We start from the raw sequence: 56,293 nt of genomic DNA on the forward strand, positions 1-56,293 counted from the left end.
CACCTTGGGTTTCGCGGGCTTGGGCGTGGGCCTCGGGGCCGGTGTGGGCTTCGCGACGGTGATCCGTACGACCGCGGTTCCGACGAGAGGCGTCGCTTCGTCCACCGTGACGCGGTAGGCGAATTCGTCCTCGCCCCCGTACCCGTCGGAGGAGGTGTAGACGATGGTCTCCCCGTCGACCCGGGCGGTGCCGTGCTGCGGCTGAGTGTCGACGGTGAGGGTGAACTCCCCTGTCGTCCAAGCCGTTTCGAGGGCTTCTGGGGTGCCGTTGGTGAGCGTGACGGAGTCGTTCGCGAGCACATCGACCACGAGTTCCTTCCCCGCGTCCGCGTCCGTGGCGTGAGGGGAACGGTCGATCATGTGGAGGAAATATGTCCTGCCGGGCGGTTTCGATGGCCACCCTCACTCCGGACGGCCTCGCGATCCCGAGGTCCCGCCCGCGCGCCCGCTCAGTTCTTCGTCGGCGCGCTCCGTGCAGCCCCTTCGGCAGAGCACTCCGGTCCCGCGGCGAGATACGCCCAAGGGCGTTGCCGTCCGCCGGTCACGGCGGCGATTCCGGTCTCGTCGTAGCGGGAAGTCGCAAGGGACCAGGCCAGATTGCCGGTCATCAGATGGCCCATGCCCTCCACGTAGTGGTCGATGTGGCCGCGCACCTCCGGCAGTACGCCCCGTTCGCTCAGCGTCTTGGGAAGGTCCAGGGCGAGCCGTGCGAAGCGGGCCGTCCGCGCGTTGGCGAGGGCGGCGATGCACTCGACGGACTGCGCCAGGGTGCAGCCCTTCTGCTCGCGCAGGACGACGACGCTGTTGTTCACGTCCCCGGCCGCCAGTTCCTTGACGAGCGAGACGATGTCGTTGACGAAGATCACCACATCGCCGGTGATCTCGCGCATCTCCCGCAGCGGAAAGGAGCCGTGCAGCTCGTCCGGAAGGAAGTAGCCACCGCACCGCTCGGTGAAATCGAGACAGGGCTGTACGCCTATGGAGTCCCGCCGGACCTCGAGGAACTGCTCCAGAGTGGGCAGGCGGTCCGCGTTCCGGTTGTGCGCCTCCCCCTGATAGGCAGCCATGTAGGCGCGCCAGTGGGTGCGGAACCGATTCTGCCAGCCGTACGGTGTGCCGGCCGTGGCCCGGCGCCAGATGTCCCGGAACGCCCGGACGAGTGGCGTGCCGGGCGCTCCCAGCGGGCCGGACGCACCGGACGGCCGGGATGTGCCGCTCGCCGCCATGGTCCGTCCGAGGGTGTCCACCAGGCGCTCGATCGCCTCGGGCCGCAGCCCCAGCCCGCCGTCGAACTGGTCGTCGAAGATGAAGAACCAGGCGTTGAAGTCCGCAGCGAGTTCGAGGTCGTTGCCGGTGGCGTCCGGGTAGAAGTACGCCATCAACCGCTCGAGCCGCAGCGTGTCGTACTCCGCCGTCGCGGCTTCCTCCGTCAGCAGACCCGTCTCCTGCAGCCACTGGAGGGTGTGCCGTCGTGCGCGCTCCGCATGCGGGCTGAACCGGGCGGGGAACGGAATCCTGATGGCGGCCGTTCGCCGGGTAGGGTCCGCGGTCACCTGGTAGTGGCCGGAAGCCATCGCGTTCGCCATACGCACCCCCTGGGTGTCACGGCACGTCCCATCGGCTCGGCGGTCAACGCCTGGCGCGTTTTCGCGCCCTACGAGGCTAGGTGCGGCGCCACCTGAACGGCCGTGATCGACGGGTGTGATGGGGTGTGCAACCGGCGTACGCGACGGCGTGCGCGCCCCCACATGAGGCGCTTGGGGAACGTGGGGAGAGAGGGGACCCGCCGCAGGGGCGCCGGGACCACCGGAATCCGCCCTTCTCGGCCGGCAGAACCTCCGTGAGGGGCTACGGAGCGGCTCCGCGGGCGTAGGCTTCCCGTGTACTCGGGGACGACACACGGTCGAAGGAACTGATGTGGCCTACACGGGAGACCGGCAGGGGCGAACACGCCGACTACTGCTGGAGCGGGATACTGAACTCGCCGCAGTGGACGCCCTGTTGACTGAACTGAGGGCCTCGCCCACCGGCCCGGTCGCACCCGGAACGGGCGGCTTACTGGCCTTCGCCGGGCCGGCCGGACTCGGCAAGACCACCCTTCTGACCGAGGTGCGCAGGAGGGCCGTGGCCCGGGGCTGCACGGTGCTCTTCGCCCGCGGAGGAGAGCACGAACAGGGCGTGGCGTTCCATGTCGTACGCCAGCTCGTCCAGCCCGTGCTCGCGACAGGGACCGAGAAGGAACATCGCAGGATACTGGGCAGTTGGTACGACATCGTCGCCCCCGCGGTGGGCCTGGTGGCGGGGAACAGCAACGGCTCACCCGATCCGCAGGGCGTGCGGGACGGCCTGGACTGGATCGCCACCCGCTTCGCCGTGCAGCATGCGCCGCTGGTGGTCGTGCTGGACGACGCCCACTGGGCCGACGCCGAGTCGCTGGCCTGGCTCACCGGCTTCGCGCCGCGCGTCAGCGAGCTGCCGATGCTGCTCGTCGTGGCGTACCGCTCCGACGAACTCCCCGCCGACGCGGCGGCGTTCGCCAAGCTTGCCGAACGCGACGGGTCGCACCCCTTCGCCCTCGTACCGTTCACACCCGGCGCGGTCAGCCGCATCGTCCGGGACACCCTCGGCGAAGAGGCCGACGAGGGCTTCTGCCGCGAGACGTGGGCGGTCACCGGCGGGAACCCGTTCGAGACCGTCGAACTCGCCGCCAAGGTCGCCGACCGCGGACTCAAACCGCAGGTCGTCCATGTTCCCGAACTGCGGGAGCTCGCATCGGCGGTGAAGGGCAGCGGGCTCGTCGACCGGCTGGAGCGGCTCGGCACCTCCGCCGTCCGGTTCGCCTGGAGCGCCGCCGTGCTGGGCGGCGAGGCGTCCCGGAGCCTGGCCGCGAGCGTCGGCGGGCTCGGCGAGGCCGAATCCGCCGACGCCGTCGCCCGGCTGCGCGAAGCCCGTATCCTCGCCGCCCCGGCTCCCGACGCTCCCGACGCCGACCGGCTGGAGTTCTTCCACCCGCTGGTCGCCACCGCCGTCTACCGGGCGATTCCCTCGGCGTTCCGTGTCGCCATGCACGGCCAGGCCGCCGCGGTCGTCTCGGGCGCCGGTCTGGGCGCCGCCACCGCTGCCCGGCACCTGCTGGAGGTCCACCCCGAGAGCGACCCCTGGGCCGTGCGGCAGCTGCGCGAAGCCGCCCGCGAGTACCTCAGGGCGGGCGCTCCCGAGGCGGCGCGGCGCTGTCTCGCCCGGGCACTGCGCGAGCCGCCCGCCCTGGACGAGCGGGCCGACGTGCTCTTCGAACTCGGCTGCTCCGCCCTGCTGACCGAACCGGCGACCACGGTCAACCATCTGCGGGCCGCCCTGGACGAGCCTGTGCTCGACCCGGCCCTGCGCGAGGCGATCGTCTACCGGCTGGCGCAGGCCCTCGGCCACTCGGACCGGATGGCCGAGGCCGCCGAGACGGTCGCCGTTGCGGCCCGCGGAGCCACCGACGCCAGGACCCGGCTGCGCATGCAGGCGGAGCAGTTCATGTGGAACGCCTTCCGCGCCGACGAACAGGACTCGCCGGCCCGCTCCCGCAGGCTGGCCCGGCTCGCCCACCATCTCTCCGGCCGGGGCCTCGCGGAGCGGTACATCCTGGGGCTGCGTGCCTGGGACGCCATGGTGCGCGGCGAGCCCGCGGCCACGGCGCTCCACTACGCGGAGGAAGCGCTCGGCGACGGCCTCAAGTGGACCGACGACCAGTGGGGTTTCGAGGTCCCGGTCCTGGTCGCGCTCACCTTCATGTACTGCGACCAGCCCGGGCGGGCGGAGGAGCTCTTCAACAAGGGCATCGCGGAATGTGAGAAGAAGGGCTGGCGCGGCGCCCATCTGTCCTTCGGCTTCACCCTTCTCGGCTACATCCGCTACCGCCGCGGGCGCCTCGACGAGGCCGAGACCCTGGTCCGCGGCGGACTGCGGATCGCCGACCGGGTCGGGCACCAGGTGCCCGCGCAGTACTTCGCCATCGGCATCCTCATCGAGATCCTGCTCGCCCGCGGCCGCACCCAGGACGCCCACGAGCTCGCCACCCGGTACAGCTACGGCGATGTCGTGCCCAGCGCCGTGGTGTACCCGGACTCCCAGACCGTCCACAGCGAGCTGCTGCTGGCCCTCGGCATGCGCCGGGAGGCCGAACAGCAGCTCGCCCGGGTCGGACTGCGGCTCGAACCGCGCGGGATACGCAACCCCGCCTGGTGCCCCTGGCAGCTCCACCTGGCCCAGGCGGTGGACGACCCGGAACGGGCCCTCGAGTTCGCCACCGAAGGCCTTGGCAGAGCCCGCCGGTTCGGTACCCCGTCCGCCATCGGGCAGGCCTTGCGCGCCATGGCCTCGGTGGTCCAGGGGGCTCAGCGGGTCACCCTGCTGGCCGAGGCCGTCGAGCACCTCGAGCGCTCCCCTTCCGGCTACGACCTGGCGTGTGCGCTGGTGGACCACGGCGTCGCACTGCGCCGCGCCGGTCTGCCGCAGGAGGCCGCAGAGCGGCTCCACCGTGGTCTGGAAGGCGCCGTGCAGTGCGGGGCCGACGCACTCGCGACGCGGGCCCGCGAGGAACTGGACGCGGCCGGCCTGTGGCCGCTCCAGCTGCGCACCGCGGCAACGGAGTCCCTCACCGCCCAGGAACGGACGGTGGCGGAGTGGGCTGCGCGCGGCTGGTCGACGACCCGCATCGCGGAAGAACTGGGCGCCCAGGCCCCGGTGGTGACGCGCCTGCTGTCGGACGTGTACCGCAAGGTCGGCTCGGACCAGGCGGGACTGCCGGGGTTGATCGGGAGGCAGGCGGGGGAGCGGCCGACGCCGGGTGACTGAACGGCGGTGGCGTGGCATCCGACAGGTGTGGCGTTGGTCCGTCGGCGTCGGCTCAGTAGCCGATGGTGAAGCGGCGCTGGACGAAGCGGGGCAGTTCCGCCTCTTCGACGAGTGCGACGGCCGCGTCCGCCACGGAGATGCGGCTGCGCCCGTCTGCGTCGAGAACCGGCTGATCGCCGCCGGTCCGGAACCGAGCGGTGCGGGCGGAGCTGCTGTCGACGGTCTCTCCTCGCACCAGGAGCGTGGAGGCGCGGAGTCCGTTCGGCATTGGCCCAGCGGCCCGCAGGGGCGCTGAGGTGCGCAACCTCCGGGACCTATCGGCGGCGCGAGTAGCAGGTGAGATGCCGCCAGTTGTCGGGACGTGCCCCCGACGCAGAGAACTGGGGGATGCGTTCGGCATGCCCCTTGATCGGCTTGCCGCACACGACGCAGAAACGGATGCCGCTCTCCGTCGTCATTACTTCGTCCCCTTGCTGTGGCGCGTGCAGGCGCGGGGAAACCACCGAGTGACCCCGTCGGCGACGCCAAGCCTCCGGGGTCCGAGGTCGATCGCGGTGTGCGGAGTCAGGACGATGCCGCACCACACGCAGTCCATGCCGCGCTGTTGCCGCTGCGACAGCGTGCCGATCGGCGGCAGCAGTCTGCCTCGAGTGATCATCTGGATGCCCTCCGCTGGGAGCAGCCTGCGACGCGAGCGCAGGCGGACGGCTACGGCTGCCGATGAGCATGGGGACGTGATGCGTGCGCACTCCAGCAGCGCGCATCGAAGTGCGCACAGTCTTTCGAGGACAAAGCTGGCTGACGAGCGGCCTTGGTTCCGAGTCGCTCCGGAAAAATACTGATGCACATCAGCGCACAGCACCGCCGGCGAGCCCGTGATCCGCATCCCCGCCTGGCTCTCCTTGAAGTGAGCTTCATACGGCATCAGTTGGGCGACTTGGACGCGATGACCGCACTACTCGACTGGTGATGCACAAGCACACGGCTTGACACTGATGACGATTCCGGAGGGCAGCTCTGTTCACGATTCCGTGAACGATCTGCGTGCCGCGGCAGGCTGCCCCCGAATCGGTCTCACGGGTGAGCGCCGATTACCGGTGAAGCCCCGGCCTTCGGCAGGATGGGCGCCATGACCGAAATCCGCACCCCCCGCCTCATCCTGCGTCGCTGGCACGACGACGACCTCGCGCCTATGGCGGAGATCAACGAGGACCCGCAGGTCATGCAGTGGATCGACGACGGCTCGGTGCGCGACCTGGACCAGACCACGGAGGACATCGAGCGGTGGGAGGAGGACTGGGACGAGGAGGGCTTCGGCCTCTTCGCGGTCGAGCTGCTGGCCTCGGGCGAACTGGCCGGCTTCACGGGTCTGTCCGTACCCGAGTTCCTGCCGGAGGTGCTGCCCGCCGTGGCGATCAGCTGGCGGTTCGGCTCACAGTTCTGGGGCCAGGGATACGCGTCCGAAGCCGCCCACGCCACACTGGAGTTCGCGCTCCAGGACCGCGGTCTCGACCGCGTCATCAGCATCATCCGCGTGGGTGACGACGCCTCCGAGAACGTCATCCGCAAGCTCGGCATGGAGCTGGAGCGCGAGACGGAACACCCGGAGTACGGCTATCCGGTGCACGTTCACAGCATCGATCTCACCGAGTTCCAGGCGTGAACCGTCCGAGGCGACGGTTCAATACGCGACAGCCGACTGCTGTCCACACATCCTCGACCGCCGTTGACCGCCACACTGCGGGGAGCCAGTCCGGCGAGCATGGTGTCGCGGTCGCGGCCCATGCCTGCGGCGAGGGTGTGGACGCTCAGCTGACCGGCTGCAGTCTCCGTCGCCACGGGTGTTCCGGGGCGGTTGTGTTGAGGGCACCCAGCAGCCATTCGCGTTGGGCCGTGTCCAGCAGTGGGAAGACGGCGTCGAAATCCACCTCGTCCTTGTCCCGGGTCTGCTTCGCCTTGTAGAACAGCTGGACTTCAGGCGCGAGGTACGGCACGCCTTGGGCAGTAACGCGGCCGAGACGGGTGAGGGGCAGCCGGACACGTGGGTCACGCCTGGACACCCAGTCCTCTCCGTCGGCTTCCTCCAGCATGAGCTGTACCGACCAGTGCGCTCCGGGCGTTCGGCGACACCAGATGTCGTGGAGGGGTTCTTGGAGTACCTCCCCAGTGATCCACGCTCTGAGCTGCCCCGCGCCTGGCGGATCAGCAACCTGGAGGTCCCAGCCGGTCAAGCGTTCCCGAGCGCGCAACTGATCTTGTCGCAGTACGAGGATGTCAAGGTCCCCATGAGGCCGAAGCTCGCGCCCGACGGCGAGCTCAATGGCGTAGCCACCCGCGATCCACCACGGAAAGTCGGCACTCTGGAGGAGTTCGGCCCTCTCGTCGGGCAGAGCCGGACGCCAGTCACCGAGGTTCTTTCCAGTCACAAGGCCATCGTGTCAGCGCCGGTGGCCATCGGGGCCGACACTTGCCCTGGGCATTGGGTCCGTAGACGATCTCCCCTGAAGTAGTCGGGCCGTCCGTAGCCTCATTGAGTCCCTGGGTGTGAAAGCAATGCAGGAACAGGCGGGGTGCCGCCAGTTGTCGGGACGGGCGCCAGACGCGGAGAACTGGGGGAGGCACTCGGCCTGCCCGTCGATCAGCTCGTCGCACACGACGCAGAAACGGATGCCGCCCTCGTTCGTCATGACCCGGCCCCCGATCTGTGGCGCGTGCAGGCGCGCGGGAACCACTGGGTCACCCTGTCGGCAATGCGGAGCCTCCGCGGTCCGAGGTCGATCGCATTGCGCGGAGTCAGGACGATGCCGCACCACACGCAGTCCATGCCGCGCTGCTGCCGCTGAGACAGCTCACCGATCGGCGGCAGCTGTCTGTCTCGAGTGGTCATCTGCGTGCCCCTCCACATGACGTGGCCTGCGACGCGAGCACAGGCGGACGGCTACGGCTGCCGCTGAACCTAATGACGTGATGCGCGCGCACTCCAGTCATGTGCAGCAATGTGCGCACGGTCATGCAGAGAGCGAAGCTGGCTGGTTTGTCGCCTTGACCGTGCAGCGGTGCTGAAAGAGATTGATGCACATCAGCGCACGCTGGAAGGGAGAACAGTCATGGCCTTACAGTTCATCGGCATCGACCCCGACACAGGGCAGAGTGGTTCACCGACAGCTTGGGTCGACCTGGAGAACGCCGACATCGTGCTCCAGAGCTACACCGCTGACGAAGCCACGCGGGCCCAGTGCGTGGAGAACACCGCACCGGGGCACGCCAAGGGGATCCCGACCCACGAGACCGTGATCCGCGTCCCCGTCCGCCTGGTGCCCATGCTGAGGGAGGCCTGCGATGCCGCAGAACGAGCTGCGCTTTAACGACCTGCTGGAAGCTGCGCAGCACTCCGCCGTGCATCTGGAAATGCGGGACGCGTACGGAGTCGGCGATGAAGCAGAGGACTTCACGCAGTGGTTGGAGACAAGCCGACGGGACTCCGACCCCGGCTCCGCCTACTGGGCGCCCTGGGTCGACCTGATCTCTCGGGCCAAGAGCCGCGGTGTTGTCGTGCGCCGCGCCCGCATCATCTCCGAACCGGTCACCGACTACATCCGCTACGAGCACGCCGGCACGAGCGTCAACGTCCACGCCGGCGAAGAGGTGCGGTGGCTGCCCCGGCGCCAGGCCGTCGACTTGCTGCTGCCCGGCTGCGACCTGTGGATCTTCGATGGCGCACAGGTACTGTTCAACCACTTCACCGGCGACGGGGGCTGGGCATCGCCGCCGCTTGAACTACGCACCGAACCCAGCCTCGTCAAGCAGTGCGCGGACGCCTTCGAAGCGGTATGGGACCGTGCCACCCCGCACGGTCAGTACGAGATCCGCTGACAGGAAGTACCGAACAGGCCGGCCCATGCCCATCTCCCCGTCGTCCTCCGCCCAAGCCGCCCGCGAGAACGTGGCGCGGCAGCTGCGCGACCTCCGAAGGGATGCCGGCCTCACGGTCGTCGAGCTGGCCACCCGGTGCGGCTGGCACCACGCCAAGACGTCCCGCATCGAGAACGCCAAGACACCGCCTTCACCGACGGACATCCGCCTGTGGTGCCGAACCTGCGATGCCGTCGACCAGGCACCCGACCTGATTGCGTCATCGCGGGACGCTGAGTCCCTGTACACGGAGTGGCGGCGCCGGGTCCGCACAGGGCTGCGGCAACTGCAGGAGAGCTACGTTCACCTCTACCGGTCCACGGCCCTGTTCCGCGTGTACTCCCCGACCCTGGTACCCGGACTTCTGCAGACCGAAGGCTACGCGCGTGCCCTGCTGAGCACGAACGCCCGCCTCCTGGACATCCCCGACGACGCGGAGCAGGCCGCGACCGCGCGAACGGACCGGTCCCGGATCATTCACGAGGCCGGGCACCGATTCGTCCTGCTCATCGAAGAGGGTGTGCTGCGCTACCAGTTGGGTGACGCGGACGCGATGGCCGCACAACTCGGTTACCTGCTCACCGTCGGGGCCCTCCCGGCGGTGTCGCTCGGAATCATCCCTATGGCGACCCGGGAGCGGGCTCTGTGGCCGCAGGAGGTCTTCCACGTGTACGACGACACGCTCGTGTCGGTGGAGCTGCTGTCGGCGCAGGTGAACATTACGCAGCCGTCGGAGATTGCCCTGTATCTCGAGGCGTTCGAAGAGCTCAGGAGCATGGCGGTCTACGGGCAGGCTGCGCGCGCCCTGATCGTCAGGGCGATCGACGCGCTCAACTGACCGCGCGGGGCTCAGCCCGTCAGGGAAGCCGAGGGCGCTGAACGGTCGAGTACGCCCCGGCATCGAACGGAAGGATCTGCACCGAGACGGCTATCGCCCCGTCCGCTTCGAGGCGGGTGGAGCAGTCGACTTCACAGACGTCCGGGCGCTGGCTCGATCAGGTGCGCAGGTAGGAGTGGATCGCCGAGGCAATGGCAGTGCCGAGTGGGATGGGTACCGCATTGCCGATCTGAGTCGCGATGTCCGTCTTCGAACCGCACCAGCGAAATCCGGATGGAAAACCCTGGATCCGTGCGGCCTCGTAATGGGTGATCGGGCGCGCCTCTGTCGGGTGGAGGTAGCGACCCTTCTCGGGCTTGAAGAACTCGGTTCGAATGGTGACAGACGGCTCGCCCAGTCGCAGCCGTCCCATCACGTCGCCGGTACCGGTGTTGTGGTTGTCCCAGCTGTCGGTCGACAAGTAGTCGACGGACGTCCGAACGTCCGGGGGGTTCGGGTTGTCGAAGATGTGGATCTCGCCACACTCGTCCACCGTGAACCACTTGCCGCGTAGGTCCTTGCGATTTCCCCCCGGGGGGATGGCGCTGTAGCGCGCCATGGACAGCGGCCTCGGATTACGGCCGAAGTGGAGATCGGAAGTCGTGAAAGCACCAGGGATCATCGCGTCGATCTCAGCGATGTACTCCTTGACGTCCGGCAGTTCTGTGCCTTGGAGCGCGAGCCGTTTGGATTCGTCGAAAACGCTGTCCACGGCTTCCCAGTACGAGGGCGGGGCGGCGTCGAAGACGTCGAGCGGCTGGGGGGAGATGCCCGTGCTGTGCTTCGGGCGCCGGACATGGGTCGGGGCGGGGTACGCCAACGTGCGGCCGTCAACTATGTCGCGGCGCACACCGATGACGATGGCTCGCCGCCGTGCTTGGGCTGCACCGTAGTCGGCGGAGTTGAGGAGATAGCGCTTGATCTTCTGCTCGTCCGTCTCGCTCGGCTGGTGGCCGGGAGGATCGACGAGCTGGTACTCGGCCAGCAGGCCGCCTTCTTCCACCTGAGCCAACAGATTACGAAATTCGTCCGACTTGAGAAAACGGTCGACGTTTTCGATGACGAAGACCTTTGGGCGAATTTCTGCAACGATGCGGACGTATTCCTCCCAGAGGCGATTTCGCTCGCTGCCCTTCTTTGCACGGTTCAAGGCTGAAAACCCCTGGCAGGGGGGTCCTCCGACCACCACGTCCGCGTGGAGGGCCTCCGGTGTTGGTTCCCACTCCTCGATTTCCCCGAAGTGGATACGGGTGGGCGGGAGCTTCCTGTCCAGCCGGCCACTTCCGAAGTTTGCGGCGTAAGTGGCGGCTGCCGCAGCGTTGTGCTCGACGGCCGCGATGCTGTGGAAGGCCGGTTGGCCGACCGGAGCCCCCTTCGGCCGAAACTCGTGGAACCCCTGGGTGAACCCACCACAGCCAGCAAACAGATCAACAACGGTGATGGGCCTGAGGTCGACGGGGCGGGGCGTGTGCATGGGGTGATCCTAGCCTCGGAGAGCCGCGGCGATTGCCCGTCCGACGGCTGCTGCAAGAGGTGGAGGCATCGCGTGGCCGATCTGGCGGTATCTGGAGGTCTTGCCGCCGAAGAAGCGCCAGTCCGTCGGTATCGCCTGGATCATCGCGGTCTGGTCGACGGTCAGCTTGGGCATGCTGTCGGCTGGGAAGTCCGCGTCCGGTGGGGCGTCACCGAGGCTGTTGCCGTTCACGCCGAGCGCAGCCCACGCCTTCTTGCTGCCGGTGGGACCAAGATCGGCACCACCACGGCGGTCGGAGCCTCCGACGAGCGCCGGCGCAACGCGGTCTGCCCCCTTGATCCAGCGTTCTGCGCCGGTCCAGCCACTGGCGGACATGGAGGGGCCGAGTACCTGGCCGACGGTTGGAGGTGGCATATTGTCCGGCTCGGGCCAGGAGAATCGTGAGAAGTACGGCGCTTGAAGAGCGACCAGAAAGCCGCTGCTGCGGTTCTGTGGCACCCCGAAGTCCGCAGCATTGAGGACTCGCCAGCTCGATTGGTAGCCCGCATTCCGGAGCTCGTTCTCGATCCACGAGCGGTCGGTATCGAAGTTCGGGCTCTCGACCAGGTCCGGGACGTTCTCCAGAAGTACGGCCCTCGGTCTGATGTCGCGTGCCAGGCCGATCACAGCCCTGAGCACGCTGCGCTCTTCCTTGTCCTCGTCACGGCCGACAGTGGCCAAGGATTTCACGCGAGGGAGTCCACCACTGAGGAGATCGACGCCCAACGTCTCGGGGCGCATAGTGGGCTGGAATTGCACGACGTCCATGCAGACCACATCCCACTCCGGGCGGTTGAGGTCGATCGTGAAACAGGCATCGGCTTTGCTGTCTATGAGCAATACCGGGTCGAACCCGACACGCTCGAGCCCAAGGGCCTGCGCTCCGGTCCCGGCACAGATCTCCACCGATCTGAATCGACTGGGATCGGAAGACGCCGCCGGAGCAGGCTGGGGAGTCCGTGACTCCTCCCCCGGCGACGCGGTCGCGGACCGCTCATCAGCAGTGTGATTTCGGACGATGTCCTGCCCTGTCCGTGCGGTGCCGGCTCCGGCGGATGAGGCCGGGCGGCGCTGGGCATCGACGGACTCCCGAGCGACCGTGCGCAGTTCGTCAACCAAGGCATGCTCCTCGATGCCGTCGAAGAGCACGAACGGGGCGAGCCGGAGCAGTCTCTTGAGGAAGTCGCGGAGGGTCTCGCGTTCGTTGAGGCCCGCCAGGTCGAGGTCGTTCCAGACGCGGAGGATGGCTCGAACCATGTGCGGACTTCCGCCGAGCGCGGCTCGGCGTGCGTAAATCTGGTCGAAGGCGGCTTCGCCCAAAATTTTGAGAGCGCCGTACGGCGCTGGGGCGTCGGGGGAGCGCACGAGCTGGGCTCGCCACCACAGACGGCCGAAGACGTGCCGGGTGAGGTCCGTACCGAGGACACGGTCCTTCGGCGGCTGGGGGTAGCGCCAGAAGGCGACGTCCGGTAGCAGGACCAGGGCGAGGAATGCCCAGACGTCCCGGGAGGCGGCCTCGGCGGGAACCATTCCCATCTCGGCGTGCAGTAGAGCGGCGAGTTCGAGGTCGAAATCGGCGTTGCGCGTGCGGTCAGAGTCGTCCGGAAAGCCTGCACGTGCGGCGAGTTCGAGGACGCCTCCCCGTAGTTCCCGGAGTTGAGCAGCGGAAACACGGTCGCCGCCCGTTGCCACGTACACCGACGAGTCATGGGCGACGGCTACGCGACCGGTGAGTTCGCCGATCGTCAGCTGCCCGTACTCCGCGAAGAGTGGACCGGCCTGTTCGGCGAGCAACCGGGGGTAGAGGAAGCTCATCACGGCACCTCGAAGATCTTGACCGCCGCCTGCAGATCCGAGGCGAACAAGGCGGGAGACAGTCGTTGTCGTAGGCGGATGTCGGTGACCGGCTGCCCCGGGAAGAGCTGGTCGAACAGACTGAGCAGAGTGGCACCCAGTGAGCCGTCCGGGAAGTCGCCGTCCTCGGCGAAGTCGTCGTTGCCGAGTGCGTGCTCGATCATGATTCGAGCGGCGTCCGCATACACCGCAGAGAGCACGATCCGATCGATCGGGCGTGGCTTGCCCGCGTTCTCGAATGCTGCGGCGGTGACCGTGTTCCGTTCGTTCACGAGCAGGAGCAGGGATCCCATGGTTGCGCTCTCAAGGCCACCGCTGATCTGTAGGTGCCAGGCTGCGTCATTGGGGAAGGATGTCCGGGCGAAGTCAATCACTGCCATCGGGAACTGCGGCGCGTCGCCCTGGAGGCGAAGCGACTCTCGATCGCTCCACAGCACGGAGCCGGCCCGGCGGGGCGAGGAGGGGCGGGCATCGGTCCGGCGCTCGGCCAGGACGAGTGCTGTGTCGAGCAGGAGCAGGCCACCCAGATCGGCAGCGCGGAGGTGGACATCGAACTCCGCCGTGATCATGCCGCTCGCCGTCAAGCGCGCGTGTTCCGCCGGTCCGCCGAGGTTGGACCCGGTGGCCGTCCACACCACAGCGAGTGCAAGCGCTGCGTCGGCCGGAAGGCCAGACTGCGATCGCGCACGATCGAGGTCGACACGGACGGTCCTGCGGAAATGCAGGTTCATTTGGTAGTCCCAGTCCGGCAGCGCCTCGGGCATGGCGACCTCGCCATCCTCGGTCACCAGCAACCACCCTTCGGCGGTGACGACACCTTCGGACGGAATTCGATAGGGAAGAACGCGCCGAGTCACGAGCCCTTCACCGCCTCGACCTTGATGCCGATCTCCGTCATGGTGTCCGGGGCCGGACGCACCAGAGCCCGCCAGACGGACTCGCCGCCCTCGACCACGCATGCTTCTGGGGCGTGTTGGAGACCGTCGCCGTCTTCCCAGGCAATGAGCACAGGCATGCTCGCCCCGATGGGGGGATCCGTCTCCCTCCCTCCGGTGCCGGGGAGAGTGACGGCCAGGTCGATCCGGATCCGCTGCGGACCCGCCACGGGCAGCCGGAACTCCTGGACAAGTACCGAATCGTCGCCGCGATCGTCGTAGTACGGCTCGCCGACGTACTGCACGCGCGGACGACGGCGCGCCGTGTCGGTTCCGCCGGGGCCGGCTGTCCAGTCGGCGGCGGGTTGTTCCGTACCGGAATAGGCACCCTTCGGAACGGGACGCACCGAGGTCGGATGGCGCAGGCTCTTTTCCTCGTTCTCCTTCTTCGAGGCACGGGTGGCAGTGCTGCCGGGCTTGGAGTAGGCAGTGGCTCCGCCGATCCCCCAGGCTCCGCCCACCAACCCGGAGAACAGCGAACTGGCTGCGCCCAGCGCGACATTGCTGGCCCCGGGGCGCGCGATCCCGCCAAGGGAGAGCATTCCGTCCAAAGCCCCGCTGATGCGCCGGAACGTCGTCTGCACGAAAGTGCTCTCGGGCCTCTCCAAGGACTGTGGGTTCCAGGCGTCGTGCGTGGGCGGTTCAGCCTTCGCGTAGATCTCGTCCATGGCCTCATCGGCCCGGAAGACACCCGCGTAACCCTGGTTCGCACTCGGAGGCTTGGGTCCCGGACGGTAGGTGACGACGAGTTCGGCGGGTCGCATCAGACACACGTGATGGACGAGGTCCTCGATGTCCAGCATGCGGGAGGCGCGGGTCGGCTCCAGGGGCGGCATGATCCGCTTCACCAGTCCGAGGCGCCCGAGATGCCGCTTGGGTTTCATGCATTCCAGATCGCTGCCGGCCGAGCCGGTCATCGTCTCGTAGGCGGCGACGAACATGTTGAGCGGACGGGTCTCTCGTGGATCCGGAACGGGGTGTTCGATGCCGTCGCTGGTGACGGTGAAGCGCATGGCGGGAGACTTGCCGCCCGTAGAGATCATCTTGGGCCAGAGGTGCCAGGCGATGGTGTCGGCCAGGTAATCGGCCGCCGCAGCAGGTTCGAGCTCGTCCAGGTTCGGATCGATGACGACGATGGTCGTCCCGGTCTCCTCGGGTCCGAAGGGTCTGAGGCCCAGACGCTGAGCCGTGGCCTCCGCCTCCGTGCCGACCAGCGGTTCGATGACGTCCCCCGACACATCGCCCCACCAGTGTCGACCGGTGTACCGGCGGTCCCCTTCGGCCTCGGTTGCCACGTAGCTCTTCCAGAGCGTGCAGCCGATGAGCCTGGTTTCGTGGCCTCCCTGCGCGGTGCGGCAGCGGGAGTGTACGAGGACAGTTCCCGACTTGGACAGCAAGTAGAAGATGCCCTTGCCGAAGCCATAGGTTCCGCCGCCCAGCGCGGTGTCGCGCGGCTCGCCTATGTTGCGGATGAAGGAGACGAAGTCGCGGTCGGCGCCTACAGCCTGGTCGGCGCGAGTTGGTCCTCCGAGTCCTCGGGTGCCGCGGTCGGAGACAGCGAGAACCCTGGCCGGACCGCGCTTGAGCGTCTCGCGCAGGGGGAACTTCTCGGTAACCGCGGGTGCGCCGTTGAGCAAAAGCTCGCGCCACACGCCGGTGTGCGCCGGGCCGACCGTCCACATGTCGATGCGATAGTCGACCGGAGCGGGTGTCCTGAGACGTGCATCCCAGCTGTTCTGGGCGGACTCGCGCACCAGGATGGTGAGCAGGTCGAGCTCCGGGCGCCCGAGCTGATTACGGATGCCTTCGGCGGCGCTCGCGCCTTCCGGCGGATAGGGCTGGGAGAACCAGCGGGGCTCCGTCACGCGGACTCCTGGATCAAGCCGTCAATCATTTGGGACACCTGGCCAGGCATCAGAGGGGCGGGGATCTCACCGGACAGATCGATGGTGTACTCGACATCCAGTACCGAAACCGGCACGCCTGCCGCGACGAGTGCCTGGCCGGTCAAGCCCGGGAAATCGGGGCCGACTTGGTACCATCTCTCTTCGCTGATCACGAAGCGCACATCGTGGTACCGGTCGGCGTCGGACGCGCAGTATCCGGCACCTGCGAGCAGTTCGAGGAGCCCACCCTCGTCATCACACAACCGCAGTGCCTGTGCGACCAGCTCCACGAACGCGACTCCAGAACCGTTCACGGTGGTGCTCTGCAGACGGAACCAGGCCAGGCAGAGCGTCCCGCCCTCCGGCGCTTCGAGTTGGTCCAGCCCGTGGATCCGCGGCCTCCGGCCCTCGCCGGCGGTGCTCGATTTGACCTCGACGGCGGTGGTACCGGCTGAGAAGTCGTGGCGGTGTCCGTCGGGGCCGCGCCAGAGCCGATGTGCACTGGGGTCCTTCTCGAGAAGCCGATTGAGCACCGTCAGCTCGCCGAACAGCCCGGCGAGCTGCTCGGGCCCCAGCGGTGCTCCCTGCGTTCGGAAGAGGGCCTTCCAGCGGTCGAGAACCCGGTAGAGCGCCTTGACCGGGTTCTCGGGCAGCGTTTCGGCCGCGCCCAGAACGTCCACGCACAGTTCCGTGAACAGATCGCTGAGGTCGTCGCGCAGGCAGGCGAGATCGGCGTATGTCTGGTAGGTCTCCTCGTCCTCAAGCGCCCGCTTGCGCAACCGCAACACCGGACCGTCGAGGCCGGGACGGATCTTGCGGTGCGCGTATATCGGCACCAGGACATGACGATGCCCGTCGTGGTCGACGGCCACCGCCAGCGGGCCGTGCTCGGCGACGACAGGCAGTTGGGAGACTCTCAGGTGGCGTTCACCTGTGGTCCGCTCGGCATCGAGCACGGCCCAGCGCTCCTCGACGAGCCTGCGGAGCGCGTCGCCGTTCATGCGTCCTCGCTGTCGAGGAGGCTGTAGTCCTCCTCCTCGATCCATACTTTGGACAGGTCCGCGGATATGTACTTCTCTACCTCGCTGTCCCCGTCCCACGGCTCGGGGAAGACCAGACCGACACCGATCACGTGCTCCTCGGCGTTCAGCGGCGCACGCAGCTTCTTCGACGGGCTCGGCTCGGACATCTTGTCGATCGGGTACAGGACCAGCAGACCGGTGTCCGGGAGTTTTGCGCGACGCATGTCCTGTATGCCCTTTTCCGTCAGCTTCGCCGTGTCCCCGTCCAGGTCCACCGCGGCGTCGCGACGGCTCATCAGCGTCTTGATGTCGGCGAAGTCCGGGTCGGGGTTGGTGACGGCAAGGCGGGCACGGACGTTGCGTCCGACGGTCACACCCGGAGCAAAGGAGAAGCTGTTCTCTCCCCTGAGATTGCCGACGATTGCGACGTTCCATCGACCCAACGAGCCGGCTGTGGCGACTCGTTTCCGGATGTAATCGATGATCAGGTCCGCGTCGTTCTCCGGGGACTTCTCGTGGAACCGGTAGGTCGACAGGAAGTCGGTCACGACGTTGTGCGGCACGTCGCGGAAGACGTACCGGCCTTCTGCGGCGCGTTCCTCGATCCTCACTGCGTTCGTGAGCGAGGCAGCGACCAGGTCGCGTGCCGCTTCGATGTTCCCGCGCAGCCATTCGGCGTTGGTGTGGAAGTAGTGCGTCTGGATCCGCTTGCCGCCGTACGACGAGGCCGCCGTAACAGCATTGCGCATCTTGGCAGCCGCAGTCACACGCAGGGCAGGATGTGTGCGCAGGCGTACAGCGAAGGTGAGGGGGGTCTCGTCCTCGGTCATGTAGATGTCGATGTCGCGGCGCATCTCGGTCTCGACTGTGGCCAAGTGCCGGAACCACTCGGCCAGCTCGTCCGTCATCCAGATCCGGGGCAGGTCGGCGTAGCCGTTCCGGAAGCCGAACCAACGTCCCATCTGCAACAGCGTGTCGTATGCCGAGACAGCGCGGACGAAATAGCTGACCGAAAGTCCTTCGAGCGTCAGTCCTCGCGAGAGGGTATTGCCGCCCACGGCGATCGCCACGACCTGACCGTTCTCGTAGTCGAGGCGGTTCTCGCTGCTCGAGTTGTCCATGATGACGCGACAACTGCTGAGGACTGCCGGAAGCTCGGGCACCAACTGCTCGAACGGCACGTTCGCCTCAGCGAAGTCCGCGGCCGGAACGCGGTCGGTCTCCTGCTCCCACAGGTCACGCAGCCTGGAGAGGAAGCCGGCGTCTGCCAAGGACCGCGCGGACTGCTCACGCAGATGCTCCAGCGGCCTTTTGAAGCTGTTGTGCACAGCGGTGTTGACGCTGGTGTGGATCAGCATCGTGCTGTGCCGGGTGCCGGTACCACGCACCCGCCGTGCGGCCGTGACCAGCCAGAAGTACTCGACGGCTCTACGAAGGGTGTCGGTGATGACAGGCTCGAAGCCCTCGATGTCGGCCCTCGTCCCGGGGCGCACGCACGGCACGTCGTCCTCGGGGACCGACCGGATCATGTCGTAACCGTCGTCAACCTGCTCCGGGTCCTCACCGTCAAGCGCGTAGCGCCCGAAGAGGACCTCGGTGCCGAAGTGCCCTTCAGGTTTCGGCAGGTTGACGACGAAGTCCTCGGGATACAGGTCCTTGGCACTCGGGTCGATCAGCAGGTTCGCGAACGGCGAAGCCGTGTAACCGACGTAGGCGCACCTCGGCAGGGAGCCCATAATGTCCAGGATCAGCGGATTGATCGATTTCGTAGCCACGGTGGCCTGGTCGGCTTCGTCGTCGATGATCAGCGCGGGGCAGTCCTCCAGATAGTCGGACGCCTTCTCGAGCCATCGGGCGAGCTTGCGCAGTACCGTGGCATTCTTCTTCACCACGCACACCACGCGCGTTTTGTTACTTTTCCCGAAGTAGGAGGCGGGGTTCTCCTGCGGTGTGAAGTCCTTGTCGAGTCCGGTCAGCTGGGACCACATCGAGGGATTCGGCTCCACGAGCTGCTGCACCAGCCGGGCCTGGGTCTGGCGCCGGAGGCCGTTGTGGATCCCGGCGAGGACAATGAACAGCTTGTAGCCGCGGTCGGCTGCCTTGGCCATGACTGAGGTGAAGTTGGTCGTCTTGCCGGACTGCACGTAGCCGACTACAAGGCCCCGGGTGGAGAACGCCTTCTCCTTCGGATGGTTGAGCAGCGAGACGACGCGGGTGGAGGAATCGTCGAGAGCCCTGATGGCGGGTTCCTGGGGCCAGCCGTCCTTGTGAAGCAGATCCACGATTGCCGGCCAGCACTTGTCCTTGGCCTGCGGCCCCGTGTACCAGGTGTCGCGGTTGCCCAGAACCACCGCGTGCGGTTCCTCGAGCTCCTTGATGCGAATGGTCTGCTGCTCGTGCCGCTCACGGATCTGCTGGACGATGTCCGGACTGATGCCGAACTGCTCCAGCCGCTTGACTGCCTCCGATGGTGGAAATGCGTCCAAGAGCGCCTTGAACGTGTCGTACATACCGTCGAATTCGTCGCTCATCGGAGTCGACCGTCCCCCACTCTCGCCCGCTGAAGCCGACCGGGCCGCAGGGCCCCACCTGCGCGGACGACTCCGTGGCAGCACAGGTACCCCGAGGCACGATCCGGCTTGCCCCTCCCACACAACATCCACACACTATTGGTTGAACGTGGCATTACGCGATATCGAGGCCGCGATCAGGTAGTGCGGCCTGGGATCCGGGAACCGCGTGCGCGGTTCAGGGCAGGACCAGGCGGAGCGATCCATTCCGGTCAGGATCCGGCGGGCGACCGCCGTTTGGACGCCACAGCGGCAGAGATCCGGCTCGCGACGACTTCCGCTGGCTCGTGCTCCCAGAACCTCAGAACCGTCCAGTCCTCGGAGAGCAGGTGCTCGGTCGTCTCACGATCACGTGCCATGTTCCGGTCGAGCTTCGAGCGCCACCACTCGGCATTTGCCCGCGGACTCGTCGCATGGTCCGGGCAGCCGTGCCAGAAGCAGCCGTCGAGGAACACCGCGATCCGCAGCTTGCGGAACGCGAGGTCCATGCTCCGACGCGGCATCCCCGGGACGGCCACGTGCAGCCGATAGCGCAGGCCGGAGCTGTGCAGCAATCGACGAACGGCCAACTCCTGCGCTGTGTCACGCGACACCTGGCGACTCATGCGCGCGGCGACGGCAGGGGACGATGCAGTGGGGCCCATGGGACCAGTCTCCACCATGCGCCTGCACGGCGAGGTCGTTAGAGCTCACCCCCGTGGCAGTCCCGGTACGCGCTGCCCGACCCGCACCAGCACGGCGCCCCCTTCGCCGGGGGCCACACCACCGCGCGGCCGCGGGCCGCCAGGGTGGTGGCGTACTGGGGGAGCAGGTCCGCGTTCGACGGGGAGGACTGTTCCGAGGCCGCGAAGGCCTCGTAGGACGGGATCGTGCCCGTCACGATGCCCAGGTTGCCCGTGCCCGTCGCCGCCAGGTCGCGCAGTGAGGCCTCGAGGTCCGTGAGGTGAGCGTTGTGGGTCGGGTACTCCGACTCCAGCTCGGGGTAGGCCTCGACCAGCTCATCGAGTTCCGCCTCCGGCCAGTGGAGTACCGCCACCGGGAAGGGGCGGGACAGGGCCGAGCGGTAGGAGCCCAGTTCCGAGCGGAGGCGGGTGATCTCCGCCTGGAGTTCGGCCGGGTTGTCCGAGCCCAGTGCCCACAGGCGCTTGGGGTCGTGGAGTTCGTCCAGCGTGACGTCCGGGGTGTGGCCGGTGTGGACCTCGTCGGCCAGGGTGTCCCACTCGTCGTGGGGGAGGGCCAGCAGTCGGCGGACGCGGTGGCGGCCCGTGAGCAGCGGCTGGGTGGCGTACGGGATCTCGTCGTCGGCCTCGGGGAGCAGCAGGGTCAGGCCCGTCGTGAAGCACTCGTGGGACGCTTCGAGCTCGTCGTGGGCCTCGAGGGTCTCCGCGATGACCTCCCACGGGGCCGCTTCGGCCGGGGCCGATGCGCGGATGCCGGTGATCAGGGCGCGGGCCTCCGCCTCGTGGCCGTACTCCCACAGGTTCGCCGCCTGGAACGCCTTGATCAGAGCGGGGTGCTCGGGATCGGACGCCAGCAGGCGGTCGTAGAGGGTGGAGGCGCGTTCGCGGTCGCCGGACAGCTCGAGGTGGGCCGCGGCCTGGAGCAGCAGGGGCTCGTCGTCCTCGGGGTACTGCGTGGCCGTACGCAGCAGGCGCTCGGCTTCGGCGATGTGGTCAGCAGGCATGTCGGGGCGCATGCTGCACACCGTACTGCTGTACGGGGCGGCCAGGGATGCCGAGTCTCGCTGAGCGCTGGTGAGTTGACGGAGCTGCCCCTACTCTGCGCCCGTGCGGGAGCCGATACGAGTTGTGGTGCAGGGGCGGCGACGGCGGGCGGCCGTCGCCCGGGGGCTGTGGGCCGCCGCCGAGGTCGCCGTCACCCTCGGCGTCGTCGTCCTCCTTCTCGTCGTCCACCAGCTGTGGTGGACCAACCGTCAGGCCAGGGAAGGGGCCGAGCGCAAGGTCCAGGCACTGGAGCGGGAGTGGGGGGAGGAGCACGAGGGGCGGGAGAGGGCAGAGGAGCAGCCCACGCCCGTGGAAAGCCAAGGTGGTGGCGGAGGCGGAGATGAGGAGGACCGAGCGGGCGCGGAGACGCCGCGGGCGACGCACCCGGCCCGCCCGCCCCGCTGGGATCAGGCCTACGCCGTCCTGCGCATCCCGCGGCTCGGCGTCACCGCGCCCGTCGCGCAGGGCATCGCCAAGCGAGGCGTCCTCGACAAGGGGTACGTCGGGCACTATCCGCAGACCGCGCAGCCCGGCGAGGCCGGGAACTTCGCCCTCGCCGGGCATCGCAACACGCACGGGGAGCCCTTCCGGTACATCAACCGGCTGCGCACCGGCGACCGGATCGAGGTCGAGACCCGCCAGGGGGTGTTCGTGTACGCGGTGGACAGGCAACTGCCACGGACGACACCTCGCGACACCGGGGTGATCGCGCCGGTCCCGCGCAGCCTGGTGAATCCCTCCGCCGGGTACGGCGAGCGCGGCTACTACCTGACCCTGACCACGTGCACGCCCGAGTACAGCTCTGCCTACCGGCTCGTGGTCTGGGGCAAGCTCACCTCGATGCGCCCCCGATAGCCGCTCCGTCCGGCGCTCCGCCGCCCCCGCTCATGGGCAGCTCGGAGAGCGGCTTGCCCGCGCTGTCGTACAGCGTGACGCTGCGGACGAAGTCCTCGCCGTTCTCCGGTACCGACTCCGCCGTGGCGTACCAGGCGCCCCAGCCGGGGCGGTCCGTCAGCGTGACCAGCGTCGCCGTGACGGGGCCGGCGGCGGTGACGATCTCGACGCGGGCCGCGTCGCGGGAACCGTAGTAGACACCCGACATGAAGAAGCGCCCGTCCGTGGACTCGATCTGGGCGCTGACGCCGGGGACGCTCATGTCGAGGTTGCCGTCGGTGACGCTGCGGAACTGGTCGGGGTCGCCCGGGACGGACCAGTGCTTGCCCTCCTCGGTCAGCCACAGTTCGGTGCCCGGCGCGGGGCGCACCCGCTGCCCCGGCTTCACCACGTGCAGCGGGGAGGCGACCGGTGGTGGGGGTGTCGACGGGGGCGCGGCGGTCGGGCTGGGCGTGACGATGGCGGCGGGCGGCACGGCCACGCGGTCGGACGCGGTCGTCAGGTGGACGGCGGTGGCGGTGAGGGGGACGAGCAGCGCGGCGGCGCCGACCGCCGTCGCCGCGGCACGGCGGCGCCGCCGGGTACGGGCCGTCCGGGCGATCGAGGCCAGGGGGACCGGTGACGGCGTGATGTCACGGGCCGTGTCGGCGAACACCTCACGCAGGCGCTCCGTGTCGGAACGGGATGTCATCGGTGTGCTCCCGAAGGGGACGTTTCCTCGGCGAACAGAGGATGGGTACGAAGTGCCTGCAGGGCACGCCGGGCGTGGGTCTTGACCGTGCCCACCGAGCAGTTCAGGACCGCGGCGATGTCCTGCTCGCTCATGTCCTCCCAGTAGCGCAGCACCACGACGGTGCGCTGGCGGGCGGGCAGCGACGACAGCGACTGGAGCACCGCCGCGCGGTGCTCGACGGTCTCCGCGTGGCCGCCGGCGGGACGGTGGGCCGCCTCGGGGAGGAACGGCATCAGCAGATGCACCACGCGTTTCTTGCGGACGCGGCTGATGTTGTTGTTGACCAGGGCCCGGCGTACGTACTTGTCGATCTCGTCGCGCGGTATGCGGCGGAAGTGGGAGTACACCTTGGCGAGGGTCGTCTGCACGAGATCCTCGGCCTCGTGGAAGTCGCCGGTGAGTAACGTCGCGGTGCGCACCAGACGAGGCCAGGCCACGGCGGCGAACTCGGCGAACCTGTCGAATTCGCCTTGGCTCTCCTGCATCACAGCTGGCGATTCCTTCGGCATAGGCACAGGGGGAACGGAGCGGAACGGAGCGGTACAGGGCGGAACAGGCGGGAGCGGGCCGGGTGAGGGGCGCACGGGGGACCCGCCGGCGCGGGTCCCCGACACGGCCTAGCGGAGGTCCAGCTGCGCGAGCTGCTTGCCCGCGCGGTCGTACAGGGTGACGCTGCGCAGGAAGTCGTCCCTGCCCGGCAGACCCCCCTCGGATGCGTCGGGGAGCGGGCCGGTCGTGTACCAGGCGCCCCAGCCGGGGCGGCCGGGCAGCGTCACCATCTCGGCGGTGAATCTCCCCTTGGACGTACGGACGTCGACGCGAGCCGCGTCACGCGAGCCGTAGAAGACCCCGGACAGGAAGTAGAAGGGCCCGCGAGGGCCGTCCACCGGCTCCCCCTGCAGGCTGACGCCCGGGGTGCTCATGTCGAGGTTGCCGTCGACGACGCTGCGGAACTGGTCGGGGTCGCCCGGGACGGACCAGTGCTTGCCCTCCTCGGTCAGCCACAGCTCGACGCCGGGTGCTGCCTGCACCCGCTGCCCGGGCGTGACCACCCGTACCCCCGATGACGGGCGGGACGCCTGGGCGGCGGGTGCTGGACGCGCAGCGGCGGATGCCGGTGCCGCAGCGGCAGGCGCCGCTGCCTTCCCGGCAGCCGGTCCGGACCCGGACGGGGAAGTGGTCGCGGGGCCGGACCCGGATCCGACCGCATGCGCGAGGGTCGGCGCCCCTGCCAGCGCAGCGGCAACGACCGCGGCTGCTGCCACGTACTTCTTCATCCTCGTCATGGACGAAACATCTCCTTGCGAACGGGAGTGGACATGGAGGAGTGCGCCTCTCCACTCCTGACAACTCCGCCCGCACCGCGGCCGGATGACATGTTCGCAAGATTTCTTCCGAGAACTTCCCTACGAGGACGGGAAGTTCTCGCGGCGGCGTCAGCGCAGGTCGAGCTCGTCGCAGGCGGCCTTGTACTCAGGGGTGCAGATCTCCTGAGCGGTGTAGACGCCGTCCTTGATGACGGTGTCCTTGATGTTGTCCTTGGTCAGCGCGATGACCGGGACCAGCACGGAAGGGATGGCCTTCTGGGTCGGGCTGTCGACGTCGGTGTGGGCCGCGAGGTCGAGGGACATGTCCCTGGCGAGCAGGATGGCCATCTCGGCCGCGGCGGCGGCCTCGTACCCGTACGGCTTGTAGATGGTCATGTGCTGCTCACCGGCGACGATGCGCTGCACGGCGGAGAGCTCGGCGTCCTGGCCGGTGACGGGCGGGAGGTCGGTGTAGCCGGCGGCCTTCAGGGCGGTGATGATGCCGCCCGCCATGCCGTCGTTGGCGGAGTAGACGCCGGCGATGTTCTGGCCGAGGGACAGGATCGCGGTCCGCATGTTGGCGTCGGCGTTCTCCGGCTTCCAGTCCTTGGTGTCGAACTCCGCGCCGATCTCCACCTTGCCGTCGAGCTCGGCGTGCGCGCCCTTCTTGAACATCGCGGCGTTCGGGTCGGTGACCGCGCCGTTCATCATCACGATCTGGCCGTTCTTGGCCTTGTCGCCCAGGGCCTTGAGCAGGGCCTTGCCCTGGACGTGACCGACCTGCTCGTTGTCGAAGGAGGTGTAGGCGTCGATCGGACCCTCGGCGAGGCGGTCGAAGGCGACGACGGGGATGTTGGCGTCCTTCGCCTTCTTGACGGCGCCGGCGATCGCCTTGGAGTCCACGGCGTCCACGATCAGCACGTCGACCTTCTTGTCGATCATGCTCTCGACCTGCTGCGCCTGGACATCGGCCTTCTGCCTGGCGTTGGCGTAGAGGACGGTGCCCTTGCTGTTCGTCAGCCGTGCGACCCGCTCCTCGATGACCGGCTTGTCGAACTTCTCGTAGCGGGCAGCCACATCGTCGGGGAGGAGGAGTCCGACAACGATATCGTCGCGCATCATCCGCATGCCCGAGTCGTCGGTCTCACCGCATGCGGTGAGCGATACAGCCATCGCGACGGTGGCGGCGGCACCGGCAGCGCGACGCAGATGTGCGTTCATCAGTGAAAATCAACCCTCCCTGACAGGCCGCATCATCTGCGGCCTAGGAGGCTGAAGCCAACCGCGTGCACACAAAAGCGTCAAGAGATGAACACAATTGTGATAGCAGCGGTGGCGGTTCGTTAACACCGTGGTGTTGACGCGGCGCGGCGGAAGCACTCGTACCCGTCGGGAACTGTCCGTCGCCTGTGGTCGTCGGTAAGGGCAGAAGCGTCGAGCGCACCGGAGGAGGGCGGCGGTATGAGCGGAGAGCGGGTCCGGCCACTGCTGCGTTCCACAGGGCTGCTCGTCCTGCTTCTCACCGGGCTCTTCGTCATCGACGGCGGAGGCATGTCCGCCGTCGCCGCGCTGGCCGCCACGGCCACCGCCACCGCTGCCGTCGCCTCCGCGATCGTCGCCTGTGCCGTCGTCAGCGCCCGGTGCGCGCCCGTCGTGCCGCGCACACGCATCCGCACCGCGCTGCGCGATCGCCGACGGCGCACCGCGTTCCTGCCCCAGCGCGATCCCGACGCGCGTGGCCGTACGCGGCCCCGGGCCCCGGGCCGTTCCGTCCTGACGGCCCCCTGAGGGAAGCGGGCACCGCACGCAGTCCCCATGGGTCGTCACGCCGCCATGCCCGCATCCCCGGCACGACGAGACCCGAAGGGCTCCACCCACCCATGTCCGTATTCGCCAGCCTGGTCGAGCAGCTCGCCGATCTGCTCCAGCCGCTGTTCCACGCCTCGGCCGCCGCCGCCGCGATCGTCCTGTTCACCGCACTCGTACGGCTCGCCGTCCACCCCCTGTCCCGGGCCGCCGCCCGCGGCCAGAAGGCCCGTGTCCGCCTCGCGCCGCAGATGGCCGAGCTGCGCAAGAAGCACGCCAGGAATCCGGAGCGGTTGCGGAAGGCGATGCACGAACTGCACACGAAGGAGAAGGTCTCCCCGCTCGCCGGCTGTCTGCCCAGCCTGCTCCAGGCGCCCGCGTTCCTCCTCATGTACCACCTGTTCTCCAGCGGGCGGATCGGTGACGAGCCGAACGCGCTGCTCGCCCACACCCTGTTCGACGCGCCCCTCGGCGACCGCTGGGCCGACGCCCTCGCGCACGGAGGGGTGTTCGGCGGGGCAGGCCTCGTCTATGTCGCCCTCTTCTTGATCGTCGCCGCCGTGGCCACGTTCAACTACCGGCTCACCAAGGGGCAGATCGCGGCGCCCATGGCCACCGGCCAGGAGGAGCTGCCCGGCACGGGGGCGATCGTGAAGATCATGCCCCTGCTGTCGTTCGCCACGCTCATCACCGTGGCCGTCGTGCCGTTGGCGGCCGCGCTCTACGTCGTCACCAGCACCGCCTGGAGCGCGGTCGAGCGGGCGTTCCTGTACCGGGACATGCCGACGGCCGGAACGCAGGCTACTGCCGCGTAAAGGTCCAGGTTGTGAACAAGGTCTTGCGGGGTGGTCAGGTCTCTTGGAGGATCAGCCAATCCTCAGAACTCGGGCGGCGGCCGCTACCCGTCGCCCGGGTTCGCACTCGATCAGGGGAGATGGACCATGAAGCTGCTGCGTGTCGGTACGGCGGGCGCCGAGCGCCCCGCGCTGCTCGACCCGGACGGGACCACCCTGCGCGACCTGTCCGGCCTGGTCGCCGACGTCGACGGGCCGCTGCTCGCCGACGCCGCGGCGCTGGACCGGATCAGGGCGGCGGCCGGCGCGGGGGAGCTGCCCGTACTGGACGCGGCCGGGCTGCGGATCGGGCCACCGCTCGCCCGGGTCGGCAAGGTCGTCTGCATCGGGCTGAACTACCACGACCACGCCACCGAGACCGGCGCCGCGACCCCGGCCGAGCCCGTCGTCTTCTTCAAGGCGGCGGACACGGTCGTCGGGCCGTACGACACCGTCCTCGTGCCGCGCGGCAGCCGCAAGACCGACTGGGAGGTCGAGCTCGCGGTGGTCGTCGGACGCACGGCGCGCTACATCGGCGACGACGAGGACCCGATGGCGTACGTCGCCGGCTACGCGGTCGCGCACGACGTGTCGGAGCGCGAGTTCCAGATCGAGCGCGGCGGCACCTGGGACAAGGGCAAGAACTGCGAGACGTTCAACCCGCTCGGGCCGTGGCTCGTGACCGCCGACGAGGTTCAGGATCCGCAGGCCCTGTCGCTGAAACTGTGGGTCAACGGAGAGCTCAAGCAGCACGGCACCACAGCCGACCAGATCTTCCCGGTGGCCGAAGTCGTCCGGTACGTCAGCCGGTTCATGACCCTGTACCCGGGGGACGTCATCAACACCGGCACCCCGGCGGGCGTGGCGCTCGGGCAGCCGGAGCCGAAGCCCTACTTGCGGGCCGGTGATGTGGTGGAGCTGGAGGTCGAGGGCCTCGGGCGGCAGCGCCAGGAACTCGAGGACGCCTGACGACCCGCGCACGGGGAGGGACCGGGGGGCGTGCGGTACGGCGGGCATCTCTCGCCGCTGTACCGCACGGACCCGGCGCCGGACGGACCAGTGCCGCACGGACCCGGCACCGCACGCACTGCGTGGTCGCACGAACTACGTGGTGAAGCGCTCCAGCTACGTGGTGAAGCGCTCCAGCGCCTCGACCACCATCGCGTGGTCCTCGGCCTGCGGCAGGCCCGAGACCGTGACCGAGCCGATGACTCCCGCACCCTCGACCCTGATCGGGAACGAGCCGCCGTGGGCCGCGTACCGGTCCGGGTCGAGACGCGACGAATCCTCGAACGACGTGTCCTTGGCCCGGTGCCGCGCGCCGACCAGGTACGAGCTCTCGCCGTACCGCTCGACGACCCGGCGCTTGCGGTCGATCCAGGCGTCGTTGTCCGCGCTGGAGCCGGCCAGCGCGGCATGGAACAGCTGCTGCCCGTTGCGCCGGATGTCGATCGCGACCGGCGCCTCGCGCAGGTGCGCCATCTCGACCAGCAGGCTGCCCAGCTTCCATGCGTCCTCGTGCGTGAACCGGCGCAGGGTCAGCCGGGTCTCCTGGGCGATGATCTCGTCGACGGACAGATGGGGCTTGGCCGTGTTGCTCATGAGGGGATCTCCACGGTGACGCCCGCGCGGGCGGAGAGACCCGCGGCCTCCAGGACCTCCAGCGCGGCGGCCGCTTCACGGGCGGTGACCGGCGGGGCGCTCTTCTCGCGCAGGGCAGCGGCGATCGCCGCGTAGTAGGCAGGGTAGTCGCCCGGCAGGGTTTCGACCGGGACGCCTCCACCGGTCAGCGGGGACTCGCCCGCCCCGATGCGGCCCCACATCGGCTCGGGCTCGACGCCCCAGGCCTCGCCCGGGACGGGGCGCCTGCCGGTGCGCAGGTCCGTCTCCTGCGGGTCCAGGCCGTACTTCACATATCCGGCGCGTGAGCCGAGCACCCGGAAGCGCGGGCCGAGCTGGGCGGTGATGGCGCTGACGTACAGATGTGAACGGACGCCGCTCGCGTGGGTCACGGCGATGAAGGTGTCGTCGTCGGTCTGGGCGCCCGGGCGGCGCACATCGGCCTCTGCGTACACACGCACCGCGGGACCGAACAGCGTCAGGGCCTGATCGACGACATGGCTGCCCAGGTCGAACAGCAGGCCGCCGATCTCCTCGGGGTCGCCGGACTCGCGCCAGCCGCCCTTGAGCTCCGGACGCCACCGCTCGAAACGGGACTCGAAGCGCTGCACGTCGCCGAGCTCGCCGTTCGCGATCAGCTGCCGCAGGGTCAGGAAGTCGTTGTCCCAGCGGCGGTTCTGGAAGACGGAGAGCAGCAGCCCGCGCTCCTCTGCGAGGTCGGCGAGCTCATGCGCCTCGGCGGCGGTGCCGGCGAGCGGCTTGTCCACGACGACCGCGAGCCCGGCCTGCAGGGCGGCGGTGGCGATCGGGACGTGGGTCTTGTTCGGCGAGGCGATCACGATCAGGTCGAGCTCGTCCGCCCGGTCCCACAACTCGTCCGGCGCGGCGGCGAAGCGTACGCCGGGGTACTCGGCGCGCGCCTGCTCCTGCCGCTCCGGGTTCGATGTGACGATCGTGTCGAGGACGAGGCCGTCGGTGGAGGCGATCAGCGGGGCGTGGAAGACGGAGCCCGCGAGGCCGTAGCCGACGAGCGCGACGCGGAGAGGGGAGGCCGTACCAGTCATGTCCTCCACTTAAGCAACGCTGTTGCCAAACTGCAAGCGGGGCGCACAATGGGAACGTGAGGATGAGGGTGAACCGGGCCAGAGCGATCAGCACACCGGGTGAGGACGCCGGTGCGGGAGCGGCCATGTCCGTGGGCGGCGGCGGAGGCCTCGGCGTCAATCTGCCGCTGCTGCGCAACCACAACGCGGCGCTCGTGCTCGATCTCCTGCGCAGCGCGGGGACGGACGGCATCAGCCGGCTCGAGCTCGCCGACCGTACGGGCCTGACCCCTCAGGCAGTCAGCAAGATCACGGCCCGGCTGCGGGACGACGAACTGCTCACGGAGGCCGGCCGGCTGGCCTCGACCGGCGGCAAGCCCCGCACCGTGCTGCGCCTGGTTCCGTCGGCGGCATACGCGGTGGGGGTGCAGCTGGACCGCGACGAACTGACCTCGGTCCTGCTGGATCTGGCCGGCACGCGCGTCGCCACCCGCGTGGTCTCCCTGGACCTCGGCGCGGGCCCCGACGCAGTGACCGCGCGGGTGACGGAGGAGGTGCAGTCCCTGCTGGACGACTCCCTCACCGACAGGGCCGATGACATCGACGGCGCGCCCACGAGCGAGAAGAGCGAGGGGGAGGGGACCGGGGCACGGGTGCTCGGCGTCGGGGTGGCCATGCCCGGTCCGCTCGATCACTTCGCCGGAGTGCCGCACCGTGTCACCGGATACCCCGAGTGGGACGGCTACCGGCTGCGGGACGAGCTGGCACGCCGGCTCGGGCTCCCGGTCGTGCTCGACAAGGACACCAACGCCGCCGCCCTCGGGCTCGCCCTGCGCGGGGCGGGCGAATCCTTCGCGTATCTGCACCTCGGCACCGGGATAGGGGCGGGGCTCGTGCTCGAGGGGGCGCTGTACCGGGGAGCACGGACGGGGGCCGGGGAGTTCGGGCACCAGGTCATCCAGCTCGACGGACCTCCGTGCGACTGCGGCAAACGGGGGTGTCTCGAAGCGCTGTGTCTGGCCGCCGTCGCCCGGGGCGACCTCTCCGAGGCCGCGCGGGTGCTCGGGATCGGTGTCGGGAACCTCGTCGAACTTCTCGACATCGACCGGGTGCTGCTCGGCGGGCGGGTGATCGCCATGGCCGAGGCGGAGTTCGTACGGGGAGTGCGGGCCGTACTCGTCTCGCGTACCCGGGTCCGGGTCGCGCCCGCGGGCGGCGGTGCCCACCGGGTCGCGGAGGGCGCCGCGCAGCTGGTGCTCGCGCCGGTGTTCGGACGTGCCGAGGTGGCGTACGCGTCCCACCACGGCTGAGGCCGAGCCCCGGTTCCCGGCCAATCACGATCGAGTGAAAATACGCCGACAGGTGGGGAGTGTTGCGGCTGTTCGGCCCTACGGGAGCGCCCCGGCCACGGCCCGACGGCTTTGATGGGGGCAGGGTCTTCGGCCATGGCCGGGTGATCCCCCGGCGGTCCGCGAGCAGCAAAGGCCTCTCATGCGTAAGCGCAACGCCCTCGCCCTCTCGGTCGCCGCGGCCACGATCGTGCCGGTGGCGTTGACCGGTTCGTCGGCCGCGGCGGCGCGTTCGTCGGTTGCCGCAGCGCGCGCGTCGGTCGGAGCAGCGCGGCCCGAGGCTGCGCCCGGCGCCCCGGCACCGGGCGAGCGGGCACCGCGCGCTGACCGGCCCGGAGGGCAGGCCGATGTGCCCGTCGCGGAGGCGGGCGCGGCGCGGTCCGCGGACCGGTTCGCCGACCAGCAGCCCGTCTGCGGCAAGGCGTCCGACCCCCTGTTTCCCATCGCCACCCGCATCCACGGCGGACCGGGGACCCAGCAGCCCGGTGCGGGTCCGCGGACCTGGTCGGTCGATCTGCGCAACACCACCCGGGAGATGTGCCATCACATCCACCCGGTGATCATCCTCACCGGCGGCCCCGGACTGACCGCGGACCGGGTCGCCATGGAGTTCTACGACGAGTCCGAGGCCCGCTGGCGTCAGGTCGTGCTGGAACAGACCACTCAGGACGAGCTCGTGGGGGCCTTCGACGACGGCTTCCCCGGCTTCGTCGTCCCTGCGGAAAGGACCGTCACCGTCAAGGTGCGCCTCGCCCTCGCCGCCGGCACCCCGCCGAACGCGGTGACCGTGAACGCCGCGGTCGTGCAGCGGCAGGGGGCCGACGGCGACTGGGTCGGTGAGTCCGGCGACTACCGCTTCGAGGTCGTCGAGGCGGACCGGCGCACCCCGGCCCCCAGCGACTCGCCGACGGCCACCCGCTCGCCGTCGGACACCGGCTCGGCGACGGCCACCGCCCCGCCCGTCGCCCTCACGGATGAGCTCGCCACCACCGGGTCGCGTCCCCGGGTCGTGATCGCCGCCGCCTTGGGTGCGGTCGTCCTGTCCGCGGCCGGCGTCCTGTTGCTCCTCGTGCGGCGGCGTCTCGGGTCACGCAGACGCTGACCGTCGCCGAACGTTCATGTGGATCTGCGAGCATCTGGCCGGTGGACTACCCGAACGACCAGGCGCCCGGCGCCCCCGTCCGCTCCGGCATCCCCGAGCACGGACGCATCCCCAAGTACTACGCCGTCAAGGCCCGTATCTCCGGCCTCATAGAGGAACTGGGCGAAGGCGGACTGCTGCCCACCGAGCGGGACCTCGCCGTCCGCTACGAGGTCTCGCGCGAGACCGTGCGCCAGGCTCTGCGCGAACTCCTGCTGGAGGGGCGGCTGCGCCGCCAGGGCCGCGGGACCGTCGTCGCCGGCCCCAAGCTGGAGCAGCCGCTGTCGCTCGCCAGCTACACCGAGGGTGTGCGGCGCCAGGGCCGCATGCCGGGCCGTAACCTGGTCTCGCTCGACCGCTTCCCCTGCTCCGACGCGCTCGCCGCCGAGATCGGGGCAGGGCGCGGCGAGCCCGTCTGGCACATGGAGCGCGTACTGCTCGCGGACGACGAGCGCGTCGGTCTGGAGAGCACGTACATCTCCGTCGCCCGCGTGCCGCGCCTGGACACGGACTTCGACCCGGACTCGTCCTTCTACGCATATCTCCACGACCGGCTCGGGATCTCCTTCGGTGACGCGGACGAGCGGATCGAGACGGTGCTCGCCACACCGCGTGAGGCACTGCTGATCGGCACCCCGCCGGCGCTGCCCATGCTCCTGATCCACCGCACCTCCCGGGACACGGCCGGCGTACCGCTCGAGCGCGTACGCACCCTCTACCGCGGTGACCGCTTCAGCTTCACCGCGCATCTGGGCAACGGCGGCTGACACCAGTGGCACCGGACCAGAGTGTTGTGACATCACGAAGAGATAACGGGTCTGGTCCAAGTTTGGGTGGCCGTTCACCGTTCCGTTGCTGACCGTCCGCGGCCGGGTCACCGGATCCCGCGAGCGTTGCCGTCGTGAGAGTCATCGTCGTAGGAGCCGGCGTGGTGGGAACCATGCACGCCTGGCACGCAGTGGAGCGCGGCCACGAGGTCGTACAGATCGAGCGGGAGAGCGAGGCCAGAGGCGCGAGCCTGCGCAACTTCGGGCAGATATGGGTGAGCGGCCGGGCCGACGGTCAGGAGCTTCAGGCCGCGCTGCGCGCCCGCGAGCTGTGGGAGACCATCGGTGAGCGCGTGCCGGACGTCGGCTTCCGCGCCTGCGGCTCGCTCACCCCCGTACGCGGCGACCTCGAACTGGCCGTCGCCGAGGCGGCGGTGGCCCGGCCCGATGCCTCCGCACGCGGCTACAAGCTGCTGACGGCGGCCGAGGCACGCGCGGTCAACCCCGCCCTGCGCGGTGCGTTCCAGGCCGCCCTGTGGTGCGAGCGGGACGCCGCGGTCGAGCCGCGTACCGCCCAGCTCGCCCTCAAGCAGGCCCTGCTGGCCTCCGGCCGGTACACCTACCTCGGCGGGCGCGAGGTCCGCGAGGTCGTCGGTGACGGGGCGGCCGTACGCGACGACCACGGTGATGTGCACAGCGGCGACGCCGTGATCCTGTGCCCCGGCGCGGCGCTCTCCGGCCTCGTCCGAGACCTCGCCGGGGAGATCCCCGTACGCCGCGTACGCCTGCAGATGATGCAGACCGACCCGCTGGGGGAGACCCTCACCACCTCGGTCGCCGACGCCGACAGCTTCCGCTACTACCCCGCCTACGCCTCCGGGGCCCTGGACGCTCTGAACGCCGGACAGGCGCAGACCCCGACCGCCGCCGCGCACGCGATGCAGCTGCTGATGGTGCAGCGCCGCGACGGCGGACTGACCATCGGCGACACGCACGAGTACGAGCACCCCTTCGCCTTCGACACCCTCGAGGACCCCTACGAACACCTCACGCACGTCGTCGAGTCCCTGCTCGGCCGGCCGCTGCCGACCGTGCGCCGCCGCTGGGCCGGGGCGTACGCGCAGTGCACCGACACCACGAGGCTCGTGCACCGGCAGCAGGTGCGCGACGGGGTATGGCTGGTGACCGGGCCCGGCGGGCGCGGGATGACGTGCTCGCCCGCCATCGCCGAGACGACCGCGAACGAACTGGGCTGGTGAACGACATGAACGACATGAACGACAGGACCGGACACGACCTCGTCGTCCTGGACATGGCGGGAACGACCGTCGCCGACGGCGGCCTCGTCGAACAGGCCTTCACCGTCGCCGCGGAGCGCCTCGGAGAGGATCCCGCCACGATGATTGATCACGTCCGCGCCACCATGGGCGAGTCCAAGATCTCCGTCTTCCGCCACCTCCTCGGCGACGAGGAGCGCGCGCAGCAGGCCAACCGTGCCTTCGAGCAGGCCTACGCGGAGCTCGTGGACGGCGGCCGGATCGCCCCGGTCCCCGGGGCCGCCGAGGCGATCGACGCGCTGCGGGACCGCGGCCGGACGGTCGTGCTGACCACCGGCTTCGCCCGTGTCACCCAGGACGCGATCCTCGGCGCGCTCGGCTGGCGCGACCTGGCCGAGGCAACGCTGTGCCCGGCGGACGCCGGGGGCCGGGGGCGTCCGTACCCCGACATGGTCCTCGCCGCGTTCCTGCGGACCGGGGCCGTGGACGACGTCCGGCGGATCGCGGTCGTCGGTGACACCTCGTACGACATGCTCAGCGGGGTCCGCGCCGGGGCCGGTGTCGTGGCAGGCGTCCTGACCGGCGCACACGACGCGGCGCAGCTGGAGCGGCACGGCGCCACGCATGTCCTCGGCTCCGTTGCCGGACTGCCCGCGCTGCTGGACCGGGTGGAGTCATGAGCGGCGTCCGGGGCGGCATACGGTTCGACCGGGTCAGCGTCGCGTACGGCAGGAACACTGTCCTCGACGCGCTCGACCTCACCGTCGAGCAGGGCGAGGTCATGGCCCTGCTCGGCCCGTCCGGCTCCGGCAAGACCACCGCGCTGCGTGCCGTCGCCGGCTTTGTCCGTCCCGTCTCCGGCCGGGTCTTCATCGGCGACCGGGACGTCACCGAACTGCCGCCGCACCGGCGGGGCATCGGGATGGTGGTCCAGCAGTACGCGCTGTTCCCGCACATGCGGGTCGAGGACAACGTGGCCTTCGGGCTGCGGGCGCAGAAGGCTCCCCGGCGCGAGATCCCGGGCCGGGTCGCCGAGGCGCTGGAGATGACCGGGATGGCCGCGTACGCCAGGCGGTATCCGCGCGAGCTGTCCGGCGGCCAGCAGCAGCGTGTGGCCATCGCGCGGGCGCTGGCGATCCGCCCGGGGGTGCTGCTGCTCGACGAACCGCTGTCCGCGCTGGATGCGCAGCTGCGCTCCGGCATGCTCGCGGAACTGGCGCGTCTGCACCGTGAGTTGCCGGACGTCTCCATTCTGTACGTCACCCACGACCAGGTCGAGGCGCTGACGCTGGCGGACCGGATCGCGGTCATGGACCGGGCACGGCTGCGGGACTGCGGTACGCCGCAGGAGCTGTACCGCAGCCCGCGCACGGAGTTCACGGCGTCTTTCGTCGGCAACGCGAACCTCCTGCCGGTGCGTGTCGGCGCGGAGTCGGTCACCTTCGCCGGCGCGGCACTTCGGGTGCCCACCGGCGAGGCCGCCCCCGGCTCGGGGGCGACGCTGTGCCTGCGGCCGCACCTGGTGGGCCTCGGGGAGGGCCCGAACGCCTTGCGCGGCACGCTCGCGGAGATCCAGTGGCGGGGCGCGACGCACCGGTTGTACGTGGATGTGGCGGGCCACCGGGTGAAGGCGGACCTGCGCGAGCTGAAGGACCCACCGGAGGTGGGCGCCGAGGTGACGCTGCACTTCGCGACGGAGGACGCGGTCCTGCTGGGGTCGGGGGTGTCCGGTGACTAGCCCGGAGCCGCCGTCCGCGGCGGACGGGCCGGTGCGGACGGCCTCCGGCCGGGCCGGGGTACCCACCCGCACTACCCGTGCGGGTGGGGACAAGGGTGCGGGTCCGCTCGTGGGCGATGCGTCGGCGGCTGCGGCTGGGGGTTCAGGCGAGCCGGCCCCGGATGCCGAGCCGTCGGCGGGCGACCGGCGCGGAACGCCTCGCCCCGTCCTGACGGCAGTTGCTGCGGATGGTGGCGGTGCGGCGAGGGCCGTGGACCACCGCCCTCAGCCACCGGGCAGCGACCACGGAAAGCCGTTCGCCGCGCCGCGGCGCGGCGGGCCGCGGTGGTTGTGGGCCCTGCCGCCGGTAGCCGTACTCGGGCTCGTGTTCCTCCATCCGCTCACGCTCGTCGTGCGCGAGAGCCTCGCGCCCGGGGCCTACGCCGAGGTGCTGTCCTCGGACGCCTTCCGCGAGGCGCTCGTCACCACCGTGTGGCTCGCGCTCGGCGCCACCGCCGGGTGCCTCGTGCTCGGGTTCGCCCTCGCCCTCGTCATCGCCTTCGTGCCGTTTCCCGGTGCCAAGGCCGTCGCGCGGTTCGTGGACGTCTTTCTCTCCTTTCCTTCCTTCCTCATCACGCTCGCCCTCCTCTTCGTCTACGGAACCGTCGGCATGGCCAACGGCCTGTGGACCGGGGCGACCGGCGCCGCCGAGGGACCGTTCCGGTTCCTCACCACCCCCTGGGGCGTCCTCCTCGCGGAGATCACGTACTTCACGCCCTTCGTGATGCGCCCGCTGCTCGCCGCGTTCTCGCAACTGGACACCGCACAGCTGGAGGTGGCGTCGTCGCTCGGTGCGCGCCCCGCCCGGATCGTGCGGCAGGTGATCCTGCCCGAGGCGCTGCCCGCGCTCGCCGCCGGCGGCAGCCTCGTCCTCGTCATGTGCCTCAACGAGTTCGGCATCGTCCTGTTCACCGGGGCCAAGGGCGTCACGACCCTGCCGATGCTCGTCCACGGCAAGGCGATCCTCGAGTCCGACTACGCGGCTGCCTGCGTCGTCGCCGTCGTCAACATCGCGATCTCCGTGGGTCTCTACAGCCTCTACCGGATGGTGAGCCGCCGTGCTGGTGCATAGCCGAACCGGGAAGTGGGCCGCCTGGGCGCTCTTCCTCGCACTCTTCCTGCCGCTCTTCGCCCTCCCCCTGCTGGTCGTGGTCGCGGCGTCGTTCTCGACGAACTGGTCCGGCGCTTTCCCCTCGGGGCCGACCGCCGAGCACTACGGCTCCGCGCTGCGCGGCGAGTCCCTCCAGGCGCTCACCACCAGCCTGGTCACCGCCGTCACGGCCGGTCTGCTCGCGCTCGTCCTCGGCAGCTGGGCGGCGCTCGCCGCGTCCGCGATGGGCAGGCGGGGCAGGAGAGTGGTCGACGCGCTGTTCATGCTGCCCGTGGCGGTCCCCTCCGTCGTCGTCGGGCTCGCCGTCCTCGTCGCGTTCTCGCAGCCGCCGGTGCTCCTCAACGGCACCCGCTGGATCGTGATCCTCGCGCACACGGTGCTGGTCACCGCGTTCGCCTACCAGTCGGTCGCGGCCGCGATCGGCCGGCTCGACCCGGTGTACGAGCAGGCGGCGGCCAGTCTCGGCGCCCGCCCCTCGTACGTCCTGTGGCGCGTCAGGCTGCCGCTCCTGCTGCCGTCCCTGAACGCGGCCGCCGGACTCTGCTTCGCCCTGTCCATGGGTGAGTTGAGCGCCACGATGATGCTCTACCCGCCGGACTGGATGCCGCTCCCGGTGCTGGTCTTCACCGCCACCGACCGCGGGTCCCTGTTCACCGGCTCCGCCGTCGCCGTGGTCCTCATGGCCACGACGCTGCTCGTCCTGCTCGTCCTCTCCCGTATCCGCACCAAGGCATCGTTCCGCTAGTTCCGTCAGGAGAAGCACGCGTCATGCACACGAACCTCAAGCCGGTCGCCGCCGTTGCCGGCAGCCTCGCCCTCGCCGCCTCCCTCACCGCCTGCGGCACCGCCGCCGCCGACGAGAAGGTCGTCACCGTCTACAGCGCCGACGGCCTCAAGGGCGAGAACGGCGACGGCTGGTACGACCAGGTCTTCAAGGACTTCGAGAAGGAGACCGGCATCAAGGTGAAGTACGTGGAGGGAGGCTCCGGAGAGATGGTGCAGCGTGCCCTCCGCGAGAAGTCCAACACTCAGGCCGACGTCCTCGTCACCCTGCCGCCCTTCATCCAGCAGGCCGACTCCAAGGGCTTGTTGCAGAGTTACGAGCCCGAGGGCTCCGACAAGGTCGGCGGCTCCGACAAGTCCGGTGACGGCAAGTGGACGTCCGTCGTCAACAACTACTTCGGGTTCGTCTACAACAAGAAGGAGCTCACCACCGCGCCGAAGACCTGGGAGGAGCTGCTGAAGGGCACGTACAAGAACAAGCTCCAGTACTCCACCCCGGGAGTGGCGGGCGACGGCACCGCAGTCGTCATCAAGGCCATGCACGACTTCGGCGGCCAGGAGCCGGCCATGGACTACCTGAAGAAGCTCCAGTCCAACAACGTCGGGCCGTCCTCCTCCACCTCCAAGCTCGCCCCCAAGGTCGACAAGGGCGAGATCCTGGTCGCCAACGGCGATGTCCAGATGAACTTCGCGCAGTCCAAGTCCATGCCGAACCTGGCGATCTGGTTCCCGGCCAGGGACGGCGGCAGGCCCACCACCTTCGCCCTGCCGTACGCCGCCGGCCTGGTCACCAAGGCCCCGCACAGCGACAACGGCAGGAAGCTGCTGGACTTCATGCTCAGCCGGCAGGCACAGCAGCAGGTCAGCGAGATCGGCGGCGGTTTCCCGGCCCGTACCGACGTCAAGTCCGTCGACGCCAACGCGATCGCTCTCGCCGAGCTGCTTCAGGGTGTCGACGTCTTCGAGCCGGACTGGAAGGGCATCGACAAGAACCTGCCCGCGTACATCGACGCATGGAAGTCCGCAACGGGTAGCTGAGAGTTCACTGTCTGCCCCTGGCGGCCCGCCCGGCGTAGCGAAAAGATAACGGGTACGGACCAACGCCCCTGCACGCCAGGGGCGTTGGCGTGTGCACGCAGATCTTCGACCGCGCAGACCTTCGACCACGCCGACCTCTCCGACGGAGGAATCCATGCCGATCAACGGCATACCCCGCCGTACCGTCCTCGCCGCCGGCGCCGCGACCGCCGCTGTCGCCGCCACCGGCACGCTCGCCGCCCCCGCCGCCCATGCGGCCGCCCCCACCCTGCCGAACGGCACCAGCCAGGACAAGGTGCTCGTCATCGGCATGGACGGGCTGCGCCACGACCGGATCGACGCCGCGAACGCCCCCCACCTGAAGGCGATGATGGCGAACGGCACCTACGGTCTGTCCCTGCTCTACGCGCCGCCGATGGCCGCCACCTCCTCGGGCCCCGGCTGGTCGACCATCTCCACCGGTGTCTGGCCCGACAAGCACGGCGTCAAGGACAACTCGTTCGCCGGCAAGAACTACGGCAGGTACCCAGGCTTCCTGGCCCGTCTCGCCCAGGTGCGGCCCGAGCTCTCCACCTACGCGGCCGTCGACTGGAAGCCGCTGGACACCCAGGGCACCGTCACCCAGGGCGTGGACGCGAAGCTGGTCCTGGACGGGGACGCCGACGGCTACCCCGGCCACGACGCCACGATCGCCGCCGAGACCGAGTCGATCCTGCGCCACCAGAACCCCGACGTGCTCTTCGTCTACCTCGGAAACACCGACGTGGTCGCGCACGCGGTGGGCACCGGGCAGAGGTACCTGGACGCGATCGCCGTCCAGGACAGCTACGTCGGCCGGCTCTGGGCCGCCGTCAAGTCCCGCCCGGCATACGCCTCCGAGCGCTGGACCGTCATCGTCACCACCGACCACGGCCATGTGAACACCGGTGGCCACGGCGGCAGTTCCATCGAGGAGCGGCGTACGTTCGTACTCGCCCAGGGGCCGGGCATCGCGGCCGGCGCCCGCCCGATCGACACCCGCCTGGTCGACGTGGCGGCGACCGTCTTCAAGCAGCTCGGCATCACACCCGACCCTGCCTGGGGCCTGGACGGCAAGCCGGTCCAGGAGCGCTCCACCGACCCGTTCGACGCGCTGGCGTCCTCGCTGACGCCCCGCGTCGACGAGACCGGCATCCCCGCCTCCGTCCTCGGCTTCACGCACACCCCGCCCAGCGGCTGGTCCGTCATCAACAACGCCATGGGCACGGGCGGAGTGACCGAGTGGCGCGGCTGGTCCTTCGCCACCGACGAGTTCTGGTCCCGGACCCATCGCGACCAGTGGCGCGAGCTCAACGTCCGCGCCCGCGGCGTCTTCGCGGTCGCCGACTCCGACGAGTGGGACGACAAGGCCAACTCCGGCCCGTACGACTCGACCCTGGTCTCCCCTGCGTACGACGTGAGCGGCCGGAGCTCGGTCCGGCTCGACTTCACCACGTTCTACCGCCATGAGGGCGGCCAGAGCGCCCAGATCCTGGCCTCCTTCAACGGCGGCACGCCCACCGTCGTCAAGAGCTACACGGCGGACGTGGTCTCCCAGCCGCAGTCGCTGAGCGTCGCCGTCCCGGCCGGGGCCTCCAGCGTGAGCTTCCGCTTCCGCTGTACCGGCGACAACAACTGGTACTGGGTGGTCGACGGGGTGAAGATCACCGCTTCGTGATGAGGGTGGGGGGCGTCGCCACAGTGCTGTCGCGGCGCCCCCGGTACGCCCATATCTGTGCCTCCGGCCGCCTGACGCACCGCCGTCTCAGACGAGGTGGACGAGGTCCGCGATCGACTCGGCGACCTCTGTCGGCCGGTACGGATAGCGCTCGATGTCACCCGCCGTCGTCAGCCCGGTGAGCACCAGGAACGTCTGCATGCCGGCCTCCAGGCCGGCGAGCACGTCGGTGTCCATGCGGTCACCGATCATGGCGGAAGTCTCGGAGTGCGCCCCGATGACGTTCAGGCCCGTTCGCATCATCAGCGGGTTCGGCTTGCCCACGAAGTACGGCTCCTTGCCCGTCGCCTTCGTGATCAGCGCAGCGACAGAACCGGTTGCCGGAAGGGCGCCCTGGGGAGACGGGCCGGTGTTGTCCGGGTTGGTGGCGATGAATCGGGCGCCGTTGTCGATCAGTCGGATCGCCTTCGTCAGCGCCTCGAACGAGTAGGTCCGGGTTTCACCCAAGATCACGAATTCGGGATCATGGTCAGTCATCACATAGCCCACGTCGTGCAGAGCCGTCGTCAGGCCGGCCTCGCCGATGACGTAGGCCGTGCCGCCAGGGTGCTGACCGTCCAGGAACTTGGCCGTCGCCAGAGCCGAGGTCCAGATGTTCTCCACCGGCACTTCGAGACCGATCCGGATCAGCCGGGCGTGAAGATCACGCGCCGTGTAGATCGAGTTGTTCGTGAGGACCAGGAACGGCTTACCCGACTCACGGAGCCTCTTGATGAAGGCATCCGCACCGGGGATGGGCACACCCTCGTGCATCAGTACCCCATCCATATCGGTGAGCCACGATTCGATGGGCTTGCGATCAGTCATGGGTGGGCTCCTGCCGTACGCGGACATGGGATGACCATGCTATTCAGTCATCCCTTTCGGGGCCCGTACGTATCGGAGCCCGGACGCGGAACAGGGGCCGGCAAGTTCCTTTTCATTCAGTGAACGTCGCAAACGGCTGACTGACCGGTCCGCCCGATCCGTGCCCCCAGTCCGTCCAGCAGCACCTCCAGTGCCGCCCGGAACACCCGCTCGCCCGTCATCGTCGCCATGTGTGCCGAGCTGCGCGCGATCGACGGGTAGCGGGACGGGTCGGCTGCCACGTATTCGCGGGTCCAGGCCGCCTCGTCGCCCGCCTGCGCCGCCGGGTCGAGGGTTGCGAAGGCGGCGTCCATGCCGGACCAGGCGAGGCTGAAGTCGCCGTATACGCGGTGCAGGAGTGCGGACTGCTCGGGGTCGCAGCCGGCTTGGGTGAAGGCGGTCAGGATGTGCTCGACGATCCGCATCTCCGCGGGCCGACGCGTTGTCCGGTACGTGGCGACGACCGCGGCCGCTGGATGCCGCAGGGCCGTCTCGCGGCAGTTGACCGCCAGGTCGCGCAGGGTCGTCCGCCAGTCGCCGGGGGTCGGCGCGAAGGTCTCCAGAATCTCCTCGAAGAGCCGGTCCGCGAGAAGCAGATGCAACTCGTCCTTGTCCGCGACATGCCGGTACAGCGCCGACGGGTCCACGCCGAGCCGGGCCGCCAGCTTCCTCACGGTCAGCGCCTCCGCGCCGTGTTCGTCGCAGAGCGCCAGTGCCGCGTCCACGATGATCGGCGCGTCCAGGACCACCTTGGGCGGCCGCCCCCTGCCCCGTGCCGCCGTGCCTTCCGATGCCATGCACCCGATGAGATCAGCCGACGGCACCCCCGGGCAAGCCCGTGCACCGCTCCGGGAATTATTTTTCCCACAGTGTTGACTTAATCGGTCGGCGGGCGCTTTCCTTCCTTCACCCCGGACCGAGGAGGACCGCGCATGGACGACGGCCAGAACTCCCGTCACGACGAGTTCCGCAAGACCCTCCGCACCCGCCACGGCGTGATCATCGCGCTCGCCAACATCAGCCCCACCGTCTCCATCGGCATCGGACTCGGCTTCCTCGCCGCCGTTGCCGGAACGTCGCTGCCCGCCGCGTTCCTGCTGGCCGCGCTCCCGATCCTCGCCGTGTCCGGCGGCTACGCCCGCCTCGCGGCACGCGACCCCAACTGCGGCACCGCGTACATCTGGGTCCGCCGCGCGCTGGGCCCGTGGACCGGCTATCTCACCGGCTGGACCTCGGTCGCGACCAACATCATGTTTCTCTCCTACGCAGGTCAGCTGACCGGCCGGTTCACCCTCCAACTCGCCCATGAGACGGGACTGTTCAGTACGGAGTCGACGCTTGCGGTCACGCTCACCGGCCTGCTGTGGACCGGTCTGATCGTGATCGGCGCGATGCGTGGTGTGAAGGACGCGACTGTCGTGCAGTCGGTGCTGCTCGGCCTGTCCGCGGTGGTCGTCCTGGCGGTCGTCGCCACCGCCTTCGTACGGGGGAACGCCGCGCCGGTGCAGGCGTCCTGGTTCTCGCCGTTCGGCTTCCCCGACACGCTCACCCTGCTCAGCGCGACGGTGCTCGCCGCGTACATGTTCTGGGGCTGGGAGAGCGCCTTCAGCGTGGTCGAGGAGAACGCCGAGGCGCGGTCCTCGGGCCGGGCCGGTCTGATAGCGATCGTGGTCACCCTGGCACTGTTCCTGATCGGCGCGGCCGGCTTCCTGCACGCGCTCACCCCCGGGCAGCTCGCCGACCCGCTCGCCGGGATCGCCGAACTCTCCCGCACCTTCTACGGAACCGGCGGCGCGATCGCCGCGATCGCCGCGATGCTCGCCGCCACTGTCGCCTGCATGCAGTCATCGGTGATCGCCGGATCCCGGCTCACCCTGGCGATGGGCCGCGACGGGGTGCTCGGCCCCAGCTGGGCCCGGCTGCACCCGTCCCGCCGGACACCGGTCACCTCCACCCTGCGCACCGCAGGGCTCGCCGTCGCGCTCTCCGTGGCCGGGCTCGCCGTCGGCGAACTCTCCGAGGTCGTCCTCGCGGTCGTCAACTCGGTCGGCATCCTGGTGTCGTTGATGTACGGCATCGGGGGCTGGGCGTGCGTGATCACCTTCCGTCACGAGCTGCGCGGCGGACGCCTCCGCGACATCCTCACCGTGGGCGTACTGCCCGCGCTCGGCGGGACGTCGCTGCTCCTCCTCGGCGGCCTGGTCGCGTACCTGCAGTGGACCTCCGTCGACCACATGGCCTTCGACCCGGAGAACGGGCGCTTCCTCACCGCCCTTCCGCTCGGCGCCGTCCTCCTCGGCGTCCCTGCCGCCCTCTGGACCCGCTACCGCCGCAAGGCCGCCTACTTCACCCAGCCCGTAGCCCCGCTCGCACCCGCATCCATGTCCGTGTCCACCTCCACTGGAGTCACCGCGTGAGCACCGCCCCCGATCTCGTCCTCCTCAACGGCAGCGTCTGGACCGCCGGACCGGCCCGCACCCGCGCCTCGGCGCTCGCGGTCACCGGCGACCGGATCAGCGCGGTCGGCAGCGACCCCGAAATACGCGAGCTGGCCGGGCCCCACAGCGAAGTGGTCGATCTGGAGGGGCGGTTCGCGCTCCCCGGGTTCACCGATGCGCATGTGCACCCGGTGATCGCGGGTATCGGGATGCTCGGCTGCGACCTGTCCGATGCGCGGGACGCGGACGCGTACCGCAGGATCATCCGCTCGTACACGGACGCGCATCCGGAGGAGGAGTGGATCGTCGGCAGCGGCTGGTCGTTCGACGCGTTCCCGGGCGGGCTGCCGCCGCGCGGGCTGCTGGACGAGGTGGTGCCGGACCGGCCCGCGTACTTCCCGGTGCGGGACGGGCACTCCGCTTGGGCCAACGCCCGCGCGCTCGCCCTGGCCGGCATCGACCGCAACACCCCGGACCCGGCCGACGGCCGTATCGAACGCGATCCGGACGGCGAGCCGACCGGTGTGCTGCACGAGGGCGCCATGGGACTGGTCGGTGACAGCACCCCGCCGGTCTCCGCCGCCCGGGCCCGCGCCGGACTCCTCGCTGCTCAGGCGCACCTCCACTCCCTCGGCATCACCGGCTGGCAGGACGCTCTGGTCGGCGGGTACGGCGGCTTCCCCGACCCGCTCGACACCTACCTCGCCGCCGACGCCGACGGCTCGCTCACCGCACGCGTCCGCGGCGCCCTCTGGTGGGACCGCGAGGCCGGCCTGGAGCAGATCGAGTCGCTGCTCGCACGGCGGGCGAAGGCGGCCGCGCAGGGCGGGCGGCGGTTCACCGCGGGCAGTGTGAAGATCATGCAGGACGGGGTGGTGGAGAACTTCTCCGCCGCCATGCTGGAGCCCTACCTGGACTCCTGCGGCTGCCCCGGCGACAACCGCGGACTGTCCATGGTCGATCCGGCACTGCTCCGCGAGGCCGCGGTCCGCCTGGACGCCGAAGGGTTCCAGATCCACTTCCACGCTCTCGGCGACCGTGCCGTCCGCGAGGCCCTGGACTCACTGGAAGCCGCCGTCGCCGCCAACGGCCACACCGGCAACCGGCACCACCTGGCCCACCTCCAAGTCGTCCACCCCGATGACATCCCGCGCTTTCGCACCCTGCGCGCCACCGCCAACATCCAGCCGCTGTGGGCCGCCCACGAACCTGCCATGGACGACCTCACGCTGCCCTTTCTGGGCGCGGAGCGGGGCGCCCTCCAGTACCCCTTCGGCGCACTCCATGCGGCGGGCGCGGTGCTCGCGGCCGGCAGCGACTGGTTCGTCTCCAGCCCCGACCCGATGCACGGCATCCACGTCGCCGTGAACCGCCAGGTCTGGCCGGAGGAGCTGGGCGAGCCCGAACCACGTCCCCCGTTCCTGCCGCACCAGCGCCTCACCCTCACCGACGCGCTTGCCGCGTACACGGCAGGTTCGGCCTGGGTGAACCACCAGGACGAGGGCGGTGTCCTCGCCCCCGGGCGACTCGCGGACATCGCGGTCCTGGACCGGGACCCGTTCGCCGTCGACCCGCGGGAGCTGCACGGAATCCGCTGCGTGCGGACGTACGTGGGCGGTGCCCAGGTGCATGTCGCGGACTGAGACGGTGTGCTGTGTGGTGGCCCACCGCCGGTTCGTGATCTGGGTCGCGGGACGGGGTCCGGGGTCGGCTCCCGGCCCGCGCCGCCGGCGCCACTCCGGGCAGGCCTCGATCGCGGATCTCGTCGATCGCATCTGAGCAGGTCACAGGCCTGGGTGGCTCACTTGGCCGCTCCTGCGGATGCGGAAACGGGCCGCACGCGTGAATCTGGCGATGTCAGGAGGTTCACGATGCGTTCCGGTTCGACAACTCTCCGTTCCGCAGGGGTCGCCGCCGTGCTCGCCCTGGCGGCCCCGTGCACGGCGGCCCTCGCGGACGACTCCGCGCAGGTCGGCATCGCCCCGCCGGGGCCCGCGCCCGGCGGCGGGGTCAAGATCCCCGTGCCGGGCTGCCACGACAGGACGGCGACCGTCACGTCCGAGGTCTCCCTCGCGGACGCCGAGGCCTCCGGCGGGACCGGTCCCGGCACGCCGGAGTACGGGCAGGCACAGATCAGGTCCGACACGACGCCGGAGACCTTCGATGTGAGCCCGGACTGCGGCGACCGGGCGGCGGGGTGGCTCGACGCCGTACGCCACCGGCGGGCGGCGTCCCCCGACGAGCGGGCCGGCGCGGAGCACGAGACAACCGTGCCCCCCGTCCGCGGGGGCGGCGGCACCGCCGCACCGGCCGCGGCCGACAGCCCCGCCCACCACAAGGACACCGGCCCCGGCAGGACGCACACCGTGGTCGGCCTGGTGCTCGCCGGCGTCGCGGCCGCCGCTGTCGCGGTGCGCAGCACCCGCCGCCGCCGTCGTACGGGAGCCGAGTGACATGCCCGGCGCTGAACAGCGCCCGGTGGGCGCCGGCCGACTGCTCACCGGAGTGGCCTGGGCGCTCCTGCTGATCGGCCTGTGCATCTGGGGAAGGGACATCACCGCCGGCCCCGCCGGGAACTCCGCGCCCACCACCGGTGACGTGGCGGCGGTCGGCCGCCCGCCGGGGATCGCCATGCCCCGTGCGCACACGCCGCTGAAGCCCGTGATGCCGAGCCGGGTGGAGGTCCCCGCCCTCGGCATCACGGCCCGGGTGGTCCCGCGCGGCCTCGACGCGAGGGGCGCGGTCGACCCGCCGCCGTACGGCATGGCCCGCAGCGTCGGCTGGTTCGAGCACGGCACCCGGCCCGGTGCGCGCGGTGCCGCCCTGCTCGTCGGGCGGGTGGACACCCGGACCGAGCCCGCGGCCTTCCACGGGCTCAGCGCCGCGCGCCCGGGCCAGAAGATCCGGGTGGCGAGGACCGACGGGTCGGTCGCCGAGTTCACCATCGAGGACGTCCACGTCTTCGACCGGGACCGGTTCGATCCGCGGAAGCTCTACGGAGGGCGGTCCGGCGGGCGTGCGGAGCTGCGGCTGATCACCTGCGACGGATCGTCCGACCGCCCGCGGGACCGTTTCACCGCGCATGTGGTCGTCTCGGCCTATCTCAGCGGGGTCTCCAAGGCGTGAGCCTCGGGTGTCGGGCTGCCCGTCACCCGATATCCGGAGGATGCCTCGGCCTTCAGGCTGGGGGGAATCCGGCTTCCCACCGCCGGGGGTGGTGGGCAGACCTTCCTTGGGTGCGGGGTATGGGAGTTGATGGACGCAGGTCGGTGCATGGGCGATCGCTAGCGCACTTACACCTGCACCGCGTGCGGAGCCGTGTCCCCACGGGACAAGAACTCCGCACGCGTGATGCTCGTCCGGGCAGGTCTGAACCCGGCTGGCGCTGATCGCGTAAGACCTGGCGGGACGCAGTCCCGCCAGGCAGCGTGAGCCACAGATCCCCAATCAGCCCCGAAGGGGAGAATCCCCCTTCAGGGAGGGGAGCATTCAAAGGATGTCCACGAAGGACGGGCACGCCTCGTGGCATGTCGCGGGCGTGTGCCAGGATGGATTGACCCGCCTTGTCGGGAAAGCCTGGGGGGCGGACTCCAGCACAGTGCACCAAGGGGGAGTGGATGTACCGCAGTTTGTTCGTCCGGCATGCCCGGACGGGCTTCGGTCTGGCGGCCACCGGGGCGGTGCTGCTGCTGGCGGGCTGTTCCTCCGGTGATGACGGGGACAAGCAGCCGACGATGAGCCAGCGGCCCAAGGCGCAGGATCCGTACTGGGTGAACCCCGACGGGAAGGCCGCCCAGCAGGTCGCCGCCTATCGCGAGGACGGCGCCGAGAAGAACGCCGACCTGATCATGAAGATCGCCGAGCAGCCGGTCGGCGAGTGGATCGGCCCGGACAACCCGGAGGCCGAGGCCAAGGGCTTCACCGAGGCCGCGGCGAAGGCCGACCGGGACGCGCTGCTGGTGCTGTACAACATTCCGCACCGTGACTGCGGACAGTTCTCCAAGGGCGGCGCGGCCGACGGCAACGCCTACAGGGAGTGGGTCGACAAGGTTGCCAAGGGCATAGGCGACCGGCGGGCCACCGTCGTCCTGGAGCCGGACGCCGTCCTTCACCTGGTCGACGGCTGCACCCCGGACGAGTTCCACGAGGAGCGCTACGACCTGCTCAAGGGCGCCATCGAGCGACTCAAGCAGCAGCCCGCGACCAAGGTGTACCTCGATGCGGGCAATGCCGGCTGGTCACAGCCCGATTCCCTCTTCGAGCCGCTCCAGTGGGCCGGTATCGACAAGGCCGACGGCTTCGCGGTGAACGTCTCCAACTTCCAGACCACCGCCGCCAGCAAGGACTTCGGCCGCAAGCTCTCGGCGAAGGTCGGCAACAAGCACTTCGTGATCGACACCAGCCGCAACGGCAACGGCCCGTACACACAGGGCGATCCGAAGGAGAACTGGTGCAACCCGCCGGGCCGCGCGCTCGGTGAGCGTCCCACGACCAAGACCGGCGATCCGCTGGTCGACGGCTATCTGTGGATCAAGAGGCCCGGGGAGTCGGACGGGGACTGCAAGGGCGGCCCGAAGGCGGGCGACTGGTTTCCCGAGTACGCGCTCGAACTGGCCCGCAACACCAAGTAGTTCTCATGACAGAAGGGGTGCCCCGTCCGGGGGCACCCCTTCCGCAGGTCCGAGGCCTTACGGAACCTCGACCCAGACACCCTGGGACGGGGTGCCCTTGTCGTCCGTCACGAAGAGCATGTACCAACCGGAGGGCACCAGCGCCCGGTTGGCCGGAACGGTGACCTCGATGCCGCCCGCGGTCTTCTTCACCTCCAGCGCGACGGAGCGCTGGTCGACATCGGTGACATGGGTGACCGCGCTGGGCCGCATCAGCTTCGCGGTCTTCACCGCGTTCGCGCTCTGGACCTTGAAGGTGCCCGACCCGCCCCGCTCGATGCGCTTGGGGCCGCCGGTCACCTCCGGCTTGGTGTCCCGGTAGAGGTAGGGCGGGGTGTAGATCTCGATGCGCTGCTCGAAGACGCCCGGCTTGGTGTTGGCGGCGTCCTGGAACAGCGAGTCCGAGCCGAAGATCATGACACGGCCGTCGGGCAGCAGCACCGAACCCGAGTGGTAGTTGCGCCCGACCTGCGGGTCGGCGACCCGCTTGTACGTGCCGGTCTTCGGGTCGTACGTACGTGCCTCGAGCACGTTGGAGCCGCCGCGCCCGCGGTAGTCCTCGGAGCCGCCGGTGACCAGGACCGAGTCGTCGGGCAGCAGCGAGGCGCTCGGGTAGCGGGTGCCCTTGTCCAGGGTTGCGCCGTCCTTGAAGCGGGGGCTGGGGTCCTTGAGGTCGACCAGGCGGGACTTCTTGCTGGACTTCTCCGACTCGCCGACCCCGCCGCCGCCGATGACCATGAACCTCTGGTCCTGCGCGGGCGGCAGCATCACCGTCGCGGAGGTCTCCATCTGGTCGGGGTCGCTGAGGCCGGGGATCTTACGGAACTTGTTGGTGTCCAGGTCCCAGACGCCGGGGTCACGGCCGACGTCGGCGGGCCCGTACCCGGCGTTGGAGCCGGAGTAGAAGAGCTTGCCGTTGTCCATCAGGAAGATCGCGGGGTAGGTGGGGAACTTCCTGATGATCCCGGTGTACTCCCACGTCTTGGTCTGCGGGTCGTAGATCTCGTCCTTGCCCGGGACGATCTGCCCGATCTCGTCGAGGCCGGACAGGGACAGGACCCGGCCGTCCTCGAGGGTGGTGAGCGTCGGGTACCAGCGGGCCTCGTTCATCGGGTCGACGGTGATGTACTTCTCCGCGACCGGGTCGAACTCGTAGGCCTCCTTGATGCCCTGGAAGTCCTTCTTGTCGAGGGCGAGCTTCTGCGCGATGCCGTAGACGTTGCGGGCGTCGGTGCCCTTGAGGCCCTGCACCCGGTAGTTGTCCTCGGTGCCCGTCTCGTACTTCTTGCCGGACTCCTCGGCCTCCACATAGATGCGGCCGAGACCCGGGTCGTTGCGCAGGAACTTGCCCGTCGCCGGGTCGAAGACCTTCTTCGCCTTCTCGACCAGGACCGGGTCCTTGGAGACGAACGTCTTGCCGTTGCCCTTGCCGGTGAACTTGGTGCCCGCGGGCAGCGTCTTCGGCGCGTCCGGGTCCTCGTTGTGGACGACCATCAGGCCGCCGGCCTTGGTGGCGTCGCCCTTGAGCTTCTCGTACCGCTTGGTGCCGCCCGCGACCAGCAGCTTGCCGTCGGGCAGCTGGGTGTGCCCGGCACAGAACATGTCCTTGGGTGTGGGGATCTTCTTGAAGGTGTCGGTCTTCGGGTCCCACAGCACGGACTCGAACTTCTTCGCGTCGAAGTTCTTCTGGTTGTTCCCGGAGCCGGCGATCAGCAGCACCTTGCCGGTGTGCAGCAGGGCGGCATGGATAGAGTTGATCTTGAACTCGGCCGGGACGTCGAGATAGTCCCAGTGTCCGTTCGCAGCCTTGTACTCCGGCTTGTTGATCTTGTAGTCGTGGTACTGCGCCGAGCCGAACCGCCACATGGCGGGCCCGTTGAACCCGGCCACCGCCACGACGACCGCGGCACCTATGGCTATTCGGCGCGCGCGGTTCCTGCGGTGGTTCGGCCGCGCGGGCATCGTGCTCATTTCTTACGTCCCCCAAGGGCGATCTGCATGGTCTGGTCGGTGGCTGCGAGGTGGGGCCTCGGCTGCGGTACATGAGCCTGCTCCGGCCCCGCGCCCGTACCCGGTCCCGTCGGCGGCTGTCCGCCCGCGCGCCGCCGGCCGCGCTTCTTCTTTTTCTTCTCCGCGGCGATGCCGTGGCGCCAGGCGAAGATGGGCGCCGCCGTGATCAGCAGGGCCAGCGTGGCCCAGGTGATCATCGCCGGGTGGTCGTGTCCGAGGAAGAAGGACGAGACGAGAGAGCCGCCGAAGACCAGGATGAAGAAGAGGTGGATCCTGAAGGTGCCGAAGAGGGTGTCCGGGCTGGACGAGTCGCCCTTGGGGGTCACCACGAACTTGCTCTTGCGGCGCAGTGCGGCATCCATCAGCGAGCGGGCGTAGATCGGCGCGGAGAGCGCCGACATCACCATGCCGGCGAGGCCGCCGGAGCCCTCCGGTTCGTGCGGCGAGACATTGTGGCGGCGGTTCCAGATGTAGAGGCCGATCTGCAGCGCCGAGGCGTTGCCGTACAGCATCATCCAGATCGCCGGGTCGATCTGCACACCCGAGGCGCCCATGCCCAGGAACAGCGCACAGCTCAGCGCGGCCAGGATCCAGTTGAGCGCGGACATCGGGTAGAAGATGATCATCATCGTGTAGTTGAAGAGCTTGCCGGGCGGCAGCGTGCCGAAGCCCTTCCAGTACTGCGTGAGGATCGTCTCGTAGGTGCCGCGGGACCAGCGCAGCTGCTGGGTGAAGAAGTCGGTCCACGCGGACGGGCCCTCACCGACGGCCAGCACGTCCGGGGTGTAGACCGAGCGCCACTTGTTGCCGGTGGCCGGGTTCTTGGTCCGGTGCATCTCGAAGCCCGTGGCCATGTCCTCGGTGATCGAGTCGTACAGACCGCCGATCTGCTTGATGGCCTTGATGCGTACGGCATTGGAGGTGCCGACGAACATCGGGGCGCCGTAGCGGTTGCCCGCGCGCTGGATCAGGGCGTGGAAGAGGAACTGCTGGGACTCGGCGGCCTTGGTGACGAAGGTGTCGTAGTTGCCGTAGACCTGCGGGCCGATGACGAAGCCGACATCCGGGTCGCGGAAGTAGCCGAGCATCCGCTCCAGATAGTTGGGCAGCGGGACGTGGTCGGTGTCGACGGAGGCGAAGAAATCGTAGTCGCCACCGTGCGCCTCGAGCCAGGCGTTGTAGTTGCCGTGCTTGGTCTTGGCGCGGTGGGCGCCCTTGGCCTGGTTCCACTTCGCTATGCCCTTGCGGGAGAAGTGGTGGACGCCGAGCCGGGCGCAGACCTCCTTGACGGCGGGGTCGTCGCCCTCGTCGAGCAGCCAGACGTGCATCACCCCGCGGTGGCGTATCTTCACGGCCGCCTCCAGGGTCTTCGTCACCATCTCCAGGGGCTCCTTGCCCGGGACGAAGGAGGTGAGGAAGGCGACCCTGGTGCCGGACTCGGGCACCACGGGGACCGGGTCACGCGCCACCAGCGTCGCGTGCGCGTTCGACAGCACGTTCATCGTCCGGAAGAGCTCGATGAGCCCGATGGAGACGAGCATGACAATGTCGAGGATGAGCAGCGTGTCGTTCTTCAGGTTGGGGTCGCGCTCGGTCCAGTGCTGAGGCTGCATCAGCCAGGCGAACAGGCCCAGCGACACCAGCGGGGCGGCGCCCAGCAGGAGGGCGGCCCGGATGCGGTGGGGCTCCTGCGAGAGCAGGGAGCGGTACTGCACCTTGTAGGGCCGGGTCGGGTCCGGCTGGGTAAGGGGACCGGCAAGCCGGCTGTAGTGCTCGTAGTCGTACCGCGGAAGCGCCTTCTTGGGGCGCAGTCGGGCGCCGGCCGCGCGCAGATGCGCGGGGATCCGGAGCTGCGTGGTCCGCGAAGGGTCGTTCGGCTGCCCGGCGCCGTCTGGCGTCGACGTCATGATTCATCCCCCCGCACGCATGCTGTCTGCGTGTTGTGGTCGGTCGTGTCCGCGTCCGGGCCGGGGTCCCCTATACCGGCCGTCCCGAACGTGTCAGTGGAGGCTGTCCACAGTCAGTGAAGACAGGAAACAGTCACCTTTCGGTTGCATGATGCCCGTTGTGTGTTCGATCTGTGAACGGGGGGTCCGGCCCCCGGTCACCGCAACGGAATCGACCGCTCCATCGCCCTCCAACTGGGCAAACCGGACGCCTGGTTGGCGTGACCGGCTTCAGGATAGGTTGTCCGACCCCCGCCTTGATCGCAAGGGTGAAACGGGAGGGTAGCCGGTCATATGCACGAATTGAGGGTGTGTGTGCGAGGGTCGCGGGCGAGGGTGTTCATCTGGCCGAAAAGTGCCGTGAAGCGATCGAAGCCCCCTCACTCGCCGTGAGGGGGCTTCGATCTTGCGTGCGCCGCCAGGGACTCGAACCCCGGACCCGCTGATTAAGAGTCAGCTGCTCTAACCAACTGAGCTAGCGGCGCCTGCTGACCTGGAGAACTCTACCCGACGGCCGGGAGTGCTCCCGACCATTTTCTTCCCGCGCGGTGTCGGTCTTCGGCCTGTCGAATCATCTTTTAGTGTCATCGATCGGTCAAAATGCATTTTATCCATCAGGTTGGGACACTGACGTCCATGAAACATCGTCAGAAGATCTTGCCGAGTGCGGAGGGGACGACGACATGGCTGTGCCGGCGTTCGAGGAGTATCAGCCGACGGGTGACTGTGACTGCGCCGGATGCGCCCAGCAGCGTCGCATTCTCGCCGCCGGAGGGCATCCGGCGGCGCACGGCTGCCGACGCGCACTTGTGCTGCTGACCGCCGCGGGAGTGGTGCTGGGCAGCAGCGGTGGGGCGGCCGGGGCCGTCGAGAACCCCCCGGGCACCGGTCCGGCCGCCGGAGGCGCGGCGGCCCGTACGGCAGGCGCGCGCGCCGCCGACGGCCCGGAGCCCGCGACCGAACAGGGCACCGCCGGACCGCTGCACGGTCCGGCGGGTCTGCCGGCCGCCGCCGGGTCCCCGCTGCGCCGGCTCAGCCGGGCCGACATCATCGACCGGGCCAAGCGGTGGGTGAGCGCGAAGGTGCCGTACAGCATGTCGAAGTACTGGAGCGACGGTTACCGCCAGGACTGCTCCGGTTATGTGTCGATGGCCTGGAATCTCGCGGGCAACGAGTGGACGGGCAGCCTCGCGCAGTTCGGCCACCGGATCCTGCGCGAGGAGCTCGAACCCGGCGACATTCTGCTGTTCCACAACCCGGACGATCCGACCACCGGCTCGCACGTGACGATCTTCGGCGGCTGGACCGACTACACGCACACCCACTACATGGCCTACGAGCAGACGAAGCCGCGTACCCGGGTGCGGCAGACGCCGATGGCCTACTGGACCAACTCGGCCGGTTATGTGGCCTACCGCTACAAGGGACTGGTGACCGGGACCTCGGGCAGCGAGGCGCCGCCGGAGAAGGTCACCGCACCGCTTCCCGCCCCCGCTCCCGTTCCGGGTGTGGCGCCTGCTCCTGTTCCGGGTGTGGCGCCTGCCCCTGTTCCGAGTGTGGCCCCCGTCCCTTATCCGGGTGTGGCTCTCGTACCCTTCCCGGGTCTCCCGGCGTTCGGGCCTGGGGCGAACAACGCACACATCACCCGGCTGGGCGAGCTGCTCATGGGGCGCGGCGGCAAGCGGTTCTACACGGAAGGTCCCGGGCCTCTGTGGGGCGAGGCGGACCGCCAGGCGATCGTGGCCTTCCAGCTCGCCCAGGGCTGGCGCGGCTCAGAGGCCGACGGGCTGCCCGGGCCCGGCACCTGGCAGCTGCTGGTGAGCGGCACGGGCCGGAACATCCCGGCGGCCGCAACGCCCGTGACCGCGCCCGGTGCTGCGCCTGCTACCGCGCCCGGTGCTGCGCCGGTCACCGCGCCTGCTACCGCGCCCGGTGCTGCGCCGGTCACCGCGCCTGCCGCCGCGCCCGGTGCTGCGCCTGCTACCGCGCCCGTTGCTCCGTCCGGTACCCGGCCCAGCGCTCGCTCCAGTACTCCGCCCGGCGCTCCAGCTGGTGCCGAGGTGCCCGCCTTCCCGGGGCGCGACCACTTCCGGCCCGGCAGGTCCGGCGCGTACCTCACCCAGCTCCGACAGCGGCTGGCCGAGCACGGCCACGGCACGTACGACACCTCCGGCCCCTCACCGCTGTGGGGCGAGGCGGACCGGCGCAATGTGCAGGCGTTCCAGCTCGCGCAGGGCTGGCGCGGCGGCGAGGCCGACGGCCACCCGGGTCCGGTGACCTGGCGGCGGCTCTTCTCCTGATGCTCCGTCTCCCGACAGAACAGCAATGACCCAACAGTGCGATCAGTTAAGGCGGCAGGCATGAACACCACGATGTCGGAGCAGCCGGAGGGCGGCATGCCGTCCGAGACCACGCGGCGCCAACCGGTCATCGCAGCCGAGACGACGACGGAAATCCCGGTGCATCTCCTGTTCCGGGACGACAACGGCCCGCTCCTTCGGCCGTCCGTCGTGGCGCGCCGTCAGGGCACCGGCGAGCAGCCCAAGGTCACCGGCCGCACGCTGCCCCCGCGTCCGCCGACCGCCCCGGTCAGGCCCACGCCGCCCTGTGACCCGGACCTGCTCGAACGCCCCGGACCCGCGCTGTCCGGCTGGACCGCCCTGGTCGCGGGCAGTTGCTCGGTCGCGGGGATCGGAGCGGTGCTCTGGGGCACCGGCGCCGTGCCGGTCCCGGTCGCGGCGCTCTTCGGGCTGACCCCACCGCACCCCTTCCACGGCATCGGCTTCGGGCTGTGTGCACTGCTTGCGCTCGGGGTGCTCCTCGCGCTGTTCGCGTTCGGCGGCCTGGCGCGCGGCCGGGTCGGCCATGCCTGGGTGCTCACACTGTGCGGCGACTACCAGGGGAGTGTCCGGCGTACCGGACTGGTGTGGGTGAGCCCGCTCGTGCTGCGCCGCCGGATCGACGTACGGCTGCGGCACTGGCGCAGTGAGCCGATCGCGGCCGTCGACGGGCAGGGCACGGCGCTGCGGGTGGCGGTGCTCGTGGTGTGGCGGGTCACGGACACCGCGCGCGCGACGCTCGGGGTGGAGAACCACGAGCAGTATCTGGGAGAGCAGGTGGAGGCGTCGCTGACGCGGGTGCTGTCGCACCTGCCGCCGGAGGGGACCGTCTCGACTCTGCGCAATGCCGACGCCTTCGGCGATGCGCTGACCCGGATGCTCGCGGCCGAGTGCGCGCCGGTGGGGCTCGAGGTGTTCTCGGCCCAGCCGACGTCCATCGAGTACGAGCCCGAGGTGGCCGCAGCGCTGCAGCGGGAGCGGATCGCGGCGATCGACGCCCAGCACCGGGACACCGTGCTGACCTCGGTCGTGGACGCGGTGGACGACACCGTCGGCCGGCTGACCCAGCGGGGGCTGGTGGAGCTGGACGACTACGAGCGCAAGGCACTGGTCAAGGATCTGACCGTTGCCTTCTACACGGGCCGGGCGGGTGCCGTGGAGGCACCGTGATTGGTCTGGACATGATGAACTCGCGTCAATACATTGGAACTTGGTCTAGACCTGAATGAGTGCCGCCCCCAATCCCCGATCGGCAACGGGTGGCACCGCACCATCGCACGCGTGCAGCACGGCAAGGAACTCCCCCACGTTCTCCTGGAGCGAAGCATGCGAAAGAAGATAGGTGCGGCCGTGGTCGGCCTCGCCGTGACGGGCGCCACCCTGCTCGCCACCGGCAGCGCCAGCAGCCACGGCTACACCGACTCGCCCATCAGCCGCCAGAAACTCTGTGCCAACCGCACCGTCGCCGACTGCGGCGAGATCATCTGGGAACCCCAGAGCGTCGAAGGCCTCAAAGGCTTCCCGGCGGCGGGCCCGGCCGACGGAACGATCTGCGCCGGCGGCAACAGCCGCTTCGCGCAGCTCGACGACCCGCGCGGCGGCACCTGGCCCACCACCAAGGTCTCATCGGGGCAGAACTACACCTTCCGGTGGCAGTTCACCGCCATGCACGCG

Annotated in this window: 51 protein-coding genes, 1 tRNA gene and 1 pseudogene (2 of these 53 cut by a window edge); 28 read left to right on the top strand and 25 right to left on the bottom strand. The window is 69.6% G+C overall.

The genetic code is table 11. The features are described from left to right. Both ABZ208_RS00555 and ABZ208_RS00560 read right to left on the bottom strand, forming a co-directional pair. Positions 1-360: the 5' portion of an excalibur calcium-binding domain-containing protein gene (locus ABZ208_RS00555; protein WP_356907365.1), read on the bottom strand. The gene continues 285 nt to the left of window position 1, outside the view; 360 of the gene's 645 nt are visible here — the first part of the coding sequence; it begins with the start codon at positions 358-360; its stop codon lies off the left edge, out of view. 89 nt (positions 361-449) lie between these two features. Then, positions 450-1,586 carry an isoafricanol synthase gene (locus tag ABZ208_RS00560; RefSeq protein WP_356907366.1) on the bottom strand — a complete coding sequence of 379 codons (1,137 nt, stop codon included), beginning with the start codon at positions 1,584-1,586 and terminating at the stop codon, positions 450-452. A 415-nt stretch (positions 1,587-2,001) separates the two neighbouring features. Here ABZ208_RS00560 and ABZ208_RS00565 point away from each other — a divergent pair, with 415 nt between their 5' ends. After that, complete coding sequence (locus ABZ208_RS00565; protein ID WP_356907367.1) at positions 2,002-4,842, top strand: AAA family ATPase; 2,841 nt, start codon at positions 2,002-2,004, stop codon at positions 4,840-4,842. A 52-nt stretch (positions 4,843-4,894) separates the two neighbouring features. Here the strand turns inward: ABZ208_RS00565 and ABZ208_RS00570 are convergent, their stop codons facing one another. Then, complete coding sequence (locus ABZ208_RS00570; RefSeq protein WP_356907368.1) at positions 4,895-5,110, bottom strand: hypothetical protein; 216 nt, start codon at positions 5,108-5,110, stop codon at positions 4,895-4,897. A gap of 46 nt (positions 5,111-5,156) precedes the next feature. Beyond that, positions 5,157-5,300, bottom strand: a complete 144-nt coding sequence (locus ABZ208_RS00575) for a hypothetical protein (protein ID WP_356907369.1) — start codon at positions 5,298-5,300, stop codon at positions 5,157-5,159. 671 nt (positions 5,301-5,971) lie between these two features. Here ABZ208_RS00575 and ABZ208_RS00580 point away from each other — a divergent pair. Beyond that, a complete protein-coding gene (locus ABZ208_RS00580; protein WP_356907370.1) occupies positions 5,972-6,505 on the top strand; it encodes a GNAT family N-acetyltransferase in 534 nt (177 codons plus the stop codon). Positions 6,506-6,650: 145 nt separating this feature from the next. Here the strand turns inward: ABZ208_RS00580 and ABZ208_RS00585 are convergent, their stop codons facing one another. After that, positions 6,651-7,232 carry an amino acid transporter gene (locus ABZ208_RS00585; RefSeq protein ID WP_356907504.1) on the bottom strand — a complete coding sequence of 194 codons (582 nt, stop codon included), beginning with the start codon at positions 7,230-7,232 and terminating at the stop codon, positions 6,651-6,653. Between the two features lie 717 nt (positions 7,233-7,949). On the opposite strand from ABZ208_RS00585, the gene ABZ208_RS00590 reads away from it, so the two are divergent. Genes ABZ208_RS00590 through ABZ208_RS00600 form a run of 3 tightly spaced genes read left to right on the top strand, consistent with a single transcriptional unit; the run spans position 7,950 to position 9,592 of the window. Then, positions 7,950-8,207, top strand: coding sequence for a hypothetical protein (locus ABZ208_RS00590; RefSeq protein ID WP_356907371.1), 258 nt, complete (start codon positions 7,950-7,952; stop codon positions 8,205-8,207). Next, positions 8,182-8,715: a DUF6879 family protein gene (locus ABZ208_RS00595; protein ID WP_356907372.1), complete on the top strand. Its 534-nt coding sequence runs from the start codon at positions 8,182-8,184 to the stop codon at positions 8,713-8,715. Before ABZ208_RS00590 ends, ABZ208_RS00595 begins: the two co-directional genes overlap by 26 nt. A 25-nt stretch (positions 8,716-8,740) precedes the next feature. Further along, positions 8,741-9,592, top strand: coding sequence for a helix-turn-helix transcriptional regulator (locus ABZ208_RS00600; protein WP_356907373.1), 852 nt, complete (start codon positions 8,741-8,743; stop codon positions 9,590-9,592). 157 nt (positions 9,593-9,749) lie between these two features. Here ABZ208_RS00600 and ABZ208_RS00605 read toward each other — a convergent pair whose 3' ends face one another. From ABZ208_RS00605 to ABZ208_RS00640, 8 genes are all read right to left on the bottom strand, one after another. Next, positions 9,750-11,105: a DNA cytosine methyltransferase gene (locus ABZ208_RS00605; protein WP_356907374.1), complete on the bottom strand. Its 1,356-nt coding sequence runs from the start codon at positions 11,103-11,105 to the stop codon at positions 9,750-9,752. 9 nt (positions 11,106-11,114) lie between these two features. Next, a complete protein-coding gene (locus tag ABZ208_RS00610) occupies positions 11,115-12,938 on the bottom strand; it encodes a DUF6339 family protein (protein ID WP_356907375.1) in 1,824 nt (607 codons plus the stop codon). Positions 12,939-12,958: 20 nt separating this feature from the next. Further along, positions 12,959-13,855 carry a hypothetical protein gene (locus ABZ208_RS00615; protein ID WP_356907376.1) on the bottom strand — a complete coding sequence of 299 codons (897 nt, stop codon included), beginning with the start codon at positions 13,853-13,855 and terminating at the stop codon, positions 12,959-12,961. Beyond that, on the bottom strand, positions 13,852-15,798 hold the full coding sequence (locus ABZ208_RS00620) for a hypothetical protein (protein WP_356907377.1): 1,947 nt from the start codon (positions 15,796-15,798) through the stop codon (positions 13,852-13,854). The genes ABZ208_RS00615 and ABZ208_RS00620 overlap by 4 nt, the downstream gene beginning before the upstream one ends. After that, positions 15,795-16,820, bottom strand: coding sequence for a PD-(D/E)XK motif protein (locus ABZ208_RS00625; protein WP_356907378.1), 1,026 nt, complete (start codon positions 16,818-16,820; stop codon positions 15,795-15,797). Before ABZ208_RS00625 ends, ABZ208_RS00620 begins: the two co-directional genes overlap by 4 nt. Further along, a complete protein-coding gene (locus ABZ208_RS00630; RefSeq protein ID WP_356907379.1) occupies positions 16,817-19,372 on the bottom strand; it encodes a Z1 domain-containing protein in 2,556 nt (851 codons plus the stop codon). Before ABZ208_RS00630 ends, ABZ208_RS00625 begins: the two co-directional genes overlap by 4 nt. Before the next feature lie 251 nt (positions 19,373-19,623). Further along, positions 19,624-20,055, bottom strand: a complete 432-nt coding sequence (locus tag ABZ208_RS00635) for a very short patch repair endonuclease (RefSeq protein WP_356907380.1) — start codon at positions 20,053-20,055, stop codon at positions 19,624-19,626. Between the two features lie 38 nt (positions 20,056-20,093). Continuing rightward, the gene (locus tag ABZ208_RS00640) at positions 20,094-21,107 is read right to left on the bottom strand and encodes an SEC-C domain-containing protein (protein WP_356907381.1); all 1,014 of its coding nucleotides are present in this window, start codon (positions 21,105-21,107) and stop codon (positions 20,094-20,096) included. A 91-nt stretch (positions 21,108-21,198) separates the two neighbouring features. Between ABZ208_RS00640 and ABZ208_RS00645 the strand changes: the two genes are divergently transcribed. Continuing rightward, positions 21,199-21,990 (top strand): class E sortase, encoded by a 792-nt coding sequence (locus ABZ208_RS00645; RefSeq protein ID WP_356907382.1) that lies wholly within the window; start codon positions 21,199-21,201, stop codon positions 21,988-21,990. On the opposite strand, the gene ABZ208_RS00650 is transcribed toward ABZ208_RS00645, so the two are convergent. The 4 genes from ABZ208_RS00650 to ABZ208_RS00665 all read right to left on the bottom strand — a co-directional run bounded on the left by ABZ208_RS00650 (position 21,968) and on the right by ABZ208_RS00665 (position 25,290). Then, positions 21,968-22,720: a hypothetical protein gene (locus ABZ208_RS00650; RefSeq protein WP_356907383.1), complete on the bottom strand. Its 753-nt coding sequence runs from the start codon at positions 22,718-22,720 to the stop codon at positions 21,968-21,970. The genes ABZ208_RS00645 and ABZ208_RS00650 overlap by 23 nt on opposite strands. After that, entirely contained in the window at positions 22,717-23,247 is a 531-nt protein-coding gene (locus ABZ208_RS00655) for a SigE family RNA polymerase sigma factor (protein WP_356907384.1), read from the bottom strand. Before ABZ208_RS00655 ends, ABZ208_RS00650 begins: the two co-directional genes overlap by 4 nt. A gap of 132 nt (positions 23,248-23,379) precedes the next feature. Continuing rightward, on the bottom strand, positions 23,380-24,048 hold the full coding sequence (locus ABZ208_RS00660; RefSeq protein WP_356907385.1) for a hypothetical protein: 669 nt from the start codon (positions 24,046-24,048) through the stop codon (positions 23,380-23,382). Between the two features lie 150 nt (positions 24,049-24,198). Beyond that, positions 24,199-25,290, bottom strand: a complete 1,092-nt coding sequence (locus ABZ208_RS00665) for a substrate-binding domain-containing protein (RefSeq protein ID WP_356907386.1) — start codon at positions 25,288-25,290, stop codon at positions 24,199-24,201. A gap of 240 nt (positions 25,291-25,530) precedes the next feature. Here ABZ208_RS00665 and ABZ208_RS00670 point away from each other — a divergent pair, with 240 nt between their 5' ends. The 3 genes from ABZ208_RS00670 to ABZ208_RS00680 all read left to right on the top strand — a co-directional run bounded on the left by ABZ208_RS00670 (position 25,531) and on the right by ABZ208_RS00680 (position 27,677). Next, positions 25,531-25,857 (top strand): DUF6412 domain-containing protein, encoded by a 327-nt coding sequence (locus ABZ208_RS00670; protein WP_356907387.1) that lies wholly within the window; start codon positions 25,531-25,533, stop codon positions 25,855-25,857. A 92-nt stretch (positions 25,858-25,949) separates the two neighbouring features. Further along, a complete protein-coding gene (gene yidC / locus ABZ208_RS00675; protein WP_356907388.1) occupies positions 25,950-26,690 on the top strand; it encodes a membrane protein insertase YidC in 741 nt (246 codons plus the stop codon). Positions 26,691-26,816: 126 nt separating this feature from the next. Next, a complete protein-coding gene (locus ABZ208_RS00680; protein ID WP_356907389.1) occupies positions 26,817-27,677 on the top strand; it encodes a fumarylacetoacetate hydrolase family protein in 861 nt (286 codons plus the stop codon). 156 nt (positions 27,678-27,833) lie between these two features. On the opposite strand, the gene ABZ208_RS00685 is transcribed toward ABZ208_RS00680, so the two are convergent. Continuing rightward, positions 27,834-28,310, bottom strand: coding sequence for a heme-degrading domain-containing protein (locus ABZ208_RS00685; protein ID WP_356907390.1), 477 nt, complete (start codon positions 28,308-28,310; stop codon positions 27,834-27,836). After that, on the bottom strand, positions 28,307-29,392 hold the full coding sequence (locus ABZ208_RS00690; protein ID WP_356907391.1) for a Gfo/Idh/MocA family oxidoreductase: 1,086 nt from the start codon (positions 29,390-29,392) through the stop codon (positions 28,307-28,309). Before ABZ208_RS00690 ends, ABZ208_RS00685 begins: the two co-directional genes overlap by 4 nt. Positions 29,393-29,517: 125 nt before the next feature. On the opposite strand from ABZ208_RS00690, the gene ABZ208_RS00695 reads away from it, so the two are divergent. The 6 genes from ABZ208_RS00695 (at position 29,518) to ABZ208_RS00720 (ending at position 35,643) form a co-directional block, all read left to right on the top strand. Next, positions 29,518-30,681: an ROK family transcriptional regulator gene (locus ABZ208_RS00695; protein WP_356907505.1), complete on the top strand. Its 1,164-nt coding sequence runs from the start codon at positions 29,518-29,520 to the stop codon at positions 30,679-30,681. A 181-nt stretch (positions 30,682-30,862) separates the two neighbouring features. After that, positions 30,863-31,822, top strand: a complete 960-nt coding sequence (locus tag ABZ208_RS00700; RefSeq protein ID WP_356907392.1) for a hypothetical protein — start codon at positions 30,863-30,865, stop codon at positions 31,820-31,822. Positions 31,823-31,863: 41 nt separating this feature from the next. Further along, on the top strand, positions 31,864-32,628 hold the full coding sequence (locus tag ABZ208_RS00705; protein ID WP_356907393.1) for a GntR family transcriptional regulator: 765 nt from the start codon (positions 31,864-31,866) through the stop codon (positions 32,626-32,628). A 134-nt stretch (positions 32,629-32,762) separates the two neighbouring features. Next, positions 32,763-33,887 carry a TIGR03364 family FAD-dependent oxidoreductase gene (locus ABZ208_RS00710; RefSeq protein WP_356907394.1) on the top strand — a complete coding sequence of 375 codons (1,125 nt, stop codon included), beginning with the start codon at positions 32,763-32,765 and terminating at the stop codon, positions 33,885-33,887. Between the two features lie 5 nt (positions 33,888-33,892). Then, positions 33,893-34,585 (top strand): phosphonatase-like hydrolase, encoded by a 693-nt coding sequence (locus tag ABZ208_RS00715; protein ID WP_356907395.1) that lies wholly within the window; start codon positions 33,893-33,895, stop codon positions 34,583-34,585. Beyond that, positions 34,582-35,643 (top strand): ABC transporter ATP-binding protein, encoded by a 1,062-nt coding sequence (locus tag ABZ208_RS00720; protein ID WP_356907396.1) that lies wholly within the window; start codon positions 34,582-34,584, stop codon positions 35,641-35,643. Before ABZ208_RS00715 ends, ABZ208_RS00720 begins: the two co-directional genes overlap by 4 nt. Before the next feature lie 142 nt (positions 35,644-35,785). Here ABZ208_RS00720 and ABZ208_RS00725 read toward each other — a convergent pair whose 3' ends face one another. Beyond that, the gene (locus ABZ208_RS00725) at positions 35,786-36,019 is read right to left on the bottom strand and encodes a hypothetical protein (protein ID WP_356907509.1); all 234 of its coding nucleotides are present in this window, start codon (positions 36,017-36,019) and stop codon (positions 35,786-35,788) included. On the opposite strand from ABZ208_RS00725, the gene ABZ208_RS00730 reads away from it, so the two are divergent. The 4 genes from ABZ208_RS00730 (at position 35,972) to ABZ208_RS00745 (ending at position 40,310) form a co-directional block, all read left to right on the top strand. Further along, positions 35,972-36,754 carry a 2-aminoethylphosphonate ABC transporter permease subunit gene (locus tag ABZ208_RS00730; RefSeq protein ID WP_356907506.1) on the top strand — a complete coding sequence of 261 codons (783 nt, stop codon included), beginning with the start codon at positions 35,972-35,974 and terminating at the stop codon, positions 36,752-36,754. The two genes, ABZ208_RS00725 and ABZ208_RS00730, sit on opposite strands and share 48 nt — an antisense overlap. Further along, positions 36,741-37,538 carry an ABC transporter permease subunit gene (locus ABZ208_RS00735; protein ID WP_356907397.1) on the top strand — a complete coding sequence of 266 codons (798 nt, stop codon included), beginning with the start codon at positions 36,741-36,743 and terminating at the stop codon, positions 37,536-37,538. The genes ABZ208_RS00730 and ABZ208_RS00735 overlap by 14 nt, the downstream gene beginning before the upstream one ends. A gap of 23 nt (positions 37,539-37,561) precedes the next feature. Beyond that, entirely contained in the window at positions 37,562-38,614 is a 1,053-nt protein-coding gene (locus ABZ208_RS00740; protein ID WP_356907398.1) for a 2-aminoethylphosphonate ABC transporter substrate-binding protein, read from the top strand. A 154-nt stretch (positions 38,615-38,768) separates the two neighbouring features. Further along, the gene (locus tag ABZ208_RS00745; RefSeq protein ID WP_356907399.1) at positions 38,769-40,310 is read left to right on the top strand and encodes an alkaline phosphatase family protein; all 1,542 of its coding nucleotides are present in this window, start codon (positions 38,769-38,771) and stop codon (positions 40,308-40,310) included. 87 nt (positions 40,311-40,397) lie between these two features. On the opposite strand, the gene ABZ208_RS00750 is transcribed toward ABZ208_RS00745, so the two are convergent. Further along, on the bottom strand, positions 40,398-41,177 hold the full coding sequence (locus tag ABZ208_RS00750) for an HAD-IIA family hydrolase (RefSeq protein WP_356907400.1): 780 nt from the start codon (positions 41,175-41,177) through the stop codon (positions 40,398-40,400). Between the two features lie 116 nt (positions 41,178-41,293). Beyond that, a complete protein-coding gene (locus ABZ208_RS00755) occupies positions 41,294-42,013 on the bottom strand; it encodes a TetR family transcriptional regulator (RefSeq protein ID WP_356907401.1) in 720 nt (239 codons plus the stop codon). A 135-nt stretch (positions 42,014-42,148) separates the two neighbouring features. Between ABZ208_RS00755 and ABZ208_RS00760 the strand changes: the two genes are divergently transcribed. The 6 genes and pseudogenes from ABZ208_RS00760 to ABZ208_RS00785 all read left to right on the top strand — a co-directional run bounded on the left by ABZ208_RS00760 (position 42,149) and on the right by ABZ208_RS00785 (position 48,285). Then, positions 42,149-43,633: an APC family permease gene (locus tag ABZ208_RS00760; RefSeq protein ID WP_356907402.1), complete on the top strand. Its 1,485-nt coding sequence runs from the start codon at positions 42,149-42,151 to the stop codon at positions 43,631-43,633. Further along, the gene (locus ABZ208_RS00765; protein ID WP_356907403.1) at positions 43,630-45,297 is read left to right on the top strand and encodes an amidohydrolase; all 1,668 of its coding nucleotides are present in this window, start codon (positions 43,630-43,632) and stop codon (positions 45,295-45,297) included. Before ABZ208_RS00760 ends, ABZ208_RS00765 begins: the two co-directional genes overlap by 4 nt. A 228-nt stretch (positions 45,298-45,525) precedes the next feature. Further along, the gene (locus ABZ208_RS00770; protein WP_356907404.1) at positions 45,526-46,107 is read left to right on the top strand and encodes a hypothetical protein; all 582 of its coding nucleotides are present in this window, start codon (positions 45,526-45,528) and stop codon (positions 46,105-46,107) included. 1 nt (position 46,108) lies between these two features. Beyond that, positions 46,109-46,780 (top strand): class F sortase, encoded by a 672-nt coding sequence (locus ABZ208_RS00775; protein ID WP_356907405.1) that lies wholly within the window; start codon positions 46,109-46,111, stop codon positions 46,778-46,780. Positions 46,781-46,942: 162 nt separating this feature from the next. Continuing rightward, a pseudogene (locus ABZ208_RS00780) lies at positions 46,943-47,099 on the top strand (RNA-guided endonuclease TnpB family protein); the annotation flags it as partial. Between the two features lie 172 nt (positions 47,100-47,271). Continuing rightward, positions 47,272-48,285 (top strand): glycoside hydrolase family 6 protein, encoded by a 1,014-nt coding sequence (locus tag ABZ208_RS00785; protein WP_356907406.1) that lies wholly within the window; start codon positions 47,272-47,274, stop codon positions 48,283-48,285. A gap of 57 nt (positions 48,286-48,342) precedes the next feature. On the opposite strand, the gene ABZ208_RS00790 is transcribed toward ABZ208_RS00785, so the two are convergent. From ABZ208_RS00790 to ABZ208_RS00800, 3 genes are all read right to left on the bottom strand, one after another. Then, complete coding sequence (locus ABZ208_RS00790) at positions 48,343-50,286, bottom strand: kelch motif-containing protein (protein ID WP_356907507.1); 1,944 nt, start codon at positions 50,284-50,286, stop codon at positions 48,343-48,345. Between the two features lie 5 nt (positions 50,287-50,291). After that, a complete protein-coding gene (locus tag ABZ208_RS00795) occupies positions 50,292-52,241 on the bottom strand; it encodes a cellulose synthase catalytic subunit (protein WP_356907407.1) in 1,950 nt (649 codons plus the stop codon). A gap of 450 nt (positions 52,242-52,691) precedes the next feature. After that, a tRNA-Lys gene (locus ABZ208_RS00800) sits at positions 52,692-52,765 on the bottom strand. Between the two features lie 198 nt (positions 52,766-52,963). Between ABZ208_RS00800 and ABZ208_RS00805 the strand changes: the two genes are divergently transcribed. The 3 genes from ABZ208_RS00805 to ABZ208_RS00815 all read left to right on the top strand — a co-directional run. Then, positions 52,964-54,580 carry a peptidoglycan-binding protein gene (locus tag ABZ208_RS00805; protein ID WP_356907408.1) on the top strand — a complete coding sequence of 539 codons (1,617 nt, stop codon included), beginning with the start codon at positions 52,964-52,966 and terminating at the stop codon, positions 54,578-54,580. Between the two features lie 60 nt (positions 54,581-54,640). Then, the gene (locus ABZ208_RS00810; protein WP_356907409.1) at positions 54,641-55,789 is read left to right on the top strand and encodes an SPFH domain-containing protein; all 1,149 of its coding nucleotides are present in this window, start codon (positions 54,641-54,643) and stop codon (positions 55,787-55,789) included. Between the two features lie 156 nt (positions 55,790-55,945). Next, positions 55,946-56,293, top strand: the 5' portion of a protein-coding gene (locus ABZ208_RS00815; RefSeq protein WP_356907410.1) for a lytic polysaccharide monooxygenase auxiliary activity family 9 protein. The gene runs 240 nt beyond the window's last position; the window shows 348 of its 588 coding nt (coding positions 1-348); the start codon lies at positions 55,946-55,948; its stop codon lies off the right edge, out of view.

The sequence above is a fragment of the Streptomyces sp. NPDC006208 genome (assembly GCF_040613775.1).
GTDB lineage: Bacteria > Actinomycetota > Actinomycetes > Streptomycetales > Streptomycetaceae > Streptomyces.

What these genes read in the sequence shown, in the direction of transcription:
- ABZ208_RS00560 (WP_356907366.1), bottom strand. Translation starts at nt 1,586, where the DNA reads ATGGCGAACGCGATGGCTTCCGGCCACTACCAGGTGACCGCGGACCCT.
- ABZ208_RS00570 (WP_356907368.1), bottom strand. Translation starts at nt 5,110, where the DNA reads ATGCCGAACGGACTCCGCGCCTCCACGCTCCTGGTGCGAGGAGAGACC.
- ABZ208_RS00575 (WP_356907369.1), bottom strand. Translation starts at nt 5,300, where the DNA reads ATGACGACGGAGAGCGGCATCCGTTTCTGCGTCGTGTGCGGCAAGCCG.
- ABZ208_RS00580 (WP_356907370.1), top strand. Translation starts at nt 5,972, where the DNA reads ATGACCGAAATCCGCACCCCCCGCCTCATCCTGCGTCGCTGGCACGAC.
- ABZ208_RS00590 (WP_356907371.1), top strand. Translation starts at nt 7,950, where the DNA reads ATGGCCTTACAGTTCATCGGCATCGACCCCGACACAGGGCAGAGTGGT.
- ABZ208_RS00595 (WP_356907372.1), top strand. Translation starts at nt 8,182, where the DNA reads ATGCCGCAGAACGAGCTGCGCTTTAACGACCTGCTGGAAGCTGCGCAG.
- ABZ208_RS00600 (WP_356907373.1), top strand. Translation starts at nt 8,741, where the DNA reads ATGCCCATCTCCCCGTCGTCCTCCGCCCAAGCCGCCCGCGAGAACGTG.
- ABZ208_RS00605 (WP_356907374.1), bottom strand. Translation starts at nt 11,105, where the DNA reads ATGCACACGCCCCGCCCCGTCGACCTCAGGCCCATCACCGTTGTTGAT.
- ABZ208_RS00625 (WP_356907378.1), bottom strand. Translation starts at nt 16,820, where the DNA reads ATGAACGGCGACGCGCTCCGCAGGCTCGTCGAGGAGCGCTGGGCCGTG.
- ABZ208_RS00630 (WP_356907379.1), bottom strand. Translation starts at nt 19,372, where the DNA reads ATGAGCGACGAATTCGACGGTATGTACGACACGTTCAAGGCGCTCTTG.
- ABZ208_RS00635 (WP_356907380.1), bottom strand. Translation starts at nt 20,055, where the DNA reads ATGGGCCCCACTGCATCGTCCCCTGCCGTCGCCGCGCGCATGAGTCGC.
- ABZ208_RS00640 (WP_356907381.1), bottom strand. Translation starts at nt 21,107, where the DNA reads ATGCGCCCCGACATGCCTGCTGACCACATCGCCGAAGCCGAGCGCCTG.
- ABZ208_RS00650 (WP_356907383.1), bottom strand. Translation starts at nt 22,720, where the DNA reads ATGACATCCCGTTCCGACACGGAGCGCCTGCGTGAGGTGTTCGCCGAC.
- ABZ208_RS00655 (WP_356907384.1), bottom strand. Translation starts at nt 23,247, where the DNA reads ATGCAGGAGAGCCAAGGCGAATTCGACAGGTTCGCCGAGTTCGCCGCC.
- ABZ208_RS00660 (WP_356907385.1), bottom strand. Translation starts at nt 24,048, where the DNA reads ATGACGAGGATGAAGAAGTACGTGGCAGCAGCCGCGGTCGTTGCCGCT.
- ABZ208_RS00665 (WP_356907386.1), bottom strand. Translation starts at nt 25,290, where the DNA reads ATGAACGCACATCTGCGTCGCGCTGCCGGTGCCGCCGCCACCGTCGCG.
- ABZ208_RS00670 (WP_356907387.1), top strand. Translation starts at nt 25,531, where the DNA reads ATGAGCGGAGAGCGGGTCCGGCCACTGCTGCGTTCCACAGGGCTGCTC.
- yidC (WP_356907388.1), top strand. Translation starts at nt 25,950, where the DNA reads ATGTCCGTATTCGCCAGCCTGGTCGAGCAGCTCGCCGATCTGCTCCAG.
- ABZ208_RS00680 (WP_356907389.1), top strand. Translation starts at nt 26,817, where the DNA reads ATGAAGCTGCTGCGTGTCGGTACGGCGGGCGCCGAGCGCCCCGCGCTG.
- ABZ208_RS00685 (WP_356907390.1), bottom strand. Translation starts at nt 28,310, where the DNA reads ATGAGCAACACGGCCAAGCCCCATCTGTCCGTCGACGAGATCATCGCC.
- ABZ208_RS00690 (WP_356907391.1), bottom strand. Translation starts at nt 29,392, where the DNA reads ATGACTGGTACGGCCTCCCCTCTCCGCGTCGCGCTCGTCGGCTACGGC.
- ABZ208_RS00695 (WP_356907505.1), top strand. Translation starts at nt 29,518, where the DNA reads ATGTCCGTGGGCGGCGGCGGAGGCCTCGGCGTCAATCTGCCGCTGCTG.
- ABZ208_RS00700 (WP_356907392.1), top strand. Translation starts at nt 30,863, where the DNA reads ATGCGTAAGCGCAACGCCCTCGCCCTCTCGGTCGCCGCGGCCACGATC.
- ABZ208_RS00715 (WP_356907395.1), top strand. Translation starts at nt 33,893, where the DNA reads ATGAACGACATGAACGACAGGACCGGACACGACCTCGTCGTCCTGGAC.
- ABZ208_RS00720 (WP_356907396.1), top strand. Translation starts at nt 34,582, where the DNA reads ATGAGCGGCGTCCGGGGCGGCATACGGTTCGACCGGGTCAGCGTCGCG.
- ABZ208_RS00725 (WP_356907509.1), bottom strand. Translation starts at nt 36,019, where the DNA reads ATGGAGGAACACGAGCCCGAGTACGGCTACCGGCGGCAGGGCCCACAA.
- ABZ208_RS00740 (WP_356907398.1), top strand. Translation starts at nt 37,562, where the DNA reads ATGCACACGAACCTCAAGCCGGTCGCCGCCGTTGCCGGCAGCCTCGCC.
- ABZ208_RS00745 (WP_356907399.1), top strand. Translation starts at nt 38,769, where the DNA reads ATGCCGATCAACGGCATACCCCGCCGTACCGTCCTCGCCGCCGGCGCC.
- ABZ208_RS00750 (WP_356907400.1), bottom strand. Translation starts at nt 41,177, where the DNA reads ATGACTGATCGCAAGCCCATCGAATCGTGGCTCACCGATATGGATGGG.
- ABZ208_RS00755 (WP_356907401.1), bottom strand. Translation starts at nt 42,013, where the DNA reads ATGGCATCGGAAGGCACGGCGGCACGGGGCAGGGGGCGGCCGCCCAAG.
- ABZ208_RS00760 (WP_356907402.1), top strand. Translation starts at nt 42,149, where the DNA reads ATGGACGACGGCCAGAACTCCCGTCACGACGAGTTCCGCAAGACCCTC.
- ABZ208_RS00770 (WP_356907404.1), top strand. Translation starts at nt 45,526, where the DNA reads ATGCGTTCCGGTTCGACAACTCTCCGTTCCGCAGGGGTCGCCGCCGTG.
- ABZ208_RS00775 (WP_356907405.1), top strand. Translation starts at nt 46,109, where the DNA reads ATGCCCGGCGCTGAACAGCGCCCGGTGGGCGCCGGCCGACTGCTCACC.
- ABZ208_RS00785 (WP_356907406.1), top strand. Translation starts at nt 47,272, where the DNA reads ATGTACCGCAGTTTGTTCGTCCGGCATGCCCGGACGGGCTTCGGTCTG.
- ABZ208_RS00790 (WP_356907507.1), bottom strand. Translation starts at nt 50,286, where the DNA reads ATGCCCGCGCGGCCGAACCACCGCAGGAACCGCGCGCGCCGAATAGCC.
- ABZ208_RS00795 (WP_356907407.1), bottom strand. Translation starts at nt 52,241, where the DNA reads ATGACGTCGACGCCAGACGGCGCCGGGCAGCCGAACGACCCTTCGCGG.
- ABZ208_RS00805 (WP_356907408.1), top strand. Translation starts at nt 52,964, where the DNA reads ATGGCTGTGCCGGCGTTCGAGGAGTATCAGCCGACGGGTGACTGTGAC.
- ABZ208_RS00810 (WP_356907409.1), top strand. Translation starts at nt 54,641, where the DNA reads ATGAACACCACGATGTCGGAGCAGCCGGAGGGCGGCATGCCGTCCGAG.